This is a genomic window from Paraburkholderia phenazinium (assembly GCF_900142845.1).
GTDB lineage: Bacteria > Pseudomonadota > Gammaproteobacteria > Burkholderiales > Burkholderiaceae > Paraburkholderia > Paraburkholderia phenazinium_A.
In genome coordinates, this window is record NZ_FSRU01000001.1 from 2,465,568 (window position 1) to 2,523,238 (window position 57,671).

General features: G+C 64.3%; 46 protein-coding genes (1 of these 46 only partly in view). 25 read left to right on the forward strand and 21 right to left on the reverse strand.

Going from position 1 to position 57,671, the window contains the following annotated elements:
- Positions 1-226 precede the first annotated feature (226 nt).
- The 7 genes from betI to BUS12_RS10755 all read left to right on the forward strand — a co-directional run bounded on the left by betI (position 227) and on the right by BUS12_RS10755 (position 11,508).
- Complete coding sequence (gene betI, locus BUS12_RS10725) at positions 227-814, forward strand: transcriptional regulator BetI (RefSeq protein ID WP_074295675.1); 588 nt, start codon at positions 227-229, stop codon at positions 812-814.
- 65 nt (positions 815-879) lie between these two features.
- Complete coding sequence (gene betB / locus BUS12_RS10730) at positions 880-2,349, forward strand: betaine-aldehyde dehydrogenase (RefSeq protein WP_074295676.1); 1,470 nt, start codon at positions 880-882, stop codon at positions 2,347-2,349.
- Between the two features lie 11 nt (positions 2,350-2,360).
- On the forward strand, positions 2,361-4,079 hold the full coding sequence (gene betA, locus BUS12_RS10735) for a choline dehydrogenase (protein WP_074295677.1): 1,719 nt from the start codon (positions 2,361-2,363) through the stop codon (positions 4,077-4,079).
- Positions 4,080-4,244: 165 nt separating this feature from the next.
- The gene (locus BUS12_RS10740; RefSeq protein ID WP_074295678.1) at positions 4,245-5,678 is read left to right on the forward strand and encodes an MFS transporter; all 1,434 of its coding nucleotides are present in this window, start codon (positions 4,245-4,247) and stop codon (positions 5,676-5,678) included.
- Between the two features lie 615 nt (positions 5,679-6,293).
- Positions 6,294-6,866, forward strand: coding sequence for a DUF2760 domain-containing protein (locus BUS12_RS10745; protein WP_074295679.1), 573 nt, complete (start codon positions 6,294-6,296; stop codon positions 6,864-6,866).
- A complete protein-coding gene (locus BUS12_RS10750; RefSeq protein WP_074295680.1) occupies positions 6,863-8,710 on the forward strand; it encodes an Hsp70 family protein in 1,848 nt (615 codons plus the stop codon). The genes BUS12_RS10745 and BUS12_RS10750 overlap by 4 nt, the downstream gene beginning before the upstream one ends.
- 5 nt (positions 8,711-8,715) lie before the next feature.
- Entirely contained in the window at positions 8,716-11,508 is a 2,793-nt protein-coding gene (locus BUS12_RS10755) for an Hsp70 family protein (RefSeq protein ID WP_074295681.1), read from the forward strand.
- A 78-nt stretch (positions 11,509-11,586) separates the two neighbouring features.
- Here BUS12_RS10755 and BUS12_RS10760 read toward each other — a convergent pair whose 3' ends face one another.
- Positions 11,587-13,176: a methyl-accepting chemotaxis protein gene (locus BUS12_RS10760; RefSeq protein ID WP_074295682.1), complete on the reverse strand. Its 1,590-nt coding sequence runs from the start codon at positions 13,174-13,176 to the stop codon at positions 11,587-11,589.
- A gap of 324 nt (positions 13,177-13,500) precedes the next feature.
- On the reverse strand, positions 13,501-14,433 hold the full coding sequence (locus BUS12_RS10765) for a 2-hydroxyacid dehydrogenase (protein WP_074297352.1): 933 nt from the start codon (positions 14,431-14,433) through the stop codon (positions 13,501-13,503).
- A gap of 169 nt (positions 14,434-14,602) precedes the next feature.
- On the opposite strand from BUS12_RS10765, the gene BUS12_RS10770 reads away from it, so the two are divergent.
- From BUS12_RS10770 to BUS12_RS10810, 9 genes are all read left to right on the forward strand, one after another.
- Positions 14,603-16,096: a sensor domain-containing diguanylate cyclase gene (locus BUS12_RS10770; RefSeq protein ID WP_074295683.1), complete on the forward strand. Its 1,494-nt coding sequence runs from the start codon at positions 14,603-14,605 to the stop codon at positions 16,094-16,096.
- Between the two features lie 55 nt (positions 16,097-16,151).
- Positions 16,152-16,871: a carbonic anhydrase gene (locus BUS12_RS10775; protein ID WP_074295684.1), complete on the forward strand. Its 720-nt coding sequence runs from the start codon at positions 16,152-16,154 to the stop codon at positions 16,869-16,871.
- A gap of 288 nt (positions 16,872-17,159) precedes the next feature.
- Positions 17,160-18,128 carry an AraC family transcriptional regulator gene (locus tag BUS12_RS10780; protein WP_074295685.1) on the forward strand — a complete coding sequence of 323 codons (969 nt, stop codon included), beginning with the start codon at positions 17,160-17,162 and terminating at the stop codon, positions 18,126-18,128.
- A 94-nt stretch (positions 18,129-18,222) separates the two neighbouring features.
- Positions 18,223-19,281: an ABC transporter substrate-binding protein gene (locus tag BUS12_RS10785; RefSeq protein WP_074295686.1), complete on the forward strand. Its 1,059-nt coding sequence runs from the start codon at positions 18,223-18,225 to the stop codon at positions 19,279-19,281.
- Positions 19,282-19,349: 68 nt separating this feature from the next.
- Positions 19,350-20,162: an ATP-binding cassette domain-containing protein gene (locus BUS12_RS10790; RefSeq protein WP_074295687.1), complete on the forward strand. Its 813-nt coding sequence runs from the start codon at positions 19,350-19,352 to the stop codon at positions 20,160-20,162.
- A gap of 14 nt (positions 20,163-20,176) precedes the next feature.
- Positions 20,177-21,460 carry a sugar ABC transporter permease gene (locus BUS12_RS10795; protein ID WP_083640338.1) on the forward strand — a complete coding sequence of 428 codons (1,284 nt, stop codon included), beginning with the start codon at positions 20,177-20,179 and terminating at the stop codon, positions 21,458-21,460.
- Between the two features lie 38 nt (positions 21,461-21,498).
- A complete protein-coding gene (locus BUS12_RS10800) occupies positions 21,499-22,227 on the forward strand; it encodes an SDR family oxidoreductase (RefSeq protein ID WP_074295688.1) in 729 nt (242 codons plus the stop codon).
- A complete protein-coding gene (locus BUS12_RS10805; protein ID WP_074295689.1) occupies positions 22,224-23,885 on the forward strand; it encodes an FGGY-family carbohydrate kinase in 1,662 nt (553 codons plus the stop codon). The genes BUS12_RS10800 and BUS12_RS10805 overlap by 4 nt, the downstream gene beginning before the upstream one ends.
- 52 nt (positions 23,886-23,937) lie before the next feature.
- Positions 23,938-24,330 (forward strand): VOC family protein, encoded by a 393-nt coding sequence (locus BUS12_RS10810; protein WP_074295690.1) that lies wholly within the window; start codon positions 23,938-23,940, stop codon positions 24,328-24,330.
- 32 nt (positions 24,331-24,362) lie between these two features.
- On the opposite strand, the gene BUS12_RS10815 is transcribed toward BUS12_RS10810, so the two are convergent.
- Complete coding sequence (locus tag BUS12_RS10815; RefSeq protein ID WP_074295691.1) at positions 24,363-25,349, reverse strand: AraC family transcriptional regulator; 987 nt, start codon at positions 25,347-25,349, stop codon at positions 24,363-24,365.
- Positions 25,350-25,741: 392 nt separating this feature from the next.
- On the opposite strand from BUS12_RS10815, the gene BUS12_RS10820 reads away from it, so the two are divergent.
- Positions 25,742-26,794, forward strand: coding sequence for an NAD(P)-dependent alcohol dehydrogenase (locus BUS12_RS10820; RefSeq protein WP_074295692.1), 1,053 nt, complete (start codon positions 25,742-25,744; stop codon positions 26,792-26,794).
- Between the two features lie 231 nt (positions 26,795-27,025).
- Positions 27,026-27,985, forward strand: coding sequence for a LysR family transcriptional regulator (locus tag BUS12_RS10825; RefSeq protein WP_074295693.1), 960 nt, complete (start codon positions 27,026-27,028; stop codon positions 27,983-27,985).
- 115 nt (positions 27,986-28,100) lie between these two features.
- On the opposite strand, the gene BUS12_RS10830 is transcribed toward BUS12_RS10825, so the two are convergent.
- Complete coding sequence (locus tag BUS12_RS10830; RefSeq protein WP_074295694.1) at positions 28,101-29,066, reverse strand: hypothetical protein; 966 nt, start codon at positions 29,064-29,066, stop codon at positions 28,101-28,103.
- Between the two features lie 125 nt (positions 29,067-29,191).
- Here BUS12_RS10830 and BUS12_RS10835 point away from each other — a divergent pair, with 125 nt between their 5' ends.
- From BUS12_RS10835 to BUS12_RS10850, 4 genes are all read left to right on the forward strand, one after another.
- On the forward strand, positions 29,192-30,034 hold the full coding sequence (locus tag BUS12_RS10835; protein ID WP_074295695.1) for a M15 family metallopeptidase: 843 nt from the start codon (positions 29,192-29,194) through the stop codon (positions 30,032-30,034).
- 159 nt (positions 30,035-30,193) lie between these two features.
- Complete coding sequence (gene tssM, locus BUS12_RS10840) at positions 30,194-34,111, forward strand: type VI secretion system membrane subunit TssM (protein ID WP_074295696.1); 3,918 nt, start codon at positions 30,194-30,196, stop codon at positions 34,109-34,111.
- Positions 34,108-35,100, forward strand: coding sequence for a type VI secretion system-associated protein TagF (gene tagF / locus BUS12_RS10845; protein ID WP_074295697.1), 993 nt, complete (start codon positions 34,108-34,110; stop codon positions 35,098-35,100). Before tssM ends, tagF begins: the two co-directional genes overlap by 4 nt.
- Before the next feature lie 4 nt (positions 35,101-35,104).
- Positions 35,105-36,106, forward strand: a complete 1,002-nt coding sequence (locus tag BUS12_RS10850) for an OmpA family protein (protein WP_083640339.1) — start codon at positions 35,105-35,107, stop codon at positions 36,104-36,106.
- 41 nt (positions 36,107-36,147) lie between these two features.
- On the opposite strand, the gene BUS12_RS10855 is transcribed toward BUS12_RS10850, so the two are convergent.
- The 11 genes from BUS12_RS10855 to BUS12_RS10905 all read right to left on the reverse strand — a co-directional run bounded on the left by BUS12_RS10855 (position 36,148) and on the right by BUS12_RS10905 (position 48,642).
- Positions 36,148-36,903 carry a Fic family protein gene (locus tag BUS12_RS10855; RefSeq protein ID WP_074295698.1) on the reverse strand — a complete coding sequence of 252 codons (756 nt, stop codon included), beginning with the start codon at positions 36,901-36,903 and terminating at the stop codon, positions 36,148-36,150.
- Positions 36,904-37,055: 152 nt separating this feature from the next.
- Positions 37,056-37,514: a hypothetical protein gene (locus BUS12_RS10860; protein ID WP_143788302.1), complete on the reverse strand. Its 459-nt coding sequence runs from the start codon at positions 37,512-37,514 to the stop codon at positions 37,056-37,058.
- A gap of 321 nt (positions 37,515-37,835) precedes the next feature.
- Positions 37,836-38,945: a type VI secretion system protein TssA gene (tssA, locus tag BUS12_RS10865; protein WP_074297357.1), complete on the reverse strand. Its 1,110-nt coding sequence runs from the start codon at positions 38,943-38,945 to the stop codon at positions 37,836-37,838.
- A gap of 75 nt (positions 38,946-39,020) precedes the next feature.
- Positions 39,021-41,699, reverse strand: coding sequence for a type VI secretion system ATPase TssH (gene tssH, locus BUS12_RS10870; protein WP_074295700.1), 2,679 nt, complete (start codon positions 41,697-41,699; stop codon positions 39,021-39,023).
- Between the two features lie 45 nt (positions 41,700-41,744).
- Complete coding sequence (gene tssG, locus BUS12_RS10875; protein ID WP_074295701.1) at positions 41,745-42,830, reverse strand: type VI secretion system baseplate subunit TssG; 1,086 nt, start codon at positions 42,828-42,830, stop codon at positions 41,745-41,747.
- A complete protein-coding gene (tssF, locus tag BUS12_RS10880) occupies positions 42,794-44,632 on the reverse strand; it encodes a type VI secretion system baseplate subunit TssF (protein WP_074295702.1) in 1,839 nt (612 codons plus the stop codon). Before tssF ends, tssG begins: the two co-directional genes overlap by 37 nt.
- 65 nt (positions 44,633-44,697) lie before the next feature.
- Positions 44,698-45,177: a type VI secretion system baseplate subunit TssE gene (gene tssE / locus BUS12_RS10885; RefSeq protein ID WP_074295703.1), complete on the reverse strand. Its 480-nt coding sequence runs from the start codon at positions 45,175-45,177 to the stop codon at positions 44,698-44,700.
- A 70-nt stretch (positions 45,178-45,247) separates the two neighbouring features.
- Positions 45,248-45,787, reverse strand: coding sequence for an Hcp family type VI secretion system effector (locus tag BUS12_RS10890; RefSeq protein WP_074295704.1), 540 nt, complete (start codon positions 45,785-45,787; stop codon positions 45,248-45,250).
- 72 nt (positions 45,788-45,859) lie between these two features.
- Entirely contained in the window at positions 45,860-47,350 is a 1,491-nt protein-coding gene (gene tssC / locus BUS12_RS10895) for a type VI secretion system contractile sheath large subunit (protein ID WP_074295705.1), read from the reverse strand.
- A gap of 14 nt (positions 47,351-47,364) precedes the next feature.
- Entirely contained in the window at positions 47,365-47,913 is a 549-nt protein-coding gene (gene tssB / locus BUS12_RS10900) for a type VI secretion system contractile sheath small subunit (RefSeq protein ID WP_074295706.1), read from the reverse strand.
- A 36-nt stretch (positions 47,914-47,949) separates the two neighbouring features.
- Entirely contained in the window at positions 47,950-48,642 is a 693-nt protein-coding gene (locus tag BUS12_RS10905) for a tetratricopeptide repeat protein (RefSeq protein WP_074295707.1), read from the reverse strand.
- 342 nt (positions 48,643-48,984) lie between these two features.
- On the opposite strand from BUS12_RS10905, the gene tssJ reads away from it, so the two are divergent.
- The 3 genes from tssJ (at position 48,985) to icmH (ending at position 51,836) form a co-directional block, all read left to right on the forward strand.
- A complete protein-coding gene (gene tssJ, locus BUS12_RS10910; RefSeq protein WP_074295708.1) occupies positions 48,985-49,599 on the forward strand; it encodes a type VI secretion system lipoprotein TssJ in 615 nt (204 codons plus the stop codon).
- A 114-nt stretch (positions 49,600-49,713) separates the two neighbouring features.
- Entirely contained in the window at positions 49,714-51,060 is a 1,347-nt protein-coding gene (tssK, locus tag BUS12_RS10915; RefSeq protein ID WP_074295709.1) for a type VI secretion system baseplate subunit TssK, read from the forward strand.
- Positions 51,057-51,836, forward strand: a complete 780-nt coding sequence (gene icmH, locus BUS12_RS10920) for a type IVB secretion system protein IcmH/DotU (RefSeq protein ID WP_074295710.1) — start codon at positions 51,057-51,059, stop codon at positions 51,834-51,836. The genes tssK and icmH overlap by 4 nt, the downstream gene beginning before the upstream one ends.
- Here the strand turns inward: icmH and BUS12_RS10925 are convergent.
- The 6 genes in view from BUS12_RS10925 to BUS12_RS10950 are tightly spaced (at most 57 nt apart) and all read right to left on the reverse strand, a layout consistent with a single transcriptional unit that may run on beyond the window.
- Entirely contained in the window at positions 51,790-52,152 is a 363-nt protein-coding gene (locus BUS12_RS10925) for a hypothetical protein (RefSeq protein ID WP_437123862.1), read from the reverse strand. The two genes, icmH and BUS12_RS10925, sit on opposite strands and share 47 nt — an antisense overlap.
- A 57-nt stretch (positions 52,153-52,209) precedes the next feature.
- Positions 52,210-52,674 carry a dihydroneopterin aldolase gene (locus tag BUS12_RS10930; RefSeq protein ID WP_074295711.1) on the reverse strand — a complete coding sequence of 155 codons (465 nt, stop codon included), beginning with the start codon at positions 52,672-52,674 and terminating at the stop codon, positions 52,210-52,212.
- Complete coding sequence (locus BUS12_RS10935; protein ID WP_074295712.1) at positions 52,671-53,321, reverse strand: sarcosine oxidase subunit gamma; 651 nt, start codon at positions 53,319-53,321, stop codon at positions 52,671-52,673. Before BUS12_RS10935 ends, BUS12_RS10930 begins: the two co-directional genes overlap by 4 nt.
- Positions 53,311-56,310 (reverse strand): sarcosine oxidase subunit alpha family protein, encoded by a 3,000-nt coding sequence (locus BUS12_RS10940; RefSeq protein ID WP_074295713.1) that lies wholly within the window; start codon positions 56,308-56,310, stop codon positions 53,311-53,313. Before BUS12_RS10940 ends, BUS12_RS10935 begins: the two co-directional genes overlap by 11 nt.
- Complete coding sequence (locus tag BUS12_RS10945) at positions 56,307-56,627, reverse strand: sarcosine oxidase subunit delta (protein ID WP_074295714.1); 321 nt, start codon at positions 56,625-56,627, stop codon at positions 56,307-56,309. The genes BUS12_RS10940 and BUS12_RS10945 overlap by 4 nt, the downstream gene beginning before the upstream one ends.
- A gap of 23 nt (positions 56,628-56,650) precedes the next feature.
- On the reverse strand, positions 56,651-57,671 hold the 3' portion of the coding sequence (locus tag BUS12_RS10950) for a sarcosine oxidase subunit beta family protein (RefSeq protein ID WP_074295715.1). Its footprint extends 224 nt past the window's final position; only the last 1,021 of its 1,245 coding nucleotides appear in the window; the start codon falls outside the window, past its right edge; it ends in the stop codon at positions 56,651-56,653.

Here is a 57,671-nt window from a genome sequence, read left to right on the forward strand (position 1 = left end):
TCGATTTGCTGTCTGGTTTGCTGCCTGATCAGCAGCGCTGTTCGCCACGGCATCCGGCAAACGCCGCTGATTCGAGCGTATTCCCTGAGCCCCTGCGACAAGTGTGCAAAACCCGACATGAGCTTTGCCCAAACCGACAAAGCGGTTCGCAAGGCATTTTTCATTGATTGAACGATCAATAAAAAACCGCTAGAGTGAGGTCTTTCGACGCCAGAGCCTGAGAGACATGCCCAAAGTCGGAATGCGCGAAGTGCGTCGCGCGCAATTGATCGACGCCACCCTTTTAAGCATCGACGAAGCGGGACTGGCGGGCACCACGCTGGCCTCGGTAGCGCAGCGTGCCAGGATTTCAACCGGCATCGTCAGCCACTACTTCGGCGACAAGGACGGCCTGCTCGAAGCCACCATGCGGCATATCCTGCGCGATCTGTGGGCGGCCACCACGCGCCGGCGCGTTGCAGCGAAAGCGCAGCCGCGCGCGCGTTTGCGCGCCATCGTGGCAGGCAATTTCGACGTCAGCCAGTTAAGCGGCCCGGTGATGAAAACGTGGCTCGCATTCTGGACGCAGAGCATGCATGAGCCGCAGTTACGGCGCCTGCAACGCGTCAATACGCGCAGGCTGTTTTCCAACCTGTGCGCGGAATTTGCCAAAACCTTGCCGCGCGCCCAGGCACGGCGCGCGGCCAGCGGCCTGGCCGCGATGATCGACGGGCTGTGGTTGCGCGGCGCGCTCTCCGGCGATCCGTTCGACACCAAAGCGGCCCTGCGGCTCGCGAACGACTACATCGACATGCTGCTTGCGCCCGAGGCGTGACCTCTCACGCCTGAAGTGCCTGAAGTAAAGCCACGCACTGTCTCACGCCTTCAAGGAGAAACCTGATGCCCTCGTTTGGCCTGCAACGTCTCTACATCGGCGGCGAGTATGTCGACGCCACCAGCGGCGTCACCTTCGACACCTTCGATCCCGCCACCGGCGAAAAACTCGCCACCGTGCAGCAGGCGAGCGCCGCGGATGTCGAGCGTGCCGTGCAATCCGCGCAGGAAGGCCAGCGCGCATGGGCCGCGCTGACCGCGATGCAACGCTCGCGCATCCTGCGCCGCGCAGTAGACCTGCTGCGCGAGCGCAACGACGAACTCGCCGAGCTTGAAATGCTCGATACCGGCAAGCCGGTCGCCGAAACGCGCGCCGTGGATATCGTCACGGGCGCGGACGTCATCGAGTATTACGCGGGGCTCGCCACCGCCATCGAAGGCCAGCAGATTCCGCTGCGCGCCGAGTCGTTCGTGTATACGCGTCGCGAGCCGCTGGGCGTCACAGCCGGCATCGGCGCCTGGAACTATCCGATCCAGATTGCCTGCTGGAAGTCCGCCCCTGCACTCGCAGCCGGCAACGCCATGATCTTCAAGCCGAGCGAAATCACGCCGCTGTCCGCCGCGAAGCTGGCCGAAATCTATCTGGAAGCCGGCGTGCCGCCTGGCGTATTCAACGTCGTGCAGGGCGACGGCAAAGTGGGCGCCTTGCTTGCCGGGCACGAAGGCATCGCCAAGATCTCGTTCACGGGCGGCGTCGAAACGGGCAAGAAAGTGATGTCGCTCGCGGGCGCTTCGTCCTTGAAGGAAGTGACGATGGAACTCGGCGGCAAGTCGCCGCTGATCGTATTCGACGACGCCGACCTCGACCGCGCCGCGGATATCGCCGTCACCGCGAATTTCTTTAGCGCCGGCCAGGTCTGCACGAACGGCACGCGTGTGTTCGTCCATCAAGCGGTGCAGCAGGCCTTCGAAGCGAAGGTGCTCGAACGGGTGAAGCGCATCCGCGTGGGCAAGCCGTCCGATCCCGCCACCAACTTCGGGCCGCTCGCGAGCGCGCTGCAACTCGACAAGGTACTGGGCTACATCGAAAGCGGCAAGCGCGAAGGCGCGCGTCTGGTAGCGGGCGGCGCGCGTTTGCTCGAAGGCGACTATGCCCGCGGCCAGTATGTGCAGCCCACGGTCTTCGCGGATTGCCACGACGAGATGAAGATCGTGCGCGAAGAAATCTTCGGCCCGGTGATGAGCCTTTTGACCTTTGCCACTGAGGACGAGGTGATCGCCCGCGCCAATCATACGATCTACGGCCTCGCGGCCGGTGTCGTCACCGAAAATCTCTCGCGGGCGCACCGCGTCATTCACCGCCTCGAAGCCGGCATCTGCTGGATCAACACATGGGGCGAATCGCCGGCGGAAATGCCGGTGGGCGGCTACAAGCAGTCGGGCGTGGGCCGCGAGAACGGCATCACGACGCTCGAACACTACACGCGCATCAAGTCCATCCAGGTCGAACTGGGCAAGTACCAGCCGGTGTTTTGAGGAGGCGCAGCATGGCAGCGAAAGAGTACGACTACATCGTGATCGGCGCGGGCTCGGCGGGCAATGTACTGGCTACGCGCCTGACCGAAGACCCGGACGTCACGGTGCTGCTGCTCGAAGCAGGCGGCCCCGACTACCGTTTCGACTTCCGCACGCAGATGCCCGCCGCGCTCGCCTATCCGTTGCAAGGACGGCGCTACAACTGGGCCTACGAAACCGAACCCGAACCGCACATGAACAACCGCCGCATGGAATGCGGGCGCGGCAAAGGTCTCGGCGGCTCGTCGCTGATCAACGGCATGTGTTACATCCGCGGTAACGCACTCGATTACGACGGCTGGGCCGAACGCAAAGGCCTCGACAACTGGAGTTACCTCGACTGCCTGCCGTACTTCAGGAAGGCGGAAACGCGCGACGTCGGCCCGAACGCGTATCACGGCGGCGACGGCCCGGTTCACGTGACCACCAGCAAGCCCGGCGCGAATCCGCTGTTCGGCGCGATGGTGGAAGCGGGCGTGCAGGCCGGCTATCCGCGCACCGACGATCTGAACGGCTATCAACAGGAAGGCTTCGGCCCGATGGATCGCACGGTGACCGCGCATGGCCGGCGCGCCAGCACGGCGCGCGGCTATCTGGACCAGGCGCGCCGGCGGCCGAACCTGACCATCGTCACGCACGCTACTACCGATCGCATCCTGTTCATGGGCAAGCGCGCCAACGGTGTCGCTTATCTGCATGGCGGCACGAGCGTCGCTGCCTACGCGCGCCGCGAAGTGCTGCTGTGCGGCGGCGCGATCGCCTCGCCGCAAATCCTGCAGCGCTCGGGCGTGGGCCCCGCTGCGTGGCTGCGCGAACTGGACATTCCGCTGATACTCGATCTGCCTGGCGTAGGCCAGAATCTGCAGGACCACCTCGAGATGTACATGCAGTACGAGTGCAAGGAACCCGTCTCGCTCTACCCTGCCTTGCTGCTGCACAACCAGCCGGCCATCGGGCTCGAATGGATGCTCAGGGGCACCGGTATCGGCGCGAGCAACCACTTCGAAGCGGGCGGCTTTATCCGCACGCGCGACGACGATCCGTGGCCGAACATCCAATATCACTTCCTGCCGGTGGCGATCAACTACAACGGCACCAATGCGATCAAGATGCACGGCTTCCAGGCGCACGTCGGTTCGATGCGCTCGCCCAGCCGGGGACGCGTCAAGCTGCGCTCGCGCGATCCGCATGAGCATCCGTCGATTCTCTTCAACTACATGGCTGAAGCGCTGGACTGGCGCGAGTTCCGCGACGCCATCCGCATAACTCGCGAGATCATCCGCCAGCCGGCACTCGACCGTTTCCGCGGCCGCGAACTGAGCCCCGGCGCGGAACTGCAAAGCGACGCGGAGATCGACGCCTTCGTGCGGGCCCGCGCCGAAACGGCGTATCACCCGTCGTGTTCGTGCGCGATGGGTTACGACGAGATGGCCGTGGTCGACAACGAAGGCCGCGTGCATGGCCTGGAAGGTTTGCGCGTGGTGGACGCGTCGATCATGCCGCGCATCACCACCGGCAACCTGAACGCGCCGACCATCATGCTCGCCGAAAAGATCGCCGACCGCATTCGCGGCCGCACTGCACTGGCACGGGTCGATACGCCCTACTTCGTGGCCGCCGGTGCACCGGCACGCGGCACGTCTGCACGTTCGACGAGCCTCATGCAGGAAAATGCCGTGCACGTGGAGTGAGCGGCAGGGCGCGCCATGTCCGGGCGGCGCAACATGGCGCGCCCGTTCCATCCGAATGCCGATTTCGTTCTATGTCGGCCTTTAATGGTCAAGTCTACTGAAAGGAACCAGACCTCGAATCCAAACGGGTCGTAAGGTCTTCGAACCATCCATTCAGAGGATGCCATGCCGAGCGCCGCTTCGCCCAGCGTTTTGTCTCCCGCCCGTCCCAGTGCCGCAGCGCGTCTCGAACGCCTGCCGTTTTCCGGCTATCACCGGACCATTTTCATCATCATTGCCGCAGCGTTTTTCTTCGATTCGATCGACCTAGGCACAATGACCTTCGTGCTCGGTTCGATCAAGACCGAATTCAAACTCTCCAGCGCGATGGCCGGACTGGTTGCGAGCGCAAGCTTCTTCGGCATGGTGCTGGGCGCCGCGGTTGCGGGATTGCTCGCCGACCGTTTCGGACGCCGTCCGGTGTTCCAGTGGAGCATGGTGCTGTGGGGGATCGCGTCGTATCTGTGTTCGACCGCGCATTCCGTCGATGCGCTGATTTTCTACCGCGTGCTGCTAGGCATCGGCATGGGGATGGAGTTTCCGATTGCGCAGACCCTGCTCTCCGAGTTTGTGCCCGCTGCCTCGCGTGGCAGGCTGGTTGCGTTGATGGATGGCTTCTGGCCGCTCGGCTTCATCACGGCCGGCATCGTCTCGTACTTCGTGTTGCCGCAATTCGGTTGGCGCACGGTGTTTGCACTGCTCGCGATTCCGGCGGTGTTTGTGCTGATCGTACGCCGCGTAGTGCCCGAGTCGCCTCGCTGGCTCGAACATCACGGCAAGCTGGATGAGGCGGACGCCGTTCTTGCCGGCATCGAAGCGAAAGTGATGAAGGCCAACGGTCTCACGTGGCTGCCCGCACCGTCGATGCTCGCCGAGCCTGCGCCCGCCTCGAAGCAGGGTGCGTTCCGCGAGATCTGGAGCGCGGCGTACCGTCAGCGCACCATCATGGTGTGGCTGCTGTGGTTCTTCGCTTTGCTCGGCTTCTACGGCCTCACCTCGTGGCTCGGTGCGCTGATGCAGCAAGCCGGCTTCGCCGTGACGAAGTCCGTGCTCTATACGATGCTGATCTCGCTTGGCGGCGTACCGGGTTTTCTGTGCGCGGCGTGGCTGGTCGAACGCTGGGGACGCAAGCCGACCTGCATCGTTTCGCTTGTCGGCGGCGGGATCATGGCGTTCCTCTACGGACAGACCGCACTGCATGCGGATAGCGTCAGCCTGCTGATCTGTGCGGGGCTGTTGATGCAGTTCTTCCTGTTTGGCATGTGGGCCGTGCTCTACACCTACACGCCCGAGCTGTACGGCACGGGCGCACGCGCAACCGGTTCGGGCTTCGCCTCGGCGATTGGCCGGGTCGGTTCGTTGATCGGGCCGTATGCGGTGGGTGTGGTGCTGCCGGTGTTCGGCCAGGGCGGCGTCTTTACGCTGGGCGCCCTGTCGTTTGCCGTGGCCGCGCTCGCGGTCTGGGTGATGGGCATCGAAACGAAGGGCCTCGCCCTCGAATCGCTCGCCTCGCTTGACGCTGCGGAAAATGCGCCGGCGTATGGCGTCGCGGTCGACTAGGCGCATCGAATCGTTGCGGCTGCAACGGTCGATCCGCTGACCGCCGCAGCAGCACCGCAAAAAATAAAGCCCGCCTGGCACAGACCTGATGATCGATCGACGATCAGGCGGCACAGGCGAGCTTCGCAATGAGGTACCGGCCAACACCTGCGACCGGTTGCGTCCGTTTCTAGCGCGGCCCGGGGATGAACTGCGGCGCCGACCGCCGCGTGACCCAGCTAACTACGAATACGCTCACATTTTATCGGCGAATGTGGTGAATCCTTCATGAGTGATTTCCCGATGTTGACGGCACTACACGTCCAGCGACCCTGCTTCGACCGCAGTGCAGCATAGCGTCCACGTTGCATCTCTGCCCGCGTCATCGTGGGCACGCGCCCCCTCCTGAGCCCCCTCCTCGTCCCTCCATTGCGGCCTTTGGCCGATGCCGTCGCGCCCGAAAGGTAAAATACGGGATGAGGCCCACTGGGCCATGCCCAACCTGGGCCGCCAAGCCAACCGATGACGCGTGTCGCGCATCGACGTCCGCAACCCGATAACCCGCGGCGACCCCGGCTCGAGCCGGCATCGCCCGAGGACAGCTCGTCCTTTAACAGAGCCCTCAGGAGCCACTTTATGACCGACTCGAACGTGTCTTTCCTCGGCCGGATTTCGCTAGCCGTCGGAACGTTCTTCAGCATTCTGGGCGACGGCGAGTTCGCCGCCCGCGTACAGCGCCTGCGCAGCGGCGCGCCCGTCACGCAGGCCCCGGTTGCTGCACCCGCACCCACGCCCGCTCCGCAACCCGCAGCGCCGGCGCTGAAGCAGGCCAGCCCGGATGCCGCGCTCCAACTGCTCGGCCTGCTGCAGCGCGATGCGCGCTTTATCGACTTCGTCGAAGAAGACGTGGCCGGCTACTCGGACGCCGACATCGGCGCCGCCGCCCGTGTCGTGCACGGCGGCTGCCGCACCGTGCTGCGCGAGCACTTCACGATTCGCCCAGTGCGCGAGGAAGCCGAAGGCAGCCGCGTGACGCTGCCCGAAGGCTTCGATGCCACCGCCGTCCGTCTGACCGGCAACGTCGTCGGCAAGGCGCCGTTTACCGGCAGCCTCAGCCATCGCGGCTGGCGTGTCGACGACGTGCGGCTGCCGAAGCTGGCCGCGAGCCACGACGCGTCCGTGATCGCAGCGGCCGAGGTGGAGCTATGAGCGAGCCGCGTTACTCGATCGGGATCGATCTGGGCACGACCCATTGCGCCCTCTCGTATGTCGACTTCGCCGGCAGCGACGGCGAAAAGACCACCCAGGACGTGCTGCCCATCACGCAACTCACGGCACCGGCCACGATCGACGATCTGCCCTTGCTGCCGTCGTTCCTCTATCTGCCGCATGCGAGCGAACTCGCGCCCTTCGACCTCGGTCTGCCGTGGACCGGCGCGCGTGACTTCGCAGTCGGCGAAATGGCGCGCAGCCGCGGCGCGGGCACGCCGATCCGCCTCGTGTCGAGCGCCAAGAGCTGGCTGTGCCACCCGGGCGTCGATCGCCGCGCCGCGATTCTGCCGAACGACGCGCCGCCCGAAGTGAGCCGCGTGTCGCCGCTCGAGACGTCGATTCGCTACCTCACGCATCTGCGCGAAGCCTGGGATCATGGGCATCCCGATGCGCCGTTCAGCGAGCAGGAAATTACCGTCACGATTCCTGCGTCGTTCGATCCCGCTGCCCGCGAGCTGACCGCCGAAGCAGCCCAGGCCGCCGGCTACGCAGGCATGACGCTGCTCGAAGAGCCGCAGGCCGCGCTGTATAGCTGGATCCAGAAGAGCGGCGGCCAATGGCGCAAGCAGGTGCGCGTGGGCGACATCATCCTCGTGGTGGATGTCGGCGGCGGCACGACTGACCTGTCGTTGATCGCGGTGATCGAACGCGAGGGCAACCTCGAACTGCATCGCGTTGCCGTGGGCGAGCACATCCTGCTCGGCGGCGACAACATGGACCTGGCGCTGGCCCACGTGGTGGCGCGCAAGCTGGCCGCCCAGGGCACGCAACCCGATCCGTGGCAACTGCGTGCGCTGACCTACGCCTGCCGCGCGGCCAAGGAGACGCTCCTCACCGACGCCGCCACCGACACCGTGCCGCTCGTCGTGCCGAGCCGCGGTGCCAAGCTGATCGGCGGCTCGATCCGCACCGAACTGACCCGCGCCGAACTCACGCAGACGATTCTCGAAGGCTTCTTTCCGCAAGTGGACAGCACCGCGCGGCCGGTGAGCCGCGCTCGCGCAGGCTTGACGCAATTGGGCTTGCCGTATGCGCAGGATGCCGCCGTCACGCGTCATCTGGCAGCGTTCCTCGGCCGTCAGGTCGCGGCACTGGCCGAACTCTCCGGTCTGCCAAACGCTCAACCGGAAGGCGCCAGCTTCCTGCATCCCACCGCCGTGCTGTTCAACGGCGGCGTGTTCAAGTCGCCGCTGCTGGTGGAGCGCATTCTGCAGACGCTCAACGGCTGGCTTGCGGCAGAAGGCGCGGCGCCCGCGCGTCTGCTGGAAGGCGCGGACCTCGACCTCGCGGTCGCACGCGGCGCGGCCTACTACGGCTACGTGAAGCGCGGCCAGGGTGTGCGGATTCGCGGCGGCATTGCGCGGGCGTTCTATATCGCGGTCGAATCCGCCATGCCCGCTGTGCCCGGTCTCGAACCGCCCATCCAGGCGCTGTGCGTGGCGCCGTTCGGCATGGAAGAAGGAACCGATGCAGAGCTGCCCGCGCAGGAGTTTGGTCTCGTGGTGGGCGAGCCGGTGCACTTCCGCTTCTTCGGTTCGTCGGTGCGTCGTCAGGACCAGGTCGGCACGCTGCTCGACTACTGGTCGCCGGAAGAACTGCAGGAACTCGACGAGATCGAGGCCACCTTGCCGACCGAAGGCCGCAGCCCCGGCGAGATCGTCGCGGTCAAGCTGCATGCGCGCGTGACCGAAGCCGGCACGCTCGAACTGGAAGCCATCCCGCGCGGCACCGGCGAGCGCTGGAAAGTCGAGTTCGACGTCCGCGGCAACGCCCACGCCTGACCGAGATGAAGCAGTACATCGTCGGGATCGATCTGGGCACGAGCAATACGGTCGTCGCGTATGGAGAGGCGGGCTCCGAGGACATCCGCGTCTTCGAGATCGATCAGCTCGTCAGTCCCGGCGAGGTCGCCGCGCGGCCCTTGCTGCCGTCCGTGCGGTATCACGCGGCGCAAGGGGAATTGAGCGCGGGGGATGTGCAACTGCCGTGGTCGGGTGCGCAGGTGGGTGCGGGCGAGGCGCCTGACCCGAATGTTGAGCAGCCCGTAGTAATCGGCCGGCTCGCACGCAGCCTTGGCGCACAGGTGCCGGGCCGGCTCGTCGCCAGCGCGAAAAGCTGGCTTTCGCATGCCTCAGTGGATCGCACCGCGCCGATTCTCCCCTGGGGTGCCGGCGACGACGTGCACAAAGTCTCCCCCGTCACCGCCAGCGCCAGCTATCTGGCCCATGTGCGCGCGGCGTGGAACCAGCGCTTTCCGCACGCGCCGCTTGAACAGCAGGATGTCGTGCTCACCGTGCCCGCCTCGTTCGACGACGGCGCCCGCGCACTGACGCTCGAAGCGGCACGCATCGCGCAGTTACCGAAGCTGCGGCTGCTGGAAGAGCCGCAAGCGGCCTTCTACGACTGGCTGTTCCGGCATCGCGGCTCGCTCGGCGCCGAACTTGCCGACACGCGGCTCGTGCTGATCTGCGACGTGGGCGGCGGCACCACCGACTTCACCCTGATCAAGGTGCAGATGCAGGACGGTCAGCCGCAACTGACGCGCGTCGGTGTGGGCAACCACCTGATGCTCGGCGGCGACAACATGGACCTCGCGCTGGCGCATCTGGCCGAGAGCCGTCTCTCGACGCCGCAATCGCGGCTATCGGCGGCGAGCCTCTCGCAACTCGTCGAACGCTGCCGTGGCGCCAAGGAGCAACTGCTCGGCGCCGAAGCACCGCAATCCGCGTCGATTACGCTGCTGGGTTCGGGGTCGAAGCTGATCGGCGGAGCGCGCACGGCGGAAATCACGCGCGAGGAAGTCGAACAGATCATCGTCGACGGCTTTTTCCCGAGCGTTACCGCGGATGCGCGGCCGGGACGTCCGCGTGGCGCAATCGTGGAATTCGGTTTGCCCTATGCTAGCGATCCGGCCATTACCCGCCACGTCGCCGCGTTTCTGGGCCGGCTCGCGGCGCAATCGCGCGAAGCCCTGGACACAACAGGGTCTGCCGACGACGACGCGTTACCCGTGCCCGACACGCTGCTGCTCAACGGCGGCGTGTTCCGTGCGCCGGCGCTCACCAGGCGCCTCGCCGGCACGCTAGGCGCGTGGCGCGGCGCGCCACTGCATGTCCTGCACAACGACAACCCCGACGTCGCGGTCGCGCGCGGCGCGGTGGCCTATGCGCTGGCGCGTGCGGGTCAGGCGCCGCGAATCGGCGGCGGTTCGCCGCGCAGCTACTTCCTCGTGCTCGATGAAGACGGTGAGGCGCTACGCGGTGTCTGCGTCCTGCCGCACGGCACCGAGGAAGGTCGAGAGATTCATCTGGCGGACCGCACGTTCGCTTTACGGCTGGGGCATCCGGTCCAGTTTCATCTGGTTTCCTCAGTATCTGACGCGAAATGGCAAGCGGGCGAAATCGCCGAGCTTGCGCTGGGCGAGTTCGTGCGCCTGCCGCCGATCGCCACGGTCGTGCCGCCGCGCGAGGCCGGCCAGTCCGGTGAAACGCCGGTCCAGCTCGTCGCCTCGCTGACCGAAGTGGGCACGCTCGACGTGCACTGTATCGACGCCGGCGACGCCGCGCAGCGCTGGCTGCTCGAATTCCAGTTGCGCCGCGGCGAGGCCAAGGTCACGGTCTCCGGCGCAGCGCCTCATCCTGCCCTGCCCCGCGCGCTCGAACTGATCGACCGCACGTTCGGCTCGCGGTCGCAGAAGGTCGACCCCAAAGAGGTCAAGCGTACGCGTGCGGAACTGGAGCAGATCCTCGGTCCTCGCGCGAACTGGAATAGCGCCCTGCTGCGCGAACTGTTCAACGCCCTATGGGAGCGCGCCAAACGGCGGCGCCGTTCGGCGGACCATGAGCGGCTCTGGCTGAACCTGGCCGGCTATTGCCTGCGTCCCGGCTTCGGCTACCCGCTCGACGAATGGCGAGTCGAACAACTCTGGTCGCTGTTCGACGACGGCATTCAGTACATCAACGACAGCCAGGTCTGGTCGGAATGGTGGACGCTATGGCGGCGCGCAGCGGGCGGCCTCGGCGAACGCGAGCAGCTCGAAGTGCTCGACGCCGTGGCGTTCATGCAGGCCGCCGGCACGGCACGCGCGAAGCTGCCGTTCGACCCCGCGAAGTCCGGCTATGCCGATATGCTGCGCCTCGAAGCGTCGCTCGAACGGGTGCCTGCCGAGCGCAAGATCGAACTCGGCGAGCGGCTTATCGAGCGGCTCAGGAAGCCGTCTGAAAACCACCAGGGATGGTGGGCCGTGGGCCGCATCGGCGCGCGCCGGCCGTTCTACGGCAGCGCGCACAGCGTCGTGCCGCCGGAGGTCGCGGTGAAATGGCTCGACGCCGTGCTGGCGCTCGACTGGAAGAAGGTCGAACCGGCCGCGTTTGCCGCCGTGCAGATTGCGCGCATGAGCGGCGACCGCTCGCGCGACCTCGCCGACGAGGTGCGGGCGAGCGTCGTCAAGCGGCTTGAAACCGTACACGCACCGGCGCAGTGGATCACGATGGTGCGCGAGACCGTCGAACTCGACGAGGCCGATGAGGGACGGGTATTCGGCGAATCGCTGCCGCCGGGGCTCAAGCTGATCGACTGATGGGCGGGCGCAGGGCGCGCCCGCTGCCGCGGCTCCATTACACATCCGTCCGCGCCGCGCATTCACTCACCCGCTTGCTCAGGCGTGCAATCCGCTTGCCGTATCAAGCTGAAAAAACGCCACCGCCTGATTCAACTGGTGCCCCTGCCCCTCCAGCGACTTCGAAGCCGCGGCTGCCTGCTCGACCAGCGCCGCGTTCTGCTGGGTCACGGAGTCCATCTGCGTAATCGCCTGGTTGACCTGTTCGATACCACGGCTCTGTTCGAACGAGGCCGCGGCAATCTCGCCCATGATGTCCGTAACGCGCGCCACCGCCTGGGTGACTTCCGACATCGTCTTGCCCGCTTCGCTCGCGCGCGCCGACCCGTCCTGAATCTTTTTCACCGACTCGGCGATCAGGTCCTTGATCTCCTTCGCCGCACTCGACGAGCGTTGCGCGAGACTGCGCACTTCGCTTGCGACCACTGCGAAGCCGCGTCCCTGTTCGCCGGCGCGAGCGGCTTCGACTGCCGCATTGAGCGCGAGGATGTTGGTCTGAAAAGCGATGCCCTCGATGATGCTGGTGATGTCCGCAATCTTCGTCGAGCTGGCGCTGATTTCGCCCATCGTCTCCACCACCTGGCTCACGACATGGTTGCCCTTCAACGCCACTTCCGACGCGTTCGCCGACAGCACGCTCGCCTGTTGCGAATTCTCCGCGTTCTGCTTGACCGTGGAGGTCAGCTCTTCCATGCTCGACGCGGTCTCCTGCAGCGACGACGCCTGCTGCTCGGTACGGGCGGACAGGTCGACATTGCCGGAAGCGATCTGGCTCGACCCGGTGGCAATGCTGTCGGCCGCGACCCGCACGCGCCCGATCAGTTCGACCAGACTGGCCTGCATGCGCCCCATCGACGCCAGCACGCTGTCGGCCGGCGCTTGCACCGCGCCGCTGACCACGCGCAGATCGCCCGCAGCGACACGCTGTGCCAGGCTGCCGAGCTCACCCGGTTCGGCGCCGAGCGAGCGCAACAGTCCGCGAGCAATCAGGAATCCTGCCAATACGGCCAGGGCAACGGCGCCCAGACAGGTTCCGATCAGGATCAGGCGCTGCGACGCATACTGGTCGGCGGATGCCTGCAACAGCAGATCGGCACGGGTTCGCGTGTAGGTTTGATACGCGTCAGTGGCCTTGATCAACGCCGCAAGCAGCGGCCGGCAATCGTTATCGATCTTCGCGACCGCTTCGTCGCGTTTGTTCGCTACCGCGAGCGCCACGATCGCCTGTGCCACCGGCGTGTAATCGGCCTCAATGCGATTGATCTCGTTCACCAGATCGCGGCCCTGCTGGGTGACGTCGGCATCCGTCGCCATCATCTGGTTGAGCTTTGCGAGCCTCGTCTGCACATCCTGCTGGGCCTGTGCTTCGGCATCCTTTTCAATCGCGAAGTCTTCCGGTTTCGTGACAAGCGCCATATTGCGCGCCGCAATCGCGCGCCGGTCGACGGCCGTTCTCACTTCCTGCGCGGTAATAGCCCGCGTATCGATACCGGTGACGAAGCCGGAGAATCGCTCATGGGCATCGCTCAACGCGCTCAACGATATGCCCGACACCACCATCACCACCACCGTCAGCATCCCAAAAGCGCCGTACAGCTTCGCTTTTACTGACATACCTTTAACGTCCATACCTCACCGCTCCCATCGAACGAATCGAGAAAATTATTTTGGATTGTTTTTGCTTTGTTGGTTTTCTCTCAGATTCCGACGGCCGGGTCGGCTGTGACGTGGCACGTCATCTCTCCGAGTTAACGGCAGACCGGCGGCATTCATTAATTTCGCAAAGGTTTGCGGGAAATTATTTATTTGTTGGCGGCGTGTTTTTCTTTTATCTCATTCACGCTGATATTTAACATTTATTATTGGCGCTAGCCGCAAGCGCTGACGCGCGCGGATTCGAGCGGGGTCGGGCGGCGCCCCGCTCTTCGATACGACAATCCGCCGCCGCCCCGCTCAGATCGGCGTCAACACCGGCTCGCCCGCAAAATGGCGCGTCGCGTTGGCGATGAAGTTCTGCACCGAGGCCGTGATGGCCTCCGGCGACCTGCCGCCCACGTGCGGCGTCACCACGAGGTTGCGCAATTCGAGCAAGGACGCGGGCAGATGCGGTTCGCCCTCGTACACGTCGAGCCCGGCCCCGGCAATCGTCCCCGCTCTGAGCGCGGCGGCGAGCGCCTCCGTATCGACGACGCTGCCACGCGACACATTCACGACGAAGCCGTCCGGCCCCAGCGCATCGAGCACGGCCTTGTCGACCAGATGCTTGGTGCCGGGGCCGCCCGGCGTCGCAATCAGCAGGAAATCGCACCATTGCGCGAGCGCCGTGACGCTCTCGAAGTAGCGCATGGACTCGCCTTCGCGCGGCTTGCGGTTGTGATAACCCAGTTCCATGTCGAAGCCCGCGCCACGTCTGGCCATCTTCTGACCGATATTGCCGAGACCGAGAATGCCCAGACGCTTGCCCGACACGTTCGGCCGCATCGGCAGCGTGTCGCGCCAGGCGCCCTCACGGGTCGCCTGATCGAGTTGCGGGACGTCGCGCACCACCGCCAGCAGCAGCGCGAAAGCATGATCGGCGACGCAGTTGTCATTGGTCCCCGCGCCGTTGACCAGCACGATGTTGCGGGCCCGGGCGTGGTCGAGCGGCAGGTTTTCATAACCGGCGCCTAGCGCGCTGATCAATTCGAGTTTCGGCAACCGGTCGACTTCGGCGGGCGTCAGGCCGGTCGTGCCGTTGGTCAGCACGGCGCGAACCGTGGCGCCGTGCGCGGCGACCGCTTCGGCGCGCGAGTCCGGATCGGGGGCATAGATAACGTCATAAGCGGCCGCGACACTGGCGCGGCTTGCATCGTTCAGGTGAATCAGAACCAGCAGGGTAGGTTTCATGGACTCGACGCGTTGATTGGCGGGACACTGCAACGCCGGAAAGTGTAACAAGGGCTCGGCGAGCATGCTGGCGGCCGCTCCGCCCCCTGCGAGGCACGTTATTGCCCCCTTCTGCCTCGCCCGACCCAACTCGTCTTAAAATAGCGGCACTATCGACTTCGGACTCGTCATGCTGGATACCCCAAGTGCAGGAGAGAGGCCGCGCGATGAAGCGACGGCCAGCGACGACTCGGAGATGTTCGAGCTCGCCCCCGTTTCGCTCTGGCTCGAAGACTTCAGCGGCGTGCGCACGCTGTTCGACGCCTGGCGCGCCGAGGGCGTGACCGACCTGCGCGCGCATTTCGGCGCGCATCCCGAGCGGGTCGCGCAATGCGCGCACAGCATCCGCGTCATCAAGGTCAACCGCAAGACCCTGGACCTGTTCGAAGCGGACAGTCTCGACACGCTGACCGCCAATCTCGGCGCGGTGTTTCGCGACGACATGCTGAAGACTCACCTCGAAGAGCTGTGCCAGTTATGGGCAGGTCAGCAGAGTTTCATGAGCCAGACCGTCAATTACACGCTCGGCGGCCGGCGGGTGGATGTACTGCTCAAGGGCGCCGTGCTGCCCGGACACGAAGGGTGCTGGGACCGCGTGCTGGTCTCGCTGGAAGATGTGAGCGAACTGGAAGGCGCGCGCCATCGCTTCATGCACGCCGAGCAATACGCGCGCGGCCTCTTTGAAGATTCGCCGGTGTCGCTGTGGGTCGAGGATTTCAGCGCGGTCAAACGGCTGCTCAATGAGGCGCGGGCCGCCGGCATCTCCGATTTCCGCGTGTTCACGGACGTGCACCCGGAGTTCGTCGAACGCTGCATGCAGGAAATTCACGTGCTGGACGTCAACCGGCACACGCTCGCCATGTTTGCGGCGCCGGACAAGCCGACCTTGCTGGCCCGTCTGCCGCAGGTGTTCCGCGACGACATGCGGCCGCATTTCCGCGAGCAGCTTGTCGATCTGTGGGACGGCAAGCTGTTCCAGCAACGCGAAGTCCTCAACTACTCGCTGGACGGCAGCGAGGTGCATGTGCATCTGCAATTCTCGGTGCTGCCGGGGCACGAGCAGGATTGGGACCTCGTGCTGGTGGCGCTCACCGACATCACCGCGCGCAAGAAAGCCGAGGCCTATCTGGAGTTTCTCGGCAAGCACGACGTGCTGACCAAGCTGCGCAACCGCTCGTTCTATGTTGACGAGTTGAACCGGCTCGAACGCAAGGGGCCGTTCCCGGTGACCGTGATCATGGCCGACCTGAACGGCCTGAAGCGGATCAACGACCAGCTCGGCCACGCGGCCGGCGATGCGCTATTGCGGCGCGCCGGCGAGGTGCTGGCGAAAGCGATGGAGACGCCCTATCAGGCGGCACGCATCGGCGGCGACGAATTCGCGGTGCTGATGCCCAGCACCGATGAGCACGGCGGCGCGGCGATGATCGACACGATCCGGCAACTGGTCGAGCTGAACAATCAGTTCTACCCCGGTTCGCTGCTGAGCTTTTCGATGGGCGCAGCAACCTGTCAGCACGGCGAACGGCTCGAAACCGTGGTACAGCGGGCGGATTTGCTGATGTATGAAGAGAAGCGCGCACACTACGCGAACCCGAGAGCCAGTGAATCGAATGACGAATGAGGCAGCGCCTGCCCCGGCTTGAAACCGTGCAACCCTTCACGCAAGGAGATTTGCCATGTACAACGCCGTTCTGCCGTCTGTATCACGCCGCCAGTTGCTGTTCGCAGGCGCCGCATCGTTGACTCTGACGGGTCTCGCACCTGGAGAAACCCAGGCCGCCGCGCCGGCGGACGCCGACGCACCCAACGCGATCACCCCGTCCGAGGCGCTCGCGCGTCTCATGGACGGCAACGCGCGCTACGCCGCCAATACACCCTCCAACAAGGACTACTCGGCTGGCCGCGCGAGCCGGGTCGCCGCGCAATATCCGATTGCGGCGATCGTCGGTTGCGCGGACTCACGCGTCGCCCCGGAATTGGCCTTCGATCAGGGGCCAGGCGATATTTTTGTGGTGCGGGTGGCCGGAAACTTCGTCAATGAGGACGGGCTCGCCAGTCTCGAGTACGGGGTGAAATTCTTGCAGGTGCCGCTTATCATGGTGCTCGGCCATACCCATTGCGGCGCGGTGAGCGCAACCGTCGACACGATTCAGAAAGGCATCGCGCTGCCGGGCCACCTTCCCGATCTGGTGCGTTCGCTCAAACCGGCCGTGGCGATCGCCCAATTGCACGGCCACGCCGATCTGAAAGCCCGCGCGACCGTCGAGAACGTGCGGCTCGGCGCCAACCGCTTGAGCGTGTCGAAACCCATCATCGGCCGCTACGTCAGTGAGGGTAAAGTGAAGGTGGTCGGCGCAATCTACGATCTCGCCACCGGCAAAGTCAGCCTGTTGTGAGCGCAACGAATTAGAATCGGCCGGTCTATGAATGGGACCGGCTACTCGCAGTGAAATAATAAGTAATCCATAGCGTTAGCGTCATCCAGGCATCCGGCGCACCGGCTGTTGCGTTGCACAAAAGTTGACTCCTGGGCCCTTACGGACTAACCCGAATGCAAGAAAGTATCGGTTTGCGGTCGTATTTTCAGTGGTGAGATGTCTGCAACAGGGCTAATTTTCGGTCATGGCGAGGCGCACGGCGATGCAAGCGACCCGCCCGAAAATATCGGCTCAGGAGGAAGACAGATGCACACCACGCGGGGTGCCACGGCGCGTCAGGAAGCCCGTAGCGCCAACATCGTTCAACCGGATCTGGAACTGGTCGCCGTCGCGAGCGACGAGTCGTTCAAGGTCTGGTCGCACGGGTACCCCTATCGCACGGTGCGCTGGCACTTCCATCCCGAGTACGAAATTCATCTGATCACCGCGACGACTGGTAAATACTTCGTCGGCGATTACATCGGCAACTTCGCGCCCGGCAATCTCGTGATGGCCGGATCGAATCTGCCGCACAACTGGGTGAGCCATGTGCCGCAGGGCGGCCAGGTGGATGAACGCGGCCTGGTGCTGCAGTTCGATGCCGGGTTCGTCGAGCGCGCCACCCGCGCCTTCCCCGAACTCAAGCGCGTGGAAGGCTTGCTCGATGCCTCGCGCTGGGGTGTGCTGTTCGCCCAGAAAACCGGTCTGACCGCCGAGCCGATCATGCGCGAGATGATGGGCGCGCAAGGCATACGCCGCATCACCCTGTTCATTACCCTGCTCGACCTGCTCCTGCAAAGCGTCGAACCGGTGAAGCTGGCGAGCGCCGCTTATCGTGCGGAGCCGGCCCGCTATGCCGGGACGCGGATCGATCACGTGCTGGCGTATATCGGCAAGAACCTCTCGCAGGAGTTGCGCGAAACGGAGTTGGCCGAACTGTCGGGACAGAGCGTGAGCGCCTTCTCGCGCTACTTCCGACGCCATACCGGGGTGCCCTTCGTCCAGTACGTCAACCGGCTGCGCATTAATCTGGCCTGCCAATTATTGATGGCGGGCGAACTGAGCGTGACCGATATCTGCTATCAGGTCGGCTTCAACAACCTCTCGAATTTCAACCGCCAGTTCCTGTTGCTGAAGGCGATGTCGCCTTCGCGCTGGCGCGCCTGGCAACAGCTTAACGCCGCCAGCGCAAGCGAATCGCCCGACGCCGCACACGCCTCGCAAGCGTTCGGCTAGCGCCTGCTTTACCGAAGCCGCAAAGCGAAGCTCACCCGCAGTTCAACCACGGCACCCCATACGCCGGGGTTTTTCTAATAAACGGAGACACTCGATGACCAGACTATCGAAACACCTGATCGGCGCCAGCGCGCTGACCCTGAGCCTGATGGGCAGCACGGCGGCCTTTGCGGCGCCGAGCGGCACCGTCGCCTTCCTGATGCCCGACGAGGGCTCGACGCGCTACGAGCAGCACGACTTCCCCGGCTTCAAGGCCGAAATGGGCAAGCTCTGCCCGGACTGCAAGGTGCTCTATCAGAACGCCAACGGCGACGTCTCGCAGCAACAGCAGCAGTTCAACTCGGTGATCGCGCAAGGCGCCAAGGTGATCGTGCTCGATCCGGTGGACTCGACGGCCGCCGCGTCGCTGGTGCATATGGCGCAGGGTCAGGGTATCAAGGTGATCGCCTATGACCGGCCGGTGCCTTCGACGCCGGCCAATTACTACGTGTCGTTCGATAACGAGGACATCGGCAAATCCATCGCGCAGTCGCTGGTCCAGCACCTCAAGGAGATGGGCGTGCCGACCGGCAAGGGCGGACTGCTCGAAGTCAACGGCTCGCCCGTCGATGCGGCCGCGGGGCTGATCAAGAAGGGCAGCCACGAAGGCATCGAGGGTAGCGGTTACAAAACGCTGGCCGAGTACGATACGCCGGACTGGGCGCCGCCGAAGGCCCAGCAGTGGGTCAGCGGACAGATCACCCGCTTCGGCTCGCAGATTGTCGGCGTGGTGGCCGCCAACGACGGCACCGGCGGCGGCGCGGTCGCGGCCTTCAAGGCAGCCGGCGTCAATCCGGTGCCGCCCGTGACGGGCAACGACGCGACGCTCGCCGGGCTGCAGTTGATCATCTCGGGCGACCAGTACAACACGATCCTGAAGCCGAGCGAGATCGTCGCCGCAGCAGCGGCGAAGGTGGCCGTCGGCTTCCTGTCCGGCCAGACCCCGAAGGGCCAGACGACGCTCTTCAACACGCCGTCGCAACTCTTCAAGCCGGCCGTCATCACGTCGAAGAACATCAAGGCGGAGGTGGTCGACAAGGGCTTCGCGAGCGCCAAGGACCTGTGCACCGACCGCTATGCGGATGGCTGCAAGAAACTTGGCATCACGAACTGATCCGTTGGGGTGCCGAACGGGATCCGGCGCGTGCCGGGTCCCTCTTCCGATCAATGAGGTATCCGTCCATGACTGACAACTCCCATACACGGTCCGGGCCAGGCGAACTGGTGCTGAGCCTGCGCGGCGTCTCGAAGCACTTCGGAGCGGTCTCTGCCCTGACGGACATCGAGCTCGACGTGCATGCCGGCGAAGTGGTCGCCCTGGTGGGCGACAACGGCGCCGGGAAGTCCACGCTGGTGAAAGTGCTCGCCGGCGTCCATCAACCCACCACCGGCACGATCACCTTCGGCGGCAAGGAGGTCACGCTGCCCAACCCGGCCGCGGCGCTCGATCTCGGCATCGCCACCGTGTTCCAGGATCTCGCGCTATGCGAAAACCTCGACGTCGTCGCCAACATCTATCTCGGCCGCGAGCTGAATCCGCTGCGCCTCGATGAAGTCGCGATGGAGGTCAAGGCCTGGACGCTGCTGAACGAACTCTCGGCGCGCATTCCCAGCGTGCGCGACGTGGTCGCCTCGCTCTCGGGCGGCCAGCGTCAGACGGTGGCGATTGCCCGCTCGCTGCTGCTGGACCCGAAGCTGATCATGCTCGACGAGCCGACCGCCGCGCTCGGCGTGGCGCAGACGGCCGAGGTGCTGAACCTGATCGAGCGGGTGCGCGACCGCGGCCACGCGGTCATCATGATCAGCCACAACATGGAGGACGTTCGCGCCGTGGCGGACCGGATCGTGGTGCTGCGTCTCGGCCGCAACAACGGCGTGTTCTATCCCGACTCGTCGAATCAGGAGCTGGTGGCCGCGATCACCGGCGCCACCGAGAACGCTGTCTCGCGTCGCGCCGGCCGACGTCAGGCCGAACAGGGCGCACCGAGCGCCTGAACCAAGGAACCATCATGAGCAACAAAATGCAAGGCGCCCCGCAGCCTGAGACGCACGGGACGGCAACGCCGTCCACGCTGCTCGACCGCAGCGACGTGCGCGTCAAGCACGCGGCCGGAGTCGGCGGCACCGTGTCGGCCTTCGTCGAGCGGGTGCGCTCGGGCGATCTGGGCTCGCTGCCGGTCATTGCGGGACTCGTCATCATCTGGACCGTGTTCACCGCGCTGAACCCGGTGTTCCTCTCCGCCGACAATATGGTGAACCTGCTGTTCGACTGCTCGACGGTCGGCGTGATCTCGCTCGGCATTGTCTGCGTGCTGATGGTGGGCCAGATCGACCTGTCGGTGGGTTCGATGAGCGGCTTCGCTTCGGCCCTCCTCGGCACGCTCTGGGTCAATCACGGCTGGCCGGTGCTGCTCGCCATCGTCGCGGCCGTCGTGGTCGGCGCGGTGGTCGGCGCCGTGTATGCGCTGCTGCTCAACCGCTTAGGCATGCCAAGCTTCGTCGCGACGCTGGCCGGATTGCTCGCTATCCTCGGGATGCAGCTCTACGTGCTGGGCTCGAGCGGTTCGATCAACCTGCCCTACGACTCGGCAATGGTCAACCTCGGGCAGCTCATCATCATCCCCGCGGTCGTGTCGTACCTGCTTGCGCTGGTGCCGGGCGCCGCGCTGCTCCTGCTTGGACTGCGCACCCGCGAGCGCCGCCATGCGTCCAATCTCTCCGCGCCCTCGGTAGGCAGCCTGCTGGTGCGCAGTCTCGCCATCACCGTGCTGCTGGAGATCGTGGTGGTCTACCTCAACCAGGGACGCGGCGTGCCGCTGATGTTCGGCATTTTCCTCGGCCTTGCCATCGCCATGGACTATGCGCTGAAGAGGACGCGCTGGGGCCGCTCGATGCATGCGGTGGGCGGCAATCACGAAGCCGCGCGGCGCTCCGGCATCAATGTCGGCGCCATCTATATGAGTGCCTTTGTGCTGTGCGCGAGTTTCGCCGCGCTCGGCGGCGTGCTGACGGCGGCACGGCTCGCCTCGGCCAGTCAACAGGCCGGCACCGGCGACGTCAACCTGAACGCCATCGCCGCGGCGGTGATTGGCGGCACGAGTCTGTTCGGCGGGCGCGGCAGTGCATTTTCCGCAGTGCTGGGCATTATCGTGATCCAGTCGATTGCCAGCGGTCTCACGCTGCTGAACCTGTCGTCGTCGCTGCGCTTCATGATCACCGGCGCGGTGCTGGCGATCGCGGTGATCGTCGACTCGCTCGCCCGGCAGTCCCGCGTCTCGCATGGCCGCGCCTAATTGCATCAATTCGCAACCCAGTTGCAGGAGAGCATTGCATGTCTGAATCAATCAAGGGAAAAATCGCCGCCATCACCGGTGCGGCATCCGGTATCGGCCTCGAATGCGCGCGCGTGCTGATCGAAGAAGGCGCCAGGGTCGTGCTGATCGATCGGGCACAGGAGAAGCTCGAGACACTGTGCGCGGAGTTGGGCGAGAACGCGTTTCCGCTGGTCGTGGATCTGCTGCAGCCTGCCGAGGTGTCCGGGATTCTGCCGAAAATCCTGGCGCTTGCCGGCGGGCTCGACATCTTCCACGCCAATGCCGGCGCTTATGTGGGCGGCGAAGTGGTGGACGGCAATCCCGACGAGTGGGACCGCATGCTGAACCTGAACATCAACGCCGCGTTCCGCTCGGTCCACGCCGTGCTGCCGCATCTGGTGGCGCAGAAGTCGGGCGACATCATCTTCACCAGCTCGGTGGCGGGCTTCGTCCCGGTCGTCTGGGAGCCGATCTACACCGCCTCGAAGTTCGCGGTGCAGGCCTTCGTCCACACGACGCGGCGCCAGCTTGCCAAACACGGCGTACGGGTCGGCGCGGTGGCGCCGGGCCCGGTCGTCACCGCCCTGCTCGACGACTGGCCGAAGGCGAAGATGGACGAGGCGCTCGCCGCCGGCAGCCTGATGCAGCCCAGAGAAGTCGCCGAAGCGGTACTCTTCATGCTGACGCGGCCCCGCAATGTGACGATCCGCGATATTGTGATCCTTCCGAACAGTGTCGATCTATGACTTCAGATAACCCGACCTCCCCTGCGTCGGAGAGCACGCGCGACGTCCGCGACGCGCGCTATGTGATCGGCGTGGACGTGGGCACGGGCAGCGCCCGCGCCGGCATCTTCGACCTTGCCGGCCGCATGGTGGCGTCGGCCAAACGTGATATCACGCTGTTCCATGCGAGCGGCTCCATCGTCGAGCAGTCGAGCGGCGAGATCTGGCGCGCCGTCTGCGCTTCCGTGAAGGATGCGCTGGCGCACGGCAAGGTGACGCCCGCGCAGGTGGCCGGTATCGGCTTCGACGCCACCTGTTCGCTCGTCGTGCTGGGCCCGGGCGGGCGGCCCTTGCCGGTAGGCCCCTCGGAGCAGGCCGAGCGCGACATCATCGTCTGGATGGACCACCGCGCCGTGGAGCAGGCGGAGCGCATCAACGCGACGGGCCATGAGGTGCTGAAGTTCGTCGGCGGCAAGATCTCGCCGGAGATGGAAACGCCGAAGCTGTTGTGGCTGCTCGAGAACCGGCCGGCCGTGTTCGAGGCCGCATGGCAGTTCTTCGACCTGACCGACTTCCTGACCTGGCGCGCAACCGGCGATCTGTCGCGCTCCACCTGCACGGTCACCTGCAAATGGACCTATCTGGCACACGAGCGGCGCTGGGACGAGAGCTACTTCCGCACCGTCGGCCTCGGCGTACTCGCGGATGAGGGCTTTGCGCGCATCGGCCAGACGGTCGTCGACGGCGGAACGCCGCTCGGCAGCGGACTGACGGCAACAGCCGCGGCCGAACTTGGACTCCTCAGCGGAACGCCGGTCGCCACCGGCGTGATCGATGCGCACGCCGGCGGAATCGGCACAGTCGGCGCCGACGGCGATCCCGAGGCCTGTCTCGGCTACGTCTTCGGCACCTCGTCGTGCACGATGACCACGACCCGGGAGCCGGTCTTCGTGCCGGGCGTATGGGGCCCCTACTTTTCGGCGATGGTGCCCGACACGTGGCTCAACGAAGGCGGACAATCGGTCGCCGGCGCGGCGATCGAACGCTTGCTTTCGATGCACCCCGCGACGCCCGACGCGCGGCAACAGGCCGAGCAAGCGGGCCAGTCCCTGCCCGTGCTGCTCGCCACCCTCGCCGTGCAATCGGCGCAGGCCGCGGACGGTCTGTCCGGCGCGGCGCGGCTGGCCCACGGGCTGCACGTCGTACCGGAGTTCCTCGGCAACCGCGCGCCGCTGGCCGACCCGCACGCCCGTGCCGTGATTGCAGGCCTTGGCATGGAAGACGACCTGGATAGTCTGGTCGCGCTCTACATTGCCGGCATTTGCAGTATCGGTTATGGTCTGCGCCAGATCATCGAGACCCAGGCGAGCGCCGGTGCGCCGATCGAGCGCGTGGTGATCAGCGGCGGTGCAGGACGGCTCGATCTGGTCAGGCAGCTACTCGCCGATGCGACCGGCAAACCCGTCCTCGCCACGCAAGCGGAAGAACCGGTGCTGCTGGGTGCCGCGATGCTGGGCGGCGTGGCGGGCGGGTGCTTCGACGACGTACGCGCGGCGATGGCCGGCATGTCGCAGATCAGCAGGACCTACGCGCCGGATCGAGGCGACCTCGCAGCCCTGCACGATGCGCGCTTTCGCGCCTTCACGCAGTTGCAGAACGTAGCCAGGGAGATTCGCTAAACTCATACCGGCCCACGTCACAGCGACCCGTTACAGGAAAGGAACGAGCGAGATGCTATCCCACGTTTTCGTCGGCATTACCGATTTCGAACGCGCCTTCGGCTTCTACGCCCCGCTGCTGGACACACTGGACCTCAAGCTCAAATTCCGCGACGAGCAGACCGGCTGGGCCGGCTGGACGGCGGCAGACCAGCCCCGTCCGCTGTTTGTGATCAGCCGGCCCTACGACGGCAAGCCGGCTAGCGTCGGCAATGGCCAGATGCTCGCGCTGCTGGCGCGGGACCGCGCCGGCGTCGACCGCGCGCATGCCGTTGCGCTCGCACAGGGCGGTTCATGCGAAGGGCCGCCGGGTTTGCGGCCGCAGTATCACGAGCATTACTACGGCGCCTACTTCCGCGATCCGGACGGCAACAAACTCTGCGTGTGCTGCCACGCTGCGGACTGAACTCGCGCAGCGCCTGCCTTGGGCAACCCCGCTCACACAGCGGTCACATACTTCTCGGCCGGCGGCACGACCCGTGCCTGAGGCGCCACGCGCGGCGGCGGCGAATCGAACACCGCGCGCATGCGCTTCACTTCGTCCACGGGACTCAGGCCGAACAGCCGCTTGAACTCGCGGCTGAACTGCGAGGCGCTTTCATACCCCACCCGCGCCGCGGCGGCGCCCGCGTTCAGACCATCCTGCACCATCAGGAGCCGCGCATGATGCAGCCGCGTGGTCTTCACGTACTGCATGGGTGAAGTGGACGTCACGCCCTTGAACTGCGCGTGAAACACCGCGAGACTCATGCCGGCCTCGCGCGCCAGCGTGTCGACGTCGAGCTCGCCTTGATAATCCGCGTGAATGCGCCGCAGCGCCTTGGCGATGCGGCCAAAGTGATGCTGGTGCGTGAGCGCGGCGCGGATCGCATCGCCCTGCTCGCCGGTCAGCACGCGATAGCAGATCTCGCGCATGATGGCGGGCGCGAGAATACGCGTATCGAGCGGCGAAGCCAGCGCTTCGAGCAGACGTTGCACGGCATTGCTCATGACCGGGTCGAGCGAGGTCGAATAGATGCCGCGCGGCTCGCTCACCGTCGTGCCGTGCGTTTCGTTCAGCGCCATCAGCAACTCCGCGACCACCGTCAGGTCGACCCGCACCGAGATGCCCAGAAACGGCTCTTCCACGCTCGCCTCGGTTTCGCATTCGAACGGCAGCGGCACCGACAGCACCAGGTACTGCTGGGCGTCGTACAGATAGGTCTGCTCGCCAAGGTAGCCGCGTTTGCGGCCCTGGCACACGACCACGATACTCGGCTCGTAGAGCACCGGCATGCGCGGCATGGGCCGGTTGGAACGCATGAACTTGACACCGTCCAGACTTGAGGGCGTGAAGCCCTCGCACGGCGCCAGCACGTCGAAGAGTTCGACCATGCGTTGCTGGGCGGGACTGATGGCCGCGCGGGGCGTTTGAGTCGTTTGCATGACAATGCCTATTGATACAGCAGAGAATAAGGCTTGAAATTTAGCACCAAACGGCCTATAGCGCTCGCACTCAGGAGAAATAGGCAAGCCTTCGAGATATTCAGGTATTCCCGAGGTGGCCCTCGCCGCCTACGATGGGAACCCTGCCGGATCACCCATTCCCGCCGCTGCAGCCCGAGAGGACTGCGGCCGGTAAGCCGGCCTTCCAGGGGCCGCCGTCCCGCCACGCACACTGTGGCGAATCCGATGGCCCGCCCGCAGAAGGCCGGTAGAGGGAGCCCACCCGCGATTCACTGCGGCGATCCCGGTCCCCGTCAAGGCAACGCCGCCCTCGCGACCCTGCGTCGCGACTGCCGGCACCTTGTGCAACCCATCTCATTGCAGGAGCACTCATGACCACGACTTATGCCTATGCCGCGAGCGACGCCAAAGCGAAGCTCGCCCCATTCGAATTCCAGCGCCGCGAACTGCGTGCCCATGACGTGCAGATGGAAGTGCTGTTTTGCGGTGTCTGCCACTCCGACCTGCATCAGGCGCGCAACGAGTGGAAGAACTCCATTTATCCGGTGGTGCCGGGTCACGAAATCGTCGGCCGCGTGACGGCGGTCGGTCCTGACGTCACCAGGTACAAGGCCGGCGACCTGGTCGGCGTCGGTTGCCTCGTCGATTCCTGCCGTACCTGCCCGAGCTGCGCAGAAGGCCTCGAACAGTATTGCGAAAACGGTTTTGTCGGCACCTACAACGGCGCGGACCGCGAGACCGGCGCGATTACCTTCGGCGGTTATTCGACCCAGCTGGTGGTCGACGAAGCCTTCACGCTGCGCGTGCCGCAGAACCTCGACCCGGCCGGCGTCGCGCCGCTGCTGTGCGCCGGCATCACCACCTACTCGCCGCTGCGCACGTGGGGTGCGGGTCCCGGCAAGAAGGTGGGGATTGTCGGCCTCGGCGGCCTCGGCCACATGGGCGTGAAGCTCGCGCATGCGATGGGTGCGCATGTCGTGCTGTTCACGACCTCGCAGTCGAAGGTCGAAGATGCGAAACGCCTCGGCGCAGATGAAGTGGTGATTTCGAAGAACCCGCAGGAGATGGAAGCCCATGCGAACAGCTTCGACCTCATCGTCAACACGGTGGCGGCCCAGCACGACCTGAACCCGTTCCTGAATCTGCTGCGCCGCGACGGCACGATGGCACTGGTCGGCGCACCCGAGCACGATCACCCGTCGCCGCAGGTGTTCAACCTGATCATGAAGCGCCGCCGTCTGGCGGGTTCGCTGATCGGCGGCATTGCTGAAACCCAGGAAATGCTCGATTTCTGCGGCGAGCACGGCATTACATCGGACATCGAAATTATTCCGATGCAACAGATTAACGATGCGTATGAGCGGATGTTGAAGAGCGACGTGAAGTATCGCTTTGTGATCGACCTCGACTCGCTCCGGAAGTAACTGCCGGTCGCTTTACCCCAAGGATTCATTCCGGTAGTTCCACAGGTCGTCACGCCGGCGGGCCAAGCGCCAGCCAGCCGTGATGCACAGGCCGCGCCCGTTGCGGCGGCCTGCCCTGCTCCCGCCTCGCATCGTCATGCCGACACGCCTCCCCAACGGGACGAGGTGCGTCGGCTGTACGTCCTTATTTCGGATTGTCCCGCGTATGTACTGTTTGACAGGAGATTGCCCGTGATTGACCGTATTCAGGCGATGCGCACTTTTATCCGTATTGTCGATACCAATAGTTTCACACGCGCCGCGCAATCGCTGGATATGCCGCGCGCGACGGCGACGACGCTGGTTCAGAATCTCGAAGCGCTGCTCGGCACGGTCTTGCTGGTGCGCACAACGCGCAGGCTCAGCTTGACGGCAGAAGGTGCTGCGTACTACGAACGATGCGCGCAGATCCTTGCCGACATCGACGAGATGGAGGCCAGCCTGCGCCATTCCACCGACCAGTTGAGCGGTCGCCTGCGCGTCGAAATGCCGGGCGCGGTAGCCACCGCGCTGGTGCTGCCGGCGCTTGACGATTTTCATGCGCGCTATCCGAACATCGACCTCGCGATCGGCGTCAGCAATCGCGCGGTGGATCTGGTCGGCGAAGCGGTAGATTGCAGCATCCAGCTCGGCGAGTTGCCCGACTCCGGCCTCGCGGCCCGGCGTCTCGGCATGCTCGAACTGGTGACCTGCGCGAGTCCCGATTATCTCGAGCGCCACGGCGTGCCCGCGGATCTCGAGGCGCTGGAGCATCACGTCGCCGTGCACTGCCTCTCGCCGCACAACGGGCGCGCGGTGGACTTCGATTTCGAGGTCGGCGACACAGCGTTGAATGTGAAGGTGAACGGCTTCCTGAAGGTCAGCGACGAGCAGGCGTATCTCACCTGCGGGCTGGAGGGGCTTGGGCTGATTCAACCGGCACGGATTGCCGCGCAACCTTACCTGGATGCGGGGCAGCTACGCGAGGTGTTGCCGCAGTGGAAGCCGGCGCCGATCCCGGTCTCGGTGGCGTTTGTGAAGAGCCGGCGCGTGTCGCCGCGAGTGCGGGCTTTCGTCGACTGGCTCGCGGTGCTGTTCGAGCAGGCCGAAAGTGTCGATCAGGATCTGTCGCGCGTGCGGCAGTTGCTGCGCGGCGGGTTGCATACGGCTTGAGGGGTTTCGGCCTCGGGCTCGAAGCGAGCCTGGGGCCGACCTCGCCTCATTCCTCAGGCATCTTCTTCAGGTGCCGCGTGTCGAGCAGCGGCACCTGCTAGCCCTGGTCCTGGCGCTAAGGCTGCTTGGGCGGCGTCGCCGAACCCGGACAGGAAGGATCCTTACCCCAGTGTCCGTCGCACACCCGCCAACGGCACAACTGATCCTCAAAGAAGCCACGCGTGCCGCACTCCTTCACGCGTTCGGCGAGCTTCGGATCGCCGCCGTTCGCCACGGCGCTCACCTTGGTGGTCGCGCCTTTCGCATCCGCGGGCTTGGTGCGCGCCACCAGCGCCGCGAGCAGATCGGCGTCCGGATCGTCCTTCGGTGCCGCAGCGCTATTGGCAGTGTGCGGCTTGTCCTTCTTCGCCTGTGCGAGCGCGGTTGGCGCGGCGTGACGATTCGCAGGCGGCGCTTCGTGCTTCGCATGCGCCGAGGCCGTTTCATGCTCGTGATGCGCATGATTCGAAGCCGCCGCCGGCGCAGCCGGCTTCACATTCTTCGCGGCGTCGGCGGGCGCCGCCGACGCCCCGCTCTCCTCCGCGCCATTCGCCAGCGCGCGTGACAGACGGTTGTCGTCCAGTCCACCAGGCGCCGATGCGGCCGCCTCGTCAGAAGGTTTGGAGTCCTTGTTTTCGCTATCGTCGGCGACGATGGTCGCTGCCTGCGGAGCAGACGCCGCCACCGCCGACGCGGCTTTGGCCAGCGCCTGAGCGGCACTGCCGCCCGCAGGCGCCGCGGCCGTCTGCGCCGCCGCGGTTGCAGGCGTTGCGGCTACTTCGGCGTGTCCGCCGGCGGCGCGCTGCTGCAGGTGCCATGCACCCCAGCCGCCCGCCGCGACGACCAGCAGCGCCACCAGCACGGCAGGTGCCTTCGAGCGGCGCGACCTGGCAGGCGGCGGTACGACGCGGCCTTCGAGGTCCGCGAGAATCCGCGAGCCATTGGCCTGCGCGCCTTTTGCCGCATTGGTTTGCGGGCCTTTTGCCGTATCGGCAAGCAGGCTAGGCGGGGCTTTGGAATTCGAGCTGTCCGGCGCACTCATTCACTGTCTCATTGAATCCTGGTTTATTTCGCCGTGATAATACGTTTCGGCTCGTCTTCGAGCAGGCCTGATTCTAAGAGCAAGCATTCCAAAATACAATTGTTTCCAATTTCCCGGGGTTACCTTTGATCGCCGTCGTACTCGTCGCTTATTTCGCCATCGCGGTGCTGATCGCAGCCATGCTGCTATTGCCGCCCGTGCGATCTTCAATATTGGCCATTGCGCGCGATTTACAAGGCCGTTTTATGCGCAATGCATCTTATGGCGCATCGCGTGCACGTGGTCAATTAAGTCGCTCGGCAAAAATTTCGCAATCAACTGTAGTTGATATGCAAAATTTACTGGTAAAGCGGCGCTTGCTGATTTTAACGACCGCAGGTATTCTTGCGACGCCTCCATTGGTCGCGATCGCATTGCGCGGTCGGCAGTTATTCCAATACGACGACACAGTCAGGGTACCCGACGAAAAAATCGCCGCGCTACTGAACGGCGAGCAGCTCGTGCCGCCACCCTCATTGCCGCCCGAGGTATTTGCAACGCAGGAAGTGGAGCAGGTTCGCCCCGCGCTACAGGATGCAAGCCGCGACTGGAATCTGCTCGACGCCGACTTCAGAACCCGTTTATTGCTCGTCTACAAAATCATGCACGAACAATACGGCTACGAAATGGCCTTACTTGAAGGCTATCGCAGCCCGGAGCGGCAAAACCGGCTGGCGCAAATGGGCGGCAACGTCACCAATGCCGCAGCGTTTCAGAGCTATCACCAATACGGGCTAGCGGCGGACAATGCGTTTTTGCGCGACGGCAAGCTGGTCATTTCAGAAAAAGATCCATGGGCCATGCGAGGCTACCAGTTATACGGACAGACCGCCGAACAGGTCGGTCTGGTGTGGGGAGGCCGCTGGAAAATGATGGATCTGGGACACGTCGAATATCACAAGCCCGGCTTCGTACTCGGGCGGCATTAAGTGGCACAAAGCGGCAAATAATGGGGTTGACATGGGGCGTTCATTTATTCTTCTCGGCGACAAGACCGATCTGCACGGCTCGGTCATTAGCGCGCTTTCTCTCCAGCCTCAACCCCGTCCTTCCGCACGCAACCCATAACATTCAGACCTGAACGGCCTATGCAACGCTTCCTCAACGGGTTGACCCACTCTCGCACGCTCTCGATCATCGGGGTGCTCGCGCTCGCAGCCGTGCTGTTCATCGCGGCGGACACCTTGCAGATCGACCCGATCTGGGCCGCCGCCGCGCTGGGCGCCGTGCTGGTCCTCTGGTTCCTCATCTGGCTGGTCCGCAGGCTGCTGGCGCGGCGCGCCAACCGCAAGCTCGGCGACATGCTCGAGCAGCAGGCCGAAAAGCAGACCGAAGCAGGCGCCGCGGCCACCCCGGCGCGCCAGGCCGAACTCGACGCGCTGCGCACGCGCCTCGTCGACGCGGTCAAGACCATCAAGACCTCGAAGATCGGCCAGGTTTCGGGCGGCGCGGCGCTCTATGAGCTGCCGTGGTACATCGTGATCGGCAATCCGGCGGCGGGCAAAAGCAGCGCCGTGCTGAACTCGGGCTTGCAGTTTCCGTTCGCGGACAAGAACAACGCGGTGATTCACGGCATTGGCGGCACGCGGAACTGCGACTGGTTCTTCACCACCGAAGGCATTCTGCTGGATACAGCCGGCCGTTACTCGGTGCACGAGGAAGACCGCACCGAATGGCTGGGCTTCCTCGGCCTGCTCAAGCGCCATCGCCCGAAAGCGCCGATCAACGGCATCATCGTGACGGCGAGCATTGCCGAGCTGACCGGCAGCCGCCCCGAGTTCGCCATCAACCTGGCGAAGAACCTGCGCCAGCGCGTGCAGGAGCTCACCGAGAAGCTCGAAGTGTTCGCGCCGGTGTACGTGATGTTCACGAAGACCGACCTGATCACGGGCTTCACCGAATTCTTCAGCGGCAGCGAGCGCCACGAATACGACCGCGTCTGGGGCGCCACCCTGCCCTACGAGCCGGACGAGAAGCGCGACATCGTCGCCCTGTTCGACGAGCGCTTCGAAGAGCTGTACGAAGGTCTCAAAGAGATCAGCGTGGCGCAGATGTCGATCAGCCGCGGCAATAAACTGTCGCCGGGGCAACTGAGTTTTCCGCTTGAATTCTCGACCATCAAGCCGGCCTTGCGCTCGTTCCTCGCCACGCTGTTCGAAACCAACCCGTTCCAGTACAAGCCGATTTTCCGCGGCTTTTACTTCACGAGCGCGCTGCAGGAAGGCGAAACCAATAGCGCCGCCGCACACCGCATCGCCAACCGCTTCGGCCTCGACGCCGGCGGCATCGCCAAGCCGCAGAGCGCATTCTCGAAGAACGGCTTCTTCCTGCGCGACCTGTTCTCGAAGGTCATCTTCGCCGACCGGCAAACCGTCAAGCAGTTTGCGAGTCCCGCCAAAACGCGGATGCGTTATGGGACTTTCTTCGCTTTCGTCGCCGTGCTCGCGTTGGCGCTGGGGGGCTGGACCTGGTCGACGGTCAACAACCAGCAGCTCGCCTCGAACGTGCAGGCCGACCTCGACAACGTGGTGCGCCTGCAGCAGAACCGCAACGACCTGCAATCGCGCCTGCAGGCCATGGACATTCTCGAGGACCGCATCGACCAGCTCGAACAGTTCCGCCGCGACCGGCCGCTTGCCGTGTCGCTCGGGCTGTATCAGGGCGACCGTCTCGAACAGCATCTGCTGACCGAGTATTACAACGGCGTGAAGCAGATCATGCTCGACCCGGTGGCGCAGAATCTCGAAGGCTTCCTGAAAGACGTCAACGCCCATCCGGAGCAGCTCGCGCCGATGACGCGCGCACCGGACTCGGGCGCGGTTCCCGTGTCGGCGCACGGCTCGGCCATGGTGGCGACGAGCCAGGGCGGCCTGTATAGCGACGCCTCCCCCACCAACGTGGAAGACGCCTACAACGCGCTCAAGACCTACCTGATGCTGGGCGACAAGCGCCACGTCGAAACGGCCCACCTGACCGATCAGGTGGCGCGCTTCTGGCGCGGCTGGCTCGAAACCAACCGGGGCAACATGCAGCGCGACGAGATGATCCGCAGCGCCGAGCGCATGATCACCTTCTATCTGTCGCGGGTCTCGGACGACGACTGGCCGATGATCGACCAGAACCTCTCGCTCGTCGACCAGACGCGTGAAAACCTGCGCCGCGTGGTGCGCGGCATGCCGGCCCGTCAGCGCGTCTACGAAGAGATCAAGGCACGGGCGTCGACCCGCTTCGCGCCGATGACGATCGCGCGCATTGTCGGCGACAACAACACGTCGCTGGTGGCGGGCAGCTATGCGATCCCCGGCACCTTCACGCGCGACGCATGGTTCCAGTACGTGCAGCCGGCGATTCGCGATGCCGCCACCAAGGAACTGCAGGCCAAGGACTGGGTGCTCAACACCTCGGCGCATGACGACCTGACGCTCGAAGGCAGCCCGGAGCAGATCCAGAAGGCGCTGGTCTCGATGTACAAGACCGAGTATGCGATGCACTGGCAGAAGTTCATGCAAGGCATTGCGGTGCAGAACTTCGGCAGCTTCAATCAGGCCGTGGATGCCATGAACCGCCTCGGCGACCCGCAGGACTCGCCGATCCGCAAGGTGCTCGAAACCGCCTACGACCAGACCTCGTGGGACAACCCGTCGCTTGCCAGCGCCACCGCGAAGGGCGTGCAAAGCGGCGTGACCGGCTGGTTCAAGCAATGGTTCTCGCACACCGCGGCGGCCCCGGTCACGGCGAACATCGACATCAACGGCAACCCGGTCGACCTGCCGATGGGCCCGATCGGCCAGGAGTTCGCGGGCCTTGGGCGGATCGTCGCCAGGCAGGACAACGGCTCGATGCTGCAAGGCTATATGGACACGCTGTCGAAGGTTCGCACGCGCTTTAACGTGATCAAGAACCAGGGCGACCCGGGACCGGGCGCGCGTCAGCTGATGCAACAGACGCTCGACGGCAACGGTTCGGAACTCGCGGATTCGCTGAAGTACGTCGACGAGCAGATGCTCACGGGTCTGACCGACTCGCAACGCAAGGGTCTGCGTCCGCTGCTGGTGCGGCCGCTGATGCAGGCGTTCGCGGTGGTGATCCAGCCGGCCAGCGTCGAAGTCAACAAGGTGTGGAACGCCCAGGTGTATCAACCGTTCCAGACCTCGCTCGCCAACAAGTATCCGTTTGCGGGCGACGCCAAGGTCGAAGCCGGTGCGAATGAAATTGCCCAGGTGTTCGGTCCGGACGGCTCGGTCGCGAAGTTTGTCGGCACGACGCTTGGGCCGCTCGCCGTGCGCCGTGGCGATACGCTGACGGCACGCACGTGGGGCGACATGGGCCTCGCGCTCACACCTGACTTCACGACCGGCTTCGCGCGCTGGGTGGCCCCGCTCTCGGGCGGCGCCGCGGGTGGCGCACAGGGCGGTTCGTCGGAACCGCAGACCGTGTTCCAGATCCTGCCGCAACCGACCACCGGCACGACCGAGTACACGCTGGCAATCGACGGCCAGCAACTGCGTTACCGCAACACTCCGCCGCAGTGGACCAACTTCGTCTGGCCGAATCCGTCCGGCTCGCCGGGTGCGACGCTGTCCGCGACCACCTTCGACGGCCGCACGATCCAGCTCGTCAACGAGCCGGGACGCTACGGTCTCGAGAAGCTGATCAACTCGGCGCAGCGCAAGCGCGAACCGGATGGCACCTTCGACCTGTCGTGGACGCAGGGCGCCGTGACCGTCGCGGTGAGCATGCGCATCATCAGCACGTCGCAGCCTTCGAGCGGCGCTGGCGACGCGCCGCAGCAGCAGAGCCTGCGCGGCTTGCATCTGCCGTCGTCGGTGGCGGATGTGAGCGCGGCGGCGAATTCGGTTAACGCCACGCAGGCCGGCGCGTCCGGCCCGGCGGGTTCGGCAGGCGGCAGCTCGCCCGCCCCGGCCGCCGGCAACGGCTCGGCTTCGACCCAGGCGAACCCGGGTGCCGCCGCGACGGCGGACTCGAACACAGGGGGTGCGCAATGACGCAGACCGTACAGGCGCAAATCGCCTACTTCGGCAAGATTCCGTCGCGCGGCGACTTCGTCAAAAGCGCGCATAACCCGCAGTTGCTGCAGACGCTCGACCGCTGGATCGCCGAAGCGATGGAACTGCTGACCGACGACCCGCGCTGGAAGATCGTCTACGAAAACGCCCGGCCGCTGCATTTCGCGTTCCTCGGGTCGCGCAGCAAGCTGGCGATTGCCGGTCATATGGTGGCGAGTCACGACCAGTCGTCGCGGCGCTTTCCGTTTCTGGCGGCCACCGCGCTCGAAGTCGAACGGCCGCTGACGTTTCTGGCCCGCAGCCCGCTCGCGTTTGCGCGGCTATGGTCGCGGGTGGCGGCGCAAATGCGGCCGCTGCTGGACGCAAGCGAGCCCGCCGGCGCGCTGCAGGCGCTCGGCGACACGCAGGTGCCGATCGAAGTCGGCGGCGGTCCCGGCAATCCGCACGACGGCACCTTCAACGATTTCGTCGAGCACCAGACGCTCGCCGGCCTCGAACAGATGCTGCTGGCCAACGGCCACCCGGTACGGCTGCGCGGCGCGATGCTCGCGCTCGGTTCGCTACTGCGGCCGGTGATGACGAGCGGCTCGTCGCATCTCGAACGCGGGCTCACCTTGCCGCTGCCGAACGACCCGTTCTATCGCAGCCTCGTCGCCGCGTTCTGGCTCGAACTGATCGCGCCGTTCGTGGCGCAGGCCGATTTCGAACTGGCGATTTTCATCGGCACGATTGCGCAGCGCGAGCGGCTCGTGATCGGCTTTAACGGCGCCTCGGCGAAAACGCTGCATAGCGTGGTCGATCCGCAGGCCTACGCGGCACATAACATCGATATCGACGATCCCGAGTGGATCGACGAACATGCACAAAACGACCATGGGATCAGCAAGCTCGTCAGTTACCTCGATCAACCGCAACTGTCGCTGCGCGTCAGCATCGACACGTTCCGCGAAGCGTTTTCCGGGGAGTGAGACGATGCTGAGCCAAGCTGATCGTTCGATGGCGCTGCGGTTACGCCTGAAGCGTGCCGTGCCGGTGGCGTCGTTGCTGGGCGCGTTGTTAGGCAGTGTGCTGTTCAGCGGCCTGGCGCTGGCGGATAACGCCGGGCCGGCGAACGTCACGCCCGTCGACAATAGCGGCAACACGATTCGCACGACGGTCCTGCCGCCGGGGCCGTCGGCGAGCGGTACGGCGCCTGCTGCGGGGGGCGGAAGCACGGGCGGCGGCACGGGTACGGTCACGCAGATGCCTGCGCCGGCCAATGCCACGCCGGGCCAGGTGGTGGTGGGCGGCAAGGTGCCGGACGAGGCCACCAAGGCGGCCGTGCTGCAACGTCTGCGCGACACGTATGGCGCCGGCAATGTGGTCGATCAGATCGAAGTGGGCGATGTGGCGACGCCGCCGAACTGGGCCACCAACGTGCAGAAGCTGATCGGGCCGCAGTTGAAGCAGATCAGCAAGGGGCAGTTGAAGATCGACGGCACCGAGGTGGACGTCAAGGGTGAAGTGAACAACGAAGCGCAGCGCCAGCAGTTGGCGAGCGATATGGCGAACGCGCTGAACCCCACCTATACGATCAAGAACGGCCTGCGTGTGAGCGCGTCGCAGCAGGGCCTGCTCGATCAGACGCTGGCCAACCGGACCATCGAATTCGAAACCGGCAGCGCCACGCTGACGCCGCAAGGCAAGGCGATTCTCGATCAGATGGCGGCGGTGCTGGCGAAGATGACCAACAACACCGTCGCGATCATCGGGCACACCGACAACTCGGGCAATCGCACGTCGAATATCGCGCTGAGCCAGGCGCGTGCGGATGCGGTGAAGGGGTATCTGGTGTCGAGGGGCATCCCGTCGCAGCAGTTGTCGACGACGGGTGTTGGGCCGGACCAGCCGATTGCTTCCAACGATACGAACGATGGCCGCGCGCGGAACCGGCGGATTGAATTCCGGGCGGGGTTGGGGGGCGGTGGGGCTTGAGTGGGCCGCCTGGCCTGGCCTGGCCTGGCTTGGCTTGTGGCCTAGCTGCGCAGTCCCAGGATGCCCAGGTAAGTGTCGAGCGAGCGCTGCACCGCGTTCGCCACTAACTGCGTGATGGCGCTGTAGTTGCCGCTCACGCACGCCTCGTCGAGAGCGTCGTAGTAGGCCAGCCGGTCCTCTTTCTGGATGATTGCCGGCGGGTAGCCGGCCTTCATCAACTCGAAGTTGAGAAGCAGCCGACCGGTGCGACCGTTGCCATCCACGAACGGGTGGATCTTGACGAAGCGGGTGTGAAGTTCAGCGGCGCGTTCGACTGGGTGCATCGCGCCGGCCTTGGCGTGCCATTCGAGCAGCGCCTGCATTTCCTCCGGGAGATGAAGGAAGTCAGGCGGCGTGGTGCTCGCGCCGGCGATCACGACGTTTTCCTGGCGGTAGCGGCCGGCTTCGTTGTGGTCGATGCCTTTTAGCACGAGGCTATGAATGTTCTTGATCTGCCATTCGCTGAGCGCCTCGTCTCCACCAACAATCGATTCGACGTACAGGATGGCGTCGCGGTGATTCGTGGCCTCGAAATGCTCGCGCAACGATTTGCCGCCCACCGTAATGCCCTCGAGCACGACCTTCGTCTCGCGCAACGTGAGCGTGTTGCCTTCGATCGCATTCGAGTGATAGGTCCATTCCAGCATCAGCTTCTCGCGCAACGACGCAAGCGTGTGAGCCGGCAGCGGACGCGCAGCATCCAGTGTTGCCTTGTCGGCATCGATGACTTGCAGCAGCGCCGTCGTTGGGAGAGCCATTACGTTTCTTTAAGGCCAGGTGTTGTCAGATCAATGGAAAGCAGCCTCGCTAATCATAGCACTGCGATCACACCCTCAATTGCCGCCCCGTTCGACGGCACAACGCCCCTCTCCCCTGCGGCAACCAGCAAGCGCTCCCGTTGCATCCACAACTACTTAAACACCAACGGTTCCGAAAACGGCGCCTTATCCGGCTCGGCGCGATACTTATCCTCGATCGCACTCACGCAGTTCGTGAGCTGGGTGCGAAACGCGACGGGGTTATCGCTCGGCGGCGAAAGGCCGTCGGACGTGACGTTCCAGCCATCGTCCGTGCGGATCGCATCGAGATCGAAGGAGGCCTCGGTGCCGCTGTCCAGTATCACCGCCTCGCGCTTTTCGCCGCCCGGCAGACGGAGAATCGCCTCGCACCCCTGCTGGAGCCGCACTGGCCCATGAGGCGCGGCACTGCCGAAGGGCGCGGCGTTGTCGGGCGTCGTATGGTACATGCGCAGGGACTCGAACTGCGACGGCATCGCGGACACGACGAATTGCACATCGGACGGGGAAATGCCGTCGCTGCAACCCGCCAGAGCACCGCTCAGCACCACCAGCTTCAGGCCGGCCAGCATACGCCGCGGCGAAGGATAAGGGTAAGGACGCAAGCGCTTCATCGAGCCGACGCTCGCCGCGCGGCGTTTGCCGAATCCATCCGCGCGAACCCGAGCGGGTTCCGCACCTCGGCCGGAACCCTCATCCGGCCGTTCGATGTCGCAGTTGCAATGGTCATCTCCCCGCATCTCTTTCTAATTCCTTTCTGGACCGCAAGGCATCAGTAAAGTGAGGCTCGTCGGCTACCTCGTATATCGGCAGGCCGGGGGATTTCTTTAGATTGGGGAGAGAGGAAACGCTGCGGGCCGCCTTTCAGAGCCGGCCCGCCTGAATCGAAAACCTCATTTCGCCTCGTCGGGCTTCACGCCCAGCAACTCGCGAATATGAGCAAGCGACCCATCGTCTTTCACGACGGTCGACAACCATTGATGCAGCGGCATCTCCGCCCACTCCGCCGCCTTGTCGGCCAGATACGCCGCCGGGCTATGCGGCTCCGTGCTGCGGAAGAACTTCGCCACCGCGCGCAATTGCGCCACCGCCTGAGCACGGTTCTGAATCCCTGCGATGCCCACCTGCGGGTGAGTCGATACGGTCGTCAACACGGGTTCCTCCCGTTGCGTTGAATTCTTGAAGCTGGGCTCGGCACGTTCGACAGCCTCCGGCTTCTGCACTTTAGGCGCCGCTTCGGCCGTGACCCCGAGTTCGCGCGCAAAGCGTTCGGCGAGCCGGTACACGCCTTCATACGCGTCCTTCGCCTGACGGAAACTCGGCGCCTGGTCTCCTGCGCGCCGGTCCAGTTCCTGTTCGAGCGCGAGCATGGCCGCTTCAAACGCCTTCAGATCGGCCAGCAACGTCGAGTAGAACACCACCGGCGTCACCCGTTTGGAGGCCTCGATCTGGTCGATGGACGGCTTGCCGCGAGCGATATCGTCCGCGTGATCGGGGTCGCGCTTGACCGCCTGGGCAACGTGGGTCGCCACCTCCCAATCCACGGTGCTGTAGAGATTGGCGGGCGCAGCCGTGAGCGGCATGGCGCGCAGCAGCTCGGCCGTGCGCCCGACCAGCCACGCGACATTGCCGAGGCGGTACTCCGCATCGTCGCCTTCGGGCAGCGGATGCAGATGGTCCCAATAGCGCTCGGAGAGCCCCGTGATCAGGCTATAGCCGTCGGTGAGGCCCACGAGGCCGTCCTCGATCGCCAGGCCTTCCGTGAGCCATACGGCAAGCCGCAAGTCCTTGGTTTGCGTCTTGAGCAGACTCGTGCTGCGCTCGACCACGAACGTCCAGTTGGCTTCCTTGATCTCGGTGACCCACTCGCCCTGATCGAGCGACGGGTCGTCGAAACGGCGCGCGTTCTGGATCGCGTCGAAATCGGCCGAGAACAACAGGTCGTCGCCGCAGGGCGAAACTTCGCTGATCGGGTCCAGCAGCGTGTTGATGTTAGCGGGCATGAGCATGACAAAAATGCGGTAAGTGCCTGGCGTCAGGCGTTAAAACGGAAAAAGCCGCGCGCAAACCTGAACGTTTCAAACGACCGTGTATTCGAATTCACCGGCCTCGCTCGCGCGTACCGCAATGCGTTCGAGCGCCGTGCCGTCGGCGATCCGCTCCAGCACCTGTTGCGCCACTTCAGGCAACAAGGTGCCGTTGAGGATGTGATCCACATTGCGCGCGCCGGAATCCACCTCGGTACAACGCGCCAGCACGGCGTCCACCAGCGACTCGTCCCATTCGAACTTGGCCTTGTGATTCGCCTCGATACGACGGCGAATCCGCTCGAGCTTCAGTTCGATGATTTCCGCCAGGACGTCATCGGAAATCGGATAGTACGGCACCACCTTCATCCGGCCGAGAAACGCCGGCTTGAACGCCTTGTACAGTTGCGGCCGCAACGTTTCGGCCAGCTCGTCGGCGCTCGGCAATTCTTCTTCGGCCTTGTTCAGGCAGGCCTGCATCACCGCCTGCGAGCCGACGTTCGAGGTGAGAATGATCAAGGTATTGCGGAAGTCGATCTCGCGCCCTTCCGCATCGTCCATCGTGCCCTTGTCGAACACCTGGAAGAACATTTCGAGCACGTCGGGGTGGGCTTTCTCCACCTCGTCGAGCAGCACCACGGAATACGGATTGCGGCGCACGGCTTCGGTCAGCACGCCGCCTTCGCCATAACCGACGTAACCCGGCGGCGAGCCCTTCAGGCCCGACACGCTATGCGCTTCCTGATACTCGCTCATGTTGATGGTGACCATCTTGCGCTCGCCGCCATACAGGATGTCGGCCAGCGCCAGCGCCGTTTCCGTTTTGCCGACGCCCGATGGGCCGACAAACATGAACACGCCGCGCGGCTTGTTCGGGTCTTCGAGATTCGCGCTGGCGGTCCGCACGCGCTGGGCGATCGCATCGAGCGCGTGGTCCTGGCCGATCACACGCGCAGCGAGCAACGGTTGCAGGTTCAACACGGTCTGAATTTCGTCCTTGACCATGCGGCCCAAGGGAATACCCGTCCACGACGCGACGATCTCGGCGACGACGTGCCCGTCCACCTGCAACGGCACCATCGGCTGGCCGCCTTGCAGCGCGTGCAATTCGCTCACGCGCACAGCCAGCGTCTCGCGCGCACGCGCTGCGTTTTCCGCCTGCTCCGCGTCGGCCGTGCCGCCGCGCGCCGCATCGATCTGCGCGCGCAATTCGCCGATCTCCGACACCAGTGCGCGCTCCTTGTCGTAACGCGCTTCGTTGGTCGCGAGCGCAGCGACGTCCGCCTCGCGCAGGCTGCGCAGTTCGGCGAGACGCTCGTCGTGTACCGCACCGCTCGCCACCTCGCGCTCGAGCGCGGCCACTTCGGCGTCGATCCGTTCAAGCCGTTTTTTCGCATCGTCAATGGCTGCGGGTGTCGAGCTATGCGCCAGCGCCACTTTTGCGCAGGCCGTATCGAGCACGCTGATCGCCTTGTCCGGCAACTGACGTCCGCTGATATAGCGATGCGACAGGCGCACCGCTTCGGTGATGGCGCCGTCCAGCACGCGCACGTTGAAGTGCCGCTCCATCAGCGCCGCCATGCCGCGCAGCATGGACGCCGCCAGCGCCTCATTCGGCTCCTCGATCTTCACGACCTGAAAGCGCCGCGCAAGCGCCGCGTCTTTCTCGAAGTACTTCTTGTATTCGCTCCACGTGGTCGCGGCAATCGTGCGCAGTTCGCCGCGCGCCAACGCAGGCTTCAACAGATTGGCCGCATCGTTCTGCCCCGCCTGACCGCCCGCGCCGATGATCGTATGCGCTTCGTCGATGAATAGAATGATCGGATGCGCGCTCTTCTTGACCTCGTCGATCACACTCTTCAGGCGGTTTTCGAATTCGCCTTTGACGCTCGCGCCGGCCTGCAGCAGGCCCATGTCCAGCACGTGCAAGGCCACGCCTTTGAGTGGCGCGGGCACATCGTCAGCGGCAATCCGCAGCGCCAGTCCTTCGACGACAGCCGTTTTACCGACGCCCGCTTCGCCCGTCATGATCGGGTTGTTCTGGCGCCGGCGCATCAGGATGTCGATGGTCTGGCGAATCTCCGCCTCGCGGCCGATCACCGGATCGATATGGCCGTCGCGCGCGCGCTGCGTCAGGTTGGTGGTGTACGTATCGAGCGCAGGTGTCTTTGACGGGCCGCCGGCCTGTGTTGGGTTCAGATCATCCGCACGGTCGTCAACGGCATCGTCAGCGTTAGATGCACGGCTGCGCTCCACCTCGCACGACCCTTCCGTCAGTTCATCGAACTTGTGCTTCAGATCGGTTAGCCGCACGTCGCGGAACAAGGGCGACATGCGCTGCGCAAACTGCGCCAGATCCGGCGCGCTCAGCAGGGCTAGCAGCAGATGCCCCGAGCGGATGCGGCCAATCTGCGAATCGAGCGACGCCACCAGCCACGCCTGCTCGAACAGCGCGATCAGATGCACGGAAAACACCGGTGTGCGCGTGTTGCCGGTCTTCAGGCGCTGCAGTTCGCGTTCGAGGTCGGCGCGCAGCGCGTGCGCATCGATCCGGCTCGCGCGCAGCACGAGCGACGCATCGCTCGCCGGCTCGTCGAGCAGGGCGAGCAACAGATGCTCGAGGTCCACCTCGTAGTGACCGCGCGACAGGCATTGGCTCGCCGCCCGCTCAGTGGCCTGGCGGCAGGTCGGATTCAGTTTCGCGATCAGGGTCTTGAGAGGCGTGCTCATGTCGTGCGGTCCAGGTCCTGTGGGTATCGTGACGTCTTGTTGTGTTCAGTGAATGACGTGCAATTCGTAACGCGCATCGGCACGGTCGCGGTCGGCGTCGTGCGTGCAGAGAAACGCATCCCAGCCGAGCCGCGCGCCCTGCCCGAGCTGGATCGGGCCCACTTCCGTGCGGCGCAGCACCAGCGAGACTTCGTATTCGAGCGTCACGCCGGCGAGCAAGGTCAGCATCCGTTCCAGTGCAATTGCGCGCTCAGCGCCCGGCAGGAAAGCTTCATAGTCTTTCTTCGCCAGCGGGCCGATCACGAGCCGCGCCCGCATGTCGCGCTGCCAGACCCGTTCGCCCGCGAGCGCGGTGGCGCCGAGCGTGGCGTTGACGCTGCCGAGCACCGTCAGTTGATCGCGCGGCACGTCGTACCATTTGCCGACAAACTGGTCGACGCGCACCGGCACCTCGAAGTACTCCGACAGCGTACGCTGCAGATACGCCGCCGACACCGGCCGGTGTCGTGCCGCGAGCGCATAGCCGGCAATCGCTTCGTCGAACAGCGCGCCGTCGCCCTCCTGCAGACTGCCGCGCGTATCGCCGTCGGCCACGCCGGCCAGCGCCAGCAATAAGGGCAGATAACGTTCGTCGCGGTCGAGTTCGTAGTGGAACGGCAGGCGGTACTTCTTCCACGCCGAGTAGAACAGCGCGGTCGCACGATTCGAGAAGACGTCGAAGAATTCGCGCGCGGCGCGGTCACGCCGCAACTGTTCGCGCGCAATGATCTGCTCGGTGTAGTGCAGCGGCAACGCGCCCTGCCCTCCCAGCAGACCGAAAAACGCCGGCGTAATGTCGACCCGGCCCAGCGTGCCGTCTTCAACCGCGGTATCGCGCTGGCTCTTGTCCTTGAGCGCCGCGCCCTGATCGTCGTAGGACTGCGCGCCTTGAATCTCGCTGGGCGGAAAGCCGAGCGACAGCGTGTTGCGAAACGCAATCCGCTGCGCCACGATTTCGCCGGGGCGCGTGGAGTTTTCCTTGGCGAACCACTTCTCGAGAATCCGCACCGCCTGAAAGAACTGGAAGCGGTGCGGCTCGTCGAGCAGTTGCTCGATTACGCCAGGATCGATTCGCCGCTGCGGGGTTTGCATCGCAGGATCTCCTCGCCAGTGCGCTTCGACACGACGACCAGTTGCACAAAGCTGTTCAGATGCACGTACAGCCCAAAAAACGTGTCGATCACACGCACGAACGACGCGAGGCTCGTGCCCACAAAATGGTCCTCGTCGATGGTCAGGCGAATCTCCATGCCGCGCACGAAGGTGGCAAACGGTTTGCCGGGCAGCCATTGCACGGCCGCGCGCTGCTCGATGCCGACCAGCCCGTCGATATGCCGCGCCGACACCGCCGTGCGCCGCACGTCGTACAGCACCAGCATTTCCTTGAGCGCCGCGAGCCCGCTGCTCGCGAGCGACACGTGATTGAGCGCCAGATGCGAGATCAGGCGCCAATGCACGGCGCGGCCGCGCTCGAAGCGCACGCTCGGCGTGGGCCGGCGCAGCATCGAAATGTTGCTGGTCAACGAGCCGCCTTCGAGGTGCAGGTCGCCGCCTTCCAGGCCCATGGCGAGTCCCGCCGGCAGGTCGCGATTGGTGCAGGTCAGCTCGATGCTGAGCGTGTCGGTTTGCGGCGCCGCCGGTTCGAAGTCGATATCGACGATCGAGATTTCGGTTTCATAGCCCGGGCTTTTCTGCGCCACCCAGTCGTTGCGGCGCGCGAACCAGTAATGCCCGGCGCGCTGCTTTTCGCCGTGATGCAGCGAGTAAAACGGCCGGAATTCGATCACCGATTCTTCGTGCGCCTGCTGCCTGACGAGCTTCACCGAGTCGATCGAATACACGTCGTAGGCAAAGGCGCGGCGCGCCTCGGCGATCACCGGGTAGGCCACGGCCTGATGGGTCAAACGGATCGGCTCGCCGTGCTGCTTGAACAGATTCACTACTGGCGTGCAGAACAGCCGGAAATGTTGCGCCGACAACGAATCGAGCAAGCGCGCCACATGCGAGTCGCTGCGCACGTCCTTGAGTACGACGTGCAGCGTCAGGCGGTTGCAGCGGCCGCTCGCGCGCGTCATCGCCGCCAGATCGAAGTCGACGAAATTGAATTTGTCGGGGAAAGCAAAGTATTCGGTCAGCAGCCGGTAGGCCGGATGCGATTTGGCCGGGTAGTCGATCAGCGCGTCTTCTTCGTCGAAACCCGCCTGCGCGAGCGGCGAGGTGCGCAGCGCGGTCCATTGACCGCGGCGGTCGGCCTCGACGTAGGTGGCGAGCGCATTGACGAACAGGCAATCGGTCAAACCCGCGATAAACGACTGCTCGCCATGCAAATGCGTGCGCAGATTGCCGAGCTTCAGCGCGCCCAGATCCAGTTGCGGTGCGGTCGACTCGAAGGTGATCGACACGATTGCCGAGGCGTTGCCGGGCAGCACGGTCGCGCTCGGCGCCATCGCCACCGAGGTGTACTTCGCCTCCGAGATGCGGATCGGCGCAAGCGTCACGTCGTAAGCGGTGCGAAAGCGGCATTGCACGCCGCGGATGGCGCGCGATTTGAGTTCGGTGCCGCGCTCGATCGTGGCCGGCTCGGTCAGGTGACTGTACGCGCTGGAGGTCCCCAACTGCGCGATCGAACATGACGGAAACGGCCGCAGATAATGCGGATACAGCACTTCGAGCAGCGCTTCGGTGAATTCGGGGTAGTCGTCGTCGAGTTTCTTGTTGATGCGTGCGCCGAGCAGCGCGAACGATTCGATCATCCGCTCCACATGCGGATCTTCGCAATGCTCGCCGGACATCGCGAGGCGCGCGGCGATCTTCGGGTACCGATCCGCAAAATCGTTCGAGTAGCGCCGCAGGAATGCCAGTTCGCGCTCGTAATACGGCAGCAATTCTTCCATCAACCTATCCCCGGACCTGATACTTCCACACCGCCGTTGCGCGTGACGGCGGCCAGCATGCTGGTTTAAAGCTTGGCGCGTGCGCGCGATACGGAATACTGCAACGTCGAAGGCTGCAGCATCGCGTCGAAACTCACCGGTTCTTCCGCCGGATGTACGACCAGCAGCGCCTGAATGGCAAAATTCAGCGCGTTGGTCGACTGTTCGTTCAGTTCGAGCGTGACAGCCACCTGCTTCAGGCGCGGCTCATGCCGCGCAATGGCCTGCTGAATCGATTTGCAGATGAACGTACGGTCGTAGTGGCTCGCCAGGCTCAGGCCCGCGAAGTCGTTCAGACCGTACGTCAAGACCGACTTCTGACATTCGGGCAACGCCGCCAGCTCGTGTTCGGTCAGGGCGATCCGCGTATTCAGGATCGCCTCGACGTCACGGGCGACGGTGGCCTTCAGCTCGTCCAGCGACAATTGCCGCATCGCCGGAGAAGCCGGCAAATGCGGTTCGTCGTCGAACAGCTTGTCGAGGAAGCTCGGTTCGAATCGTTTCATCAGATGCCGAAGAAGCGGTGCAAAACGGCGTGCGGCGTCCGCCGGTCAAGTGCGGACGCCGCAACCGTCATCAGACTGCGTACGTCTTGTCGTTCTTCGTCAGACTCCACGCGCCTTGCGCGTTGCCGCCCTGATTGCCGCCAATCTTCTGCTGCGTGTACTTCCACTGCACGGCAGCGTACTTCAGCGAGAACTGCTCGTTCGGCAAGGACACGCCCGGCGCGTTGCTCGTACCCGTGGTCACGGTCGGCGAACCGACGCTCGGCGAAACGCTCGAGATGATCACGTACTTGAGCTTGACTTCCAGATACTTGATCCGGTTGCCTTCGCCATCCGAACGCATGAAATCGATCGTCACTTCGTCGAAGGTCGTACCGCCCGACGCGTGTTGATAGATGAGCGGGCTGACCACATCGATGTCTTTGGTAAAGACCATGTCGCCGTGTTCGCAGCGCTCCGCCGTATGGCCGCCGGCCGTCGAAGCCGTTGCCGAACGCGGTTGCGTGATGGAGTGGCTCCACGAATCGATTTCGATCCAACCCTGGTGATCCTTATCGGCGGACTCGCCCTTGATCGCCGGATTGCCGAATTTTAAATAGAGGTCCTTCATAACTCATCGACTCCCCAAAGAGGTGGTTTTTACAGTCAGCCCGGGCGGCCAGCCCGGGCATTCTGACTTCATTTATGAATTTGCCGGTTTCGGCAGGTCAGCAACAAGACGCAAAGAGATCGACAGCTCGTCCAGCTGGAAGTGCGGACGCAGGAACGCGACCGAACGATACGAGCCGGGTTTGCCCGGAATCTCCGAGACCTGTATGGATGCCTCGCGCAGCGGAAACTGCGCTTTCTGTTCCTGGGTGGCGTTGTCGTCGAGCAGGACGTACTGCGAGATCCAACGGTTCAGGAACACTTCGACGTTCTGTGCCGAAGCAAAGCTGCCGATCTTGTCGCGCATCATCGCCTTCAGATAGTGCGCCACGCGCGACACCGAGAAGATGTACTGCAACTGCGCCGACAGCACGGCATTCGCGTTGGCGCTATCGGTGCTGTACTTCTTCGCCTTTTGCACCGACTGCGCAGCGAAGAACGCGGCGTAATCCGAGTTCTTGCAGTGCACGAGCGGAATGAAGCCGAGGTCGCTCAGTTCCTTTTCGCGGCGGTCCGTAATGGCGATTTCGGTCGGGCATTTCAGCGCGACTTCGCCGTCGTCGGTCTTGAAGGTGTGGGTGGGCAGGTCTTCCACCAGCCCGCCGCCTTCCACGCCGCGAATCGCCGCGCACCAGCCGAAGTCGTCGAAGGCTGCCGTGAGACGTGCCGCGAAGGCCCATGCCGCGTTACACCACAGATATTTGCTGTGATCCGTGCCGTCCACGTCTTCGACGAAGTTGAAGCCCTCAGCGGTGGCGCCGTCCTTCGGGTTGAACGGCAGGCGGCCGAGAAAGCGCGGCAGCGTCAAGCCGACATAGCGCGAGTCTTCCGAGTCGCGGAACGACTTCCACTTGGCGTATTCGACCGTGTCGAACACCTTGCCGAGGTCGCGCGGCTTGCCGAGGTCGGCAAACGATTCGAGGCCCACCAGTTCCGGCGAGGCCGAGGCGATGAACGGCGCATGCGCCGCCGCGGCGACGTGCGCCATCTGCTCGATGAAGTAGACGTCTTCCGGCTGACGCGTCACTTCGAAGTCGCCGATGATGGTGCCGAACGGCGCGCCGCCGAAGGTGCCGAACTCTTCTTCGTAGACCTTCTTGAAGAGCGCGCTCTGGTCGAATTCGATGGCGTTCTTGAAGTCGCGCACCAGGTCGCGCTTGGGCGCGTGCAGCGCCTTGATCTTGACGGTCGAGCCGGTGTTGCTTTCCTTGCACAGGTAGTCGAGGCCGCGCCAGGTGCCTTCCAGACGCTGGAATTCGGGCGCGTGCATCACCGCGCTCAGTTGCGCGGAGATCAGCCGGTCGAGCTCGGCTACGCGGGCGTCGATCGTAGCCGACAGGTTGTCGGACACGATCACCGTGCCGTCGAGCACCTGGTGTACGAGCTCGCCGATCAGGTCTTTCGCGCGCGCATGTTCCGAGTCGGACTTCGCCACCTTGCTCTTCTCGACGATCTCGTCGAGCAGCGAGGTCTCCGTGCCGCCTTGCGCACTGGCTAATTGGGCCGCTGCCGTTTGCTGGTTCATCTCACACCCCGTACTTATTCGCCCTGCTGGTCTTTGTCCGGCGTGCTGCCGTGCTGTTCACCTGCATCGCCCTGGCCTTTCGCGAGGGCCTGCAACTGCTGGGTATTGGTGAGCACTTCGCTCAGCAGGTCTTCGAGCTTGTCGTTGCCCGCGAGCTTGTTGCGCAGGTCGGCGAGCTTCGAGCGCGCATCGAGCAGGCGCCGCAGCGGATCGATCTGCGCCACCACTTCGTCCGGGCTGAAGTCGGCCATTGAACGGAACCGCAGGTCCACCGCAAAGCGGCCGCCGGTTTCGCTCAGGCGGTTTTCCACCTGGAACGCAGCACGTGGTTCGATACCTTTCATCACATCGTCAAAATTGTCGCGGTCGATATTGACGAACTTGCGATCGCGCAGCTTCGGCTGTTCCACTTCGGATTGCCCCGCGAGATCGGCCACCACGCCGACGACGAACGGCAGTTCCTTGATTTCAATCGCATCGCCACGTTCGACCTCATAGGTCAATTGAACGCGCGGCGGCCGCACTTTTTGCAAGCGCTTTTGAATACTTTCTTTCTTCGCCATCGTCGGCTCCCGGAGGCAGGTGGTCTTGCGTGTGAATTAGCGAAGCGCGCTGAACGGATCCGATGCGCCGCCGCTTTGCGCTGCCTTGGCGGGTGCAGCCGGAGCGGCCGGCGGAGCAGCGGGCGCCGGCGTGGCCGGTGCTGCGCCTGCCGTCGTCGCAGCCGGGCTGCCGTTTGCGGCATCCGTGCTGTCAGGTTTCCTGGTGACGCGCTTCACGTAGCGCTTCTTCTTGACCACCGGCTTGTCCGAGTCGTCCGGCGGGAACAGGGTGGCTTCGCCTAGCGTGTCGCGCAGTTCCTTGGCGAGCGCCTGGGCGTCCGTCTTGGCATCGCCCGCGAGCGAGGCATCCTGGCGCAGTTCGCCAAGCGACTGCGTGGCGACGCGCAAGCCGGCGACCGCCAGCACACTCTTCGCCTGGCGATCGGTCTGGTCGCGCTGCAGCGCTTCTTGCGCCGCCACGATGGCCTGACCGTAGTGCCCCTGGGTGAACTGGATCTGCGCAATGCGCGACCACGGTTCTTCACGCGTCGGATCGGTCTTGGCCAGCTCCTGATAAAGCCCGATGGCCTTATCCTGATCGCCGGCCTTGGCGACCGTATCCGCGTCCGCCAGCGACTTGTTGAAAGCCTCCGGCGTAGTCGCGACGTTGTTGCCCTGGGTTGCACATCCGGCCATCACGCCACATGCCAACACCACCCCTGATAGTTTTACAAAGAGACGCTCTTTCATCGCTTTTTCACCGACGTGCGAGTTTTTTAATTCAAGGAGAAACCGGAGTTTTGCTTTGCTTCAAGTGCGCGGGTATAGTACAGGTCAATTTTTGATAATTCAACTTTCGTGTGACAAAGCATTGCATGAAAAAACGATATTGGGAACACGTAAGGACCGAAATAAGAAAGAGTTTCCGGGCGTAATGTCCAGCATTGTCGAGTGCGGAAATTTTTTCCGCCCGTTCGGACGGGGTTGTGCCGCCAATCAATGCGTTTTGCATAGCAATGGCGTACCGCCCTGATAGCTTTGGCTTAATTGCGATTTGACCGGGGGGCGATCGGCATAGACCGATCGGTATAAATGAATTCGCGCCTTATTCGTTATGCATCGTTACTGGCTGCATGCGCGTCGCTTGCAGGCTGCGCGGCGGCTATACCGATGCTCGGCTCGGCTGCCTCCGCCGCCTTGCAGGCCACCGGCCTCGGCAAGCCGGACGTGCCGGACGCCCAGAAACCGCCGCGCAATATCGGTTTGACGCTGTATGCCGCGCAGAATCTGAATGCCGCCATGGACCAGCACCCGCTGGCGCTGGTGGTGCGCCTATATGTGCTGAAAGACCCCACCTCCTTCCAGCAGGCGCCATTCGATGCGTTCACCGACCCCGACAAGGAAAAAAGTACCTTGGGCGGCGATTTGCTGAATGTCCGCGAAGTGACTTTGATTCCGGGCCAGCACTATACGGTGACCGAGAAGGTCTCGCGCGAAGCGCAGGCATTCGGTATCGTCGCGCTATTCCGCGACCCGGCAATGCAGCGTTGGAAATTCGCCTTCGACCCGGCGAAGTCCGAGAAATCCGGCATAATGATCGGCCTGCATAACTGTGCAATGACCGTGACCAACGGGACTGTGATCCCGGCTCAACAGGGATTGCCGGTTCAATCGCTGAATATGCTGTCTTCGGTGAGTTGTGGCTAAAAATGCATTTGAATGGCGATTTAACCGTTTTTGACGATTTAACAATTGCTGGGGCCGATTCGGTTATCGCCGGGCGCGCAACCCGCTTGACGCATATAACAGAACAGGTTTGAGATGAGTTATTCCGCAAAGGTGCTCTGGGGGGAAGGCCTGTTTCTGAGGCCGCAGCATTTTCAGCGTCAGGACGCCTACCATGAGGCGCGCCTGTTCGAATCGATTCAGGCCATCCAGCCGTACAACTGGGGCGTGCGCTCGGTGAAGTTCGACCGCGACGCGCTCGGCAGCAATGTGCTGCGCGTGAGCGAGCTGTCGCTGGTGTTTCCGGACGGTGCGCTGTACTCCGCCCCGCAAGCCGACGACCTGCCGCCGCCCATCGCGCTCGACACGCTGCCCGACGGCATCACCGAATTCACTTTCTACCTGGCGCTGCATCCGCTGCGCGAGACCGGCGCGAACTATTCGCCCGACCGCAACTCGGGCTTCGTCTCGCGTTACGTCAGCGAGCAGTCGCCCGTCGCCGATCACTTCACGGATGCGGCCGAAGCCGACATCACGTTCCTGAAGACCAGCGTCAAGCTGATCGCCCATAGCGAGCCGCGCGACCAGTTGCTTTCGGTGCCGCTCGCACGGGTGCGCCGCACCGCGACCTCCGGCTTCGAATTCGACGACACGTTCGTGCCGCCCTCGCTCGCTATCGACGCCTCGCCGATCCTGCATCAGCGCCTGCGTCAACTGATCGATGCGCTGCAGGCCAAGGTCAATGCGCTGTATGGCTTCCATCGCGAGCCGACCAAGAACATCATCGAATTCCGCTCCGGCGATATCGCCTCGTTCTGGCTGCTGCATACCGCGAGCGCGGCGTTCGCATCGCTCGCGCATCTGTATCAGCATGCGGCGCTGCATCCCGAGCGGCTGTTCCAGGAATTGCTGCGCCTCGCCGGCCAGTTGATGACCTTCTCGAAGGGCTATGCGCTCGCCGACCTGCCCGCCTATCGTCACGACGATCCGGGTCCCGGCTTCGCACGACTCGATACGATTCTGCGCGACCTGCTCGAAACGGTGATCTCCACGCGTTACTTCGCCATTGCGCTGGACGAAGTGCGGCCGTCGTTCCACGTGGGCCGGCTCGACTCGGGCAAGATCGACGACAAGACCATGTTCTATATCGCCGTCTCGGCGGATATGCCCACCGCCGAGCTGGTCGAAGCGGTGCCGGCGCGCTTCAAGGTCGGCGCTCCGGACGACGTCGACAAGCTGGTGCTCTCGGCCATGCCGGGCGTGCGTCTGGTCTACACGCCGCAAGTGCCGCCCGCCATTCCGGTGCGTCCGGGTGCATGCTATTTCTCATTCGAATCGCGCGGCGCGCTGTATGACCGCATGCTGCAGGCCCAGTCGGCGATGATCTACGCGCCGTCCGGTATCAACGATCTCAAACTCGAACTGATCGCCGTCACATCATGAGCTACGCGCCCTCCCTGTTTGGCGGCAGCACGCCGTCTGTTACGCCCGCTCCTACGGTCGAACCCACCTATCAGGTGCGCTCGCTGCTCGATCTGCTGTACGACGGGTTCTTCATGCTGTTCCTGCTGAAGAACGGCCGCGAACCTGGCGACGCCAATGAATTCAGCCAGCGCATCCAGCAGTTTCTGGGCGATTTCGAGCGCGGCGCGAAGAAGCTGAACGCCTCCGCTGACGACGTCTATGCGTCGAAGTTTGCGTTCTGCGCGGCGGTGGACGAATCGGTGCTGTCGTCGTCGTTCAAGATCCGCACGGAATGGGAGCGCCGGCCGCTGCAACTGATCCTGTTCGGCGAGCAACTGGCGGGCGAGAAGTTTTTCCACTACCTGGAAGAATGCCGCGCCCAGGGCGCGGCGCGTCTGCAGTCGCTGGAAGTGTTTCATATGTGCCTGCTGCTCGGCTTCCAGGGCAAGTATCTGCTCGAAGGGCCCGAGAAGCTCGCCTATCTGACCGCGCGGATCGGCGATGAAATCGCCCACATGAAGGGCAAGCGCGCGCCGTTCGCGCCGCACTGGCCGCTGCCGGATCAGGTCGCGCACCGTCTGAAGCGTGAGGTGCCGCTGTGGAGTATCGGTGCGGTGTTCGCGCTGGTTGCGCTGCTGGCCTATCTCGGCCTGAACAGCTATCTGCGCGACAGCACGCTGCACACGCTCGCGCCGTACTCGCAGATCATCAAGCTCGGTCCTCAATCGGCCAATCTGACGATCTCGCTGCCTTAGGCTTGGCCTGGGTCTTGGCCTGGGTCTTGGTCTTGACGTCCGGGGCCGGCGTGCTGCGCGCCGCGCGCATGCGGGCCTCGCCCACCAGGCGCGTCAACGTCGCCGGGCTCATGCGTGCCGCCACCTCGCGCACATAGTCGTGGTGACGCGTCTCCAGCGGCGCATGCAGATGCCGCGCCTGCAGATAGCGCAGCAAGGCGATCCGCCGATGCCCTAACGCCATGCTCTGCTCCAGCAAGGCAAGCGCCGCGTCGCGATCGCCCGCTTCGTAGGCCTGTTTGAGCAGTTCAGCGGTGCGCGCGCGTGGCATCGTCATTCCTCTCGTGGCTCAATCAATGGGCTCAATCAACAGGCTCGCCGGACTTCAAGGCGCTCAACGCGCCCCGACCACAGCCTGCACGCTGGCTCGGGCACGCAGCGCGTCGTAGTCCGCCCGGGTCCAGTCCAGTTCGACGCCAATGCGGCGTGTGCCTGCGCGGATCTTCGGCTTGTAGAGCGCGAGCGTCAGCGCATCGAGCGCGGGCCACTCGCGAAACGACAGCTCCGCCACTTCGACGGCCAGGGTTTCCAGCATCCGCGTATGCGCTTTGTCCGCGAGAAACGCGCTCACGCATTCGCAATAGCGCTCGTAGTCGATCATCGCGTGCGCGCCCTCTTCCGACGGCTCGCCGCGATATAGCAGGCTCGCGTCGATCACCACCGGTTGCGGCGCGGCATACTCGTGCGCATGCAGGCCGATCCGCGTCGCCACCTCGAGTTCGTCGATAAACACCCGCCAGCCGCGCCCTAAGCGCGGCGGCGCGGCGAACGAACCGATGCCCTCTTCGAACGGCTTCACGACAGCAGCGGCGCAGCCGCGTCGAGCATGATGCGGCAGAAGTAATCGGCGAAGCTGCGGCGCACGACCAGTTCGAAGGTGTCGTCGCTGACCGGGATCAGCACGATCGACGCCTTGAAATAGTGGCTCTGCGCGCATTGGCCGGGAGCAAACACGCGCGGATGCAGATCGAGCGGACAACCGCGCGCCAGCACGTCGCGTACTTTTTCGCCGCTCACTTCGAGCAGCGTGTAGCCGCTGCCGATATCGACCGCCGACGCAAACTGTCCCGCCAGCGCCTGTGTCAGTTTTGCTTCGAGCGTCGCAGCCTGTTGCTGCTGCGAGCGCACCAGCCACTCGTCCGGGCCGAGCCACAGCACGTCGTAGCCGTTGCCGCGCGCCACGGTGTTCGGTTTGGCGGGCGGCCGGCAGCCGGTGACGCTTTCCACGGCGGCGGCAAAAGCCGGATCGTCAGGATCGCCACGCAGATTGGCGAGATCGCGAAACGGCCGCTCGCTCAAGCTGAACTTCTTCGAGGCGCCAGCCTGATGCGCCTTCAGCAGATCGCCGACACCCACCAGCGGCGACTCCTGCCACACCTCGCCCGCTGCGCGCTGCACGATCGCCGAAGCCGTGCCCGGCGCATTGCTTCTTGCTTCATTCCACATGTTGACGCACTCCTTCGGTGTCGTAGAAAACCGGGCTGGCAATCCTGGCTGCGATCTGCTTGCCGTTGGCGAGCGGGATCGTCACGTTCTCGCCCATCTTGCCGAGGCCGCCCTTGATGACGGCCAGCGCGATCGAGCGCTTCAGGATCGGGCTGTAGTAGCTCGACGTGACGTGACCGAGCATCGGCGCGGTGTCGCCGGAGAACGGACCGGCGACGATCTGGCTGCCTTCCGGAATCACATACGACGCATCGTCGGAGAGCAAGCCCACGAACTGCTTGCGGCCCTCCTTCGCGGTATCGGAGCGCGTCAAGGAACGCTTGCCGAGGAAGTCCTTCGACTTCGCCACGAGTCCGCCCATGCCGAGGTCGTACGGCGTGATCGAGCCGTCCGTATCCTGGCCGACGATGATGTAGCCCTTCTCCGCACGCAGCACGTGCATCGTTTCCGTGCCGTACGGCGTGATCTCGAACTCGGCGCCCGCGGCCATCAACGCTTCCCACACGGCGCGGCCCATGTTGGCCGGCACGTTCACTTCGTAGGCCAGTTCGCCCGAGAAGCTGATGCGCATCACACGTGCGGCGACACCCGCGACCGTGCCTTCGCGATACGACATGAACGGGAAAGCGGCGTTGGCGAAGTCGATATCGCCGCACACCTTCTGCAGTACCTTGCGGCTCTTCGGCCCGACGACGGCGAAGGTCGCCCAGTGGTCCGTCACCGACGCGAGCCGTACCTTCAGGTTCGGCCACTCGGTTTGCAGCCAGCGTTCGAGCCATGTCAGCACGCGCGCGGCGCCGCCCGTCGTGGTAGTCATCATGTAGTGCTGGTCGGACAGGCGCACCGTCACGCCGTCGTCGAACACCATGCCGTTCTCGTCGAGCATCAGACCATATCGGCACTTGCCGACTTCGAGCTTGCTCCACGGATTCGTGTAGACCCAGTTGAGCAACTGCGCCGCATCGGGGCCCTGAATGTCGATCTTGCCGAGTGTCGACGCATCGAGAATGCCCACGCTGTTACGCACCGCCAGGCATTCGCGCGCCACCGCGGCGTGCAGGTCTTCGCCCTTTTTCGGGTAGTACCACGGACGCTTCCAGTTGCCCACGTCCTCGAAGGCCGCGCCGTTCTCGACGTGCCATTCGTGAACGCAGGTCTTGCGGATCGGATCGAGCAGATCGCCCAGTTCGCGGCCCGCAAACGTCCCGAAAGTGACCGGCGTGTAGTTCGGCCGGAACGTCGTCGTGCCGGTTTCGGGAATCGTCTTGCCGAGCGCGTCGGCGAGGATCGCCATGCCGTTGATATTGCCGAGCTTGCCCTGATCGGTGCCGAAGCCCATCGCCGTATAGCGCTTCACGTGCTCGACGGATTCGAACCCTTCGCGAGCGGCGAGCAGGATATCCGCGGCGGACACGTCGTTCTGGAAATCGACGAACTGTTTCGGTCCACGCGCAGCCGCTTCGCGACTGCCTACCAGCCACAGCGGCAACAACGGCGCTTCAGCAATCTCCGCGACATGCGGCACCTGCGGACGCGTCACGTTGAAACCGAGCGATCTGGCGGCTTCGACACCGGCGTCCACCGCAAGGCGCAAACCGCGTGCGAGACTGAATTCGCCCGCCGCCGCGCCGACGCTGGTTTCCGGTTGCATGGCCTTGCCCGGCACGAAGCACACCTTCTCGTCGTTCCAGTGCGCCTTGCCGCCCGACTGCGCGAACAGATGCAGCACGGGACTCCAGCCACCGGACATCGCGAGCAGATCGCAAGGCAGATCCGGCTGCTTCGCGCCCACTTTGCCGTTCGCGTACGCAGCGACTTCGACTGAGCCCACCCGCAACTTGCCTTGCGCGCTCGTGACCACCGCGTTGTTCAACACCTTCACGCCATGGCGGCGCGCCGCGGCCGGCAATGCGCCATTGCCTTGCGCGCGCGGATCGACCACCGTCACCTTCGCGCCGCACGTCTTCAGATCGAGCGCGCACTGATAGCCGTCGTCGTTATTGGTGAACACCACGGCCTCGCGGCCCGGCAATACGCCATAACGGTGGATATAGGTCGACACCGCCGAAGCCAGCATCACGCCGGGCAGATCGTTGTTGCCGAAAACAATCGGACGTTCATGCGCACCGGTTGCGAGAATCACGCGTTTGGCGCGAACTTTCCACAGCAATTCCCGCGTGCCCTTCCTCATCGACACCGGCAGATGCTCGGTCAAACGCTGCGTCACGGTGACGAGGTTGTGGTCCTGATAGCCGAACGCCGTGCTGCGGCTCAGGATCGTCACCTCCGGCATCTGCCGCAGCTCGGCCTCGATCTTCTCCACCCAGTGCGATGCGGCGCGGCCGTCGATTTCCGCGCGGCCCGACAGCAGGCTGCCGCCGAGTTCGCGCTGATCGTCGACCAGCATCACGCGTGCGCCCGACGACGCCGCCGCATGCGCCGCGGCCAGCCCGGTCGGGCCGCCGCCTACGATCAGCACGTCGCAATACGCAAAGCACTTGTCGTAACGGTCGGCGTCGAGCTCCTCGGGTGCCTTGCCGAGACCCGCGGCTTCGCGAATCTTGTCTTCGTACTTCGGCCACCATTTACGCGGCCACATAAAGGTCTTGTAGTAGAAACCGGCCGGCAGGAAGCGCGAAAACTTCTGATTGATCGCCATGCGGTCGTGCTCGAGACTCGGCTCGGCATTCACGCTGGTGGCCACGAGACCTTGATACAGTTCCACTTCCGTCGCACGCGCATTCGGCACGGTGTAGGCGCCGCGTTCCAGTTGCACGACGGCGTTCGGTTCTTCCACACCCGCCGTCACGATGCCGCGCGGACGGTGATACTTGAAACTGCGCGCCACGAAGTGCACGCCGTTGGCGAGCAACGCCGAGGCCAGCGTGTCGCCCTGAAAGCCCTGATAGGTGCGGCCGTTGAACGTGAAGGTCAGCGGGATCGCGCGATTGATGCGCCCACCGGCGCCGAGGCGGTCTTTCTGGCTCATGGCTTGTTGCCCTCGTGAGCGTCGTTGGTAGCGGGTTTAACACCTGACCCGGCGGTCGAGCCGCCGAAGGTCTCATAGCCGAGAAACTGATAGGACACCGTATCGCGCGTCGCCATGAACCAGCGGCGGCACCCCTGCGTATGCAACCATTGTTCGCGGTGCACACCGCGCGGGTTCTTGCGCATGAACAGGTAGTCGCCCCATTCCTTGTCGGTGAGTTTTTCGGTGTCGAGCGGACGGGCGATATCGGCTTCGCCGCCGCACGAGAATTCGGATTCGGCGCGCGGCCCGCACCACGGGCATTCGATCATCAACATAGGTTTCTCCGGTGCGTTCAGCGTTAGTGGGCCACGGCGGCAGCGCCGTGTTCGTCGATCAGGTGTCCTGTATAGAACCGGTCCAGCGAGAACGGTGCGTTCAGCGGATGCGGTGCGTCGTTGGCAATCGTGTGGGCGAACACCCAGCCCGACCCCGGGGTCGCCTTGAAGCCGCCCGTGCCCCAGCCGCAGTTGAAATACAGCCCCTTCACGTCGGTCTTGCTGATGATCGGACACGCGTCCGGCGACACATCCACGATGCCGCCCCACTGCCGGTTCATGCGCACACGCGAGAACACCGGGAACATTTCGACAATCGCTTCAAGCGTGCCTTCGATGATGTTGAAACTGCCGCGCTGGCCGAAGCCGGTGTATTGATCGACACCCGCGCCAATCACCAGATCGCCCTTGTCGGACTGGCTGATATACGCATGCACCGCGTTCGACATGATCACGGTATTGACCACCGGCTTGATCGGCTCGGACACCAGCGCCTGCAGCGGATGGCTTTCCAGCGGCAGACGCACACCGGCCATATCGGCCAGCGTCGAGGTATTGCCCGCGGCCACCACGGCCACTTTCTTCGCCTTGATGAAACCCTTGACCGTATCGACACCGGTCACCGCGCCGCCTTCGCGGCGAATGCCGGTGACCTGGCAGTTCTGGATGATGTCGACGCCATGCTGATCCGCACCGCGCGCAAAACCCCACGCCACCGCATCGTGACGCGCCACCCCGGCGCGACGCTGGATCGACGCGCCCAACACCGGATAGCGGCTGTTGAGGTTGATGGTCGGCTCGATTTCCTTGATCTGTTCGGGCGTGATGAATTCCGCATCCACCCCGTTCAGACGGTTTGCGTTCACACGACGCTCGGTATCGCGCACGTCCTGCAACGTGTGCGCCAGGTTCAACACGCCGCGCTGGCTGAACATCACGTTGTAGTTGAGGTCTTGCGACAGGCCTTCCCAGAGCTTCATGGCCTTCTCATACAGCGCGGCCGATTCGTCCCACAGGTAGTTCGAACGCACGATGGTCGTGTTG

What these genes read in the sequence shown, in the direction of transcription:
- betI (WP_074295675.1), top strand. Translation starts at nt 227, where the DNA reads ATGCCCAAAGTCGGAATGCGCGAAGTGCGTCGCGCGCAATTGATCGAC.
- betB (WP_074295676.1), top strand. Translation starts at nt 880, where the DNA reads ATGCCCTCGTTTGGCCTGCAACGTCTCTACATCGGCGGCGAGTATGTC.
- betA (WP_074295677.1), top strand. Translation starts at nt 2,361, where the DNA reads ATGGCAGCGAAAGAGTACGACTACATCGTGATCGGCGCGGGCTCGGCG.
- BUS12_RS10740 (WP_074295678.1), top strand. Translation starts at nt 4,245, where the DNA reads ATGCCGAGCGCCGCTTCGCCCAGCGTTTTGTCTCCCGCCCGTCCCAGT.
- BUS12_RS10745 (WP_074295679.1), top strand. Translation starts at nt 6,294, where the DNA reads ATGACCGACTCGAACGTGTCTTTCCTCGGCCGGATTTCGCTAGCCGTC.
- BUS12_RS10750 (WP_074295680.1), top strand. Translation starts at nt 6,863, where the DNA reads ATGAGCGAGCCGCGTTACTCGATCGGGATCGATCTGGGCACGACCCAT.
- BUS12_RS10755 (WP_074295681.1), top strand. Translation starts at nt 8,716, where the DNA reads ATGAAGCAGTACATCGTCGGGATCGATCTGGGCACGAGCAATACGGTC.
- BUS12_RS10760 (WP_074295682.1), bottom strand. Translation starts at nt 13,176, where the DNA reads ATGGACGTTAAAGGTATGTCAGTAAAAGCGAAGCTGTACGGCGCTTTT.
- BUS12_RS10765 (WP_074297352.1), bottom strand. Translation starts at nt 14,433, where the DNA reads ATGAAACCTACCCTGCTGGTTCTGATTCACCTGAACGATGCAAGCCGC.
- BUS12_RS10770 (WP_074295683.1), top strand. Translation starts at nt 14,603, where the DNA reads ATGCTGGATACCCCAAGTGCAGGAGAGAGGCCGCGCGATGAAGCGACG.
- BUS12_RS10775 (WP_074295684.1), top strand. Translation starts at nt 16,152, where the DNA reads ATGTACAACGCCGTTCTGCCGTCTGTATCACGCCGCCAGTTGCTGTTC.
- BUS12_RS10780 (WP_074295685.1), top strand. Translation starts at nt 17,160, where the DNA reads ATGCACACCACGCGGGGTGCCACGGCGCGTCAGGAAGCCCGTAGCGCC.
- BUS12_RS10785 (WP_074295686.1), top strand. Translation starts at nt 18,223, where the DNA reads ATGACCAGACTATCGAAACACCTGATCGGCGCCAGCGCGCTGACCCTG.
- BUS12_RS10790 (WP_074295687.1), top strand. Translation starts at nt 19,350, where the DNA reads ATGACTGACAACTCCCATACACGGTCCGGGCCAGGCGAACTGGTGCTG.
- BUS12_RS10795 (WP_083640338.1), top strand. Translation starts at nt 20,177, where the DNA reads ATGAGCAACAAAATGCAAGGCGCCCCGCAGCCTGAGACGCACGGGACG.
- BUS12_RS10800 (WP_074295688.1), top strand. Translation starts at nt 21,499, where the DNA reads ATGTCTGAATCAATCAAGGGAAAAATCGCCGCCATCACCGGTGCGGCA.
- BUS12_RS10805 (WP_074295689.1), top strand. Translation starts at nt 22,224, where the DNA reads ATGACTTCAGATAACCCGACCTCCCCTGCGTCGGAGAGCACGCGCGAC.
- BUS12_RS10810 (WP_074295690.1), top strand. Translation starts at nt 23,938, where the DNA reads ATGCTATCCCACGTTTTCGTCGGCATTACCGATTTCGAACGCGCCTTC.
- BUS12_RS10815 (WP_074295691.1), bottom strand. Translation starts at nt 25,349, where the DNA reads ATGCAAACGACTCAAACGCCCCGCGCGGCCATCAGTCCCGCCCAGCAA.
- BUS12_RS10820 (WP_074295692.1), top strand. Translation starts at nt 25,742, where the DNA reads ATGACCACGACTTATGCCTATGCCGCGAGCGACGCCAAAGCGAAGCTC.
- BUS12_RS10830 (WP_074295694.1), bottom strand. Translation starts at nt 29,066, where the DNA reads ATGAGTGCGCCGGACAGCTCGAATTCCAAAGCCCCGCCTAGCCTGCTT.
- tssM (WP_074295696.1), top strand. Translation starts at nt 30,194, where the DNA reads ATGCAACGCTTCCTCAACGGGTTGACCCACTCTCGCACGCTCTCGATC.
- tagF (WP_074295697.1), top strand. Translation starts at nt 34,108, where the DNA reads ATGACGCAGACCGTACAGGCGCAAATCGCCTACTTCGGCAAGATTCCG.
- BUS12_RS10850 (WP_083640339.1), top strand. Translation starts at nt 35,105, where the DNA reads ATGCTGAGCCAAGCTGATCGTTCGATGGCGCTGCGGTTACGCCTGAAG.
- BUS12_RS10855 (WP_074295698.1), bottom strand. Translation starts at nt 36,903, where the DNA reads ATGGCTCTCCCAACGACGGCGCTGCTGCAAGTCATCGATGCCGACAAG.
- BUS12_RS10860 (WP_143788302.1), bottom strand. Translation starts at nt 37,514, where the DNA reads ATGCTGGCCGGCCTGAAGCTGGTGGTGCTGAGCGGTGCTCTGGCGGGT.
- tssA (WP_074297357.1), bottom strand. Translation starts at nt 38,945, where the DNA reads ATGCCCGCTAACATCAACACGCTGCTGGACCCGATCAGCGAAGTTTCG.
- tssH (WP_074295700.1), bottom strand. Translation starts at nt 41,699, where the DNA reads ATGAGCACGCCTCTCAAGACCCTGATCGCGAAACTGAATCCGACCTGC.
- tssG (WP_074295701.1), bottom strand. Translation starts at nt 42,830, where the DNA reads ATGCAAACCCCGCAGCGGCGAATCGATCCTGGCGTAATCGAGCAACTG.
- tssF (WP_074295702.1), bottom strand. Translation starts at nt 44,632, where the DNA reads ATGGAAGAATTGCTGCCGTATTACGAGCGCGAACTGGCATTCCTGCGG.
- tssE (WP_074295703.1), bottom strand. Translation starts at nt 45,177, where the DNA reads ATGAAACGATTCGAACCGAGCTTCCTCGACAAGCTGTTCGACGACGAA.
- BUS12_RS10890 (WP_074295704.1), bottom strand. Translation starts at nt 45,787, where the DNA reads ATGAAGGACCTCTATTTAAAATTCGGCAATCCGGCGATCAAGGGCGAG.
- tssC (WP_074295705.1), bottom strand. Translation starts at nt 47,350, where the DNA reads ATGAACCAGCAAACGGCAGCGGCCCAATTAGCCAGTGCGCAAGGCGGC.
- tssB (WP_074295706.1), bottom strand. Translation starts at nt 47,913, where the DNA reads ATGGCGAAGAAAGAAAGTATTCAAAAGCGCTTGCAAAAAGTGCGGCCG.
- BUS12_RS10905 (WP_074295707.1), bottom strand. Translation starts at nt 48,642, where the DNA reads ATGAAAGAGCGTCTCTTTGTAAAACTATCAGGGGTGGTGTTGGCATGT.
- tssJ (WP_074295708.1), top strand. Translation starts at nt 48,985, where the DNA reads ATGAATTCGCGCCTTATTCGTTATGCATCGTTACTGGCTGCATGCGCG.
- tssK (WP_074295709.1), top strand. Translation starts at nt 49,714, where the DNA reads ATGAGTTATTCCGCAAAGGTGCTCTGGGGGGAAGGCCTGTTTCTGAGG.
- icmH (WP_074295710.1), top strand. Translation starts at nt 51,057, where the DNA reads ATGAGCTACGCGCCCTCCCTGTTTGGCGGCAGCACGCCGTCTGTTACG.
- BUS12_RS10925 (WP_437123862.1), bottom strand. Translation starts at nt 52,152, where the DNA reads ATGACGATGCCACGCGCGCGCACCGCTGAACTGCTCAAACAGGCCTAC.
- BUS12_RS10935 (WP_074295712.1), bottom strand. Translation starts at nt 53,321, where the DNA reads ATGTGGAATGAAGCAAGAAGCAATGCGCCGGGCACGGCTTCGGCGATC.
- BUS12_RS10940 (WP_074295713.1), bottom strand. Translation starts at nt 56,310, where the DNA reads ATGAGCCAGAAAGACCGCCTCGGCGCCGGTGGGCGCATCAATCGCGCG.
- BUS12_RS10945 (WP_074295714.1), bottom strand. Translation starts at nt 56,627, where the DNA reads ATGTTGATGATCGAATGCCCGTGGTGCGGGCCGCGCGCCGAATCCGAA.